Raw genomic sequence first — 57,671 nt, 5'->3', positions numbered from 1 at the left:
TGGGAAGAAAAATTAATTTAAAATTAATTTGAAGATACGGCCTTGAAATGAAAAAAGGGCTAGCTAAAAAGCTAACCCTTTGATATTCCTGGTGGGCCGTGCGGGGCTCGAACCTGCGACAAACGGATTAAAAGTCCGCTGCTCTACCAACTGAGCTAACGGCCCTTGAGATGAGACTCTCATCTCGGAAAGCGCGCAATTATGAAGAAAAGCGCCGGTGGCGTCAATGCTGGATTGCAATTTCCTTTGCTTCAGCAACCCATCCCATCAAGCGATTTCGATGCAAGCCTATGTGCAGGAAAGAATTTCCCCGCGCATCACCTCATGCCGGGAAAACGGCCCTGCATTGCGCGCATGATCTTGCTCATGCCGCCCTTCGAGAACATTTTCATCATTTTCTGCACTTCCTCGAACTGGTTGAGCAGGCGGTTGACTTCCTGCACCTGCACCCCGGCGCCGGCGGCGATGCGGCGCTTGCGCGTGGCCTTGATGATATCCGGCTTGCGGCGCTCCAACGGAGTCATGGCATTGATGATGCCCTCGATGCGGCGCAAGGCCTTGTCGCCTGTCTCGCTATTGACTTGGCCCATCATGCCGGAAATCTGCGCGGGCATCTTGTCCATCAACGAGCCCATGCCGCCCATCTTGCGCATTTGCAGCATCTGCGCCTTGAAGTCTTCAAGGTCGAAATTCTTGCCGGACTTGACCTTGTCGGCCAGCTTCTTGGCTTCGTCCAGGTCCACGTTCTTCTGTGCCTGCTCGATCAGCGAAAGCACGTCGCCCATGCCCAGCACGCGCGACGCCATGCGCTCAGGATGGAATAACTCGATGCCATCAACCTTTTCGCTCACGCCGATGTACTTGATCGGCTTGCCGGTGACATGGCGCACGGACAATGCCGCGCCGCCTCGGGCATCGCCGTCGAGCTTGGTGAGCACCACGCCGGTCAAGGGCAGGGTTTCTCCGAATGCGCGTGCGGTGTTGACCGCATCCTGACCTTGCATGGCATCGACCACGAACAGAGTCTCGATCGGGTTGAGCAACTCATGCAGCTGCTTGATTTCCGCCATCATGGCTTCGTCGATGCCCAGGCGGCCCGCGGTATCGAAGATCAGCACGTCATAGAAATGCCGCTTGGCGAAGTCGAGGGCCTGCGCGGCGATATCCGCAGGCTTTTGCGTCGCATTGGAATCGAAATAGTCCACTTCCAGGCTCTTGGCCAGGGTTTTCAACTGCTCGATCGCGGCAGGCCGGTAGACGTCGGCGCTGGCCAGCAGCACTTTCTTTTTCTCGGCCTTCAGCAGCCGCGCCAGCTTGGCTGAGGTGGTGGTCTTGCCGGAGCCCTGCAAGCCTGCCATAAGGACGATGGCGGGAGGATTGGTGGCAAGATTGAGGCCGACGTTCTGCTCGCCCATGAGGCGGGTGAGCTCTTCGTGCACGACCTGGATCACGGCCTGGCCCGGAGACAGGCTTTGCAGCACTTCGCGGCCTACCGCGCGCTCCTTCACCTGGCTGACGAAATCCTTGACCACCGGCAAGGCCACATCGGCCTCCAGCAATGCCATGCGCACTTCGCGCATGGCGTCGGTGATGTTCTCTTCCGTGAGGCGGGCGTGCCCGCGTAGGGTTTTGACGACTTGCTGTAATCTGCTGCTGAGGTTTTCGAACATGATGGATACCAGTGGCGGCCGCCGTGGATTAACGCGTGCGTCAGGCGGCTGCATGTTATAGTGTTGTGAATATATGAATTCTAACCCAAGTCATCCCGTATGATTGCGTTTCTACCCGTTATTACCGCATTGATTTACCTGTTGGTGGCCGTCAACTACTGGCGCCAGACCAAGACCAGCGACGCATCGGCCCCTTCCAAGCAGAATTGGCAGTCCGGCCTGATCGCCGTCGGGCTGGTGCTGCACGCGCTCTCGCTTTATTGCCACTTGTTCTCGCAAGGACTCAACCTGAGCTTTACCAATGCGCTGTCCACCATCCTCTGGCTCACCGTGCTTATTTACTGGATCACCAATATCAAGCACCACCTGCATAGCCTGCAGGCGTTCGTGCTGCCGCCAGCGGCCTTTTTCGTATTGCTGCAGGCATGGCAGCCCGAATCGCACGTGATCCCCTACGCCGACCAGCCCTTGTTCGTGGCCCACCTGGTGATTGCGATGCTGGCCTACAGCCTGCTGACCTTTGCCGCGCTGCATGCCTTGCTGATGACGGCCGCTGAACGCAAGCTGCACCAGAAATCGAGCTGGCTCAAGCTGCCCGACTTCCCGCCGCTCATGACGATGGAAACCCTGCTGTTCCGCATCATTACGCTGGGATTCATCCTGCTGACGCTGACCCTGATCAGCGGCATGATGTTCTCGGAGCTGTTGTTCGACCAGCCGTTCCAGTTCAACCACAAGAACGTGTTCACCATTCTCTCGTGGCTGATCTTCGGCGGGCTGCTGTTTGGCCGCTACCGCTACGGCTGGCGCGGACGCACCGCGGTGCGCTGGACCTTGAGCGGATTTGTCGTGCTATTGCTGGCTTATGCCGGCAGCAAGTTCGTGCTGGAAGTCCTGCTGCACCGCTAAGAGCGGCGAACAAAACATTCCTGACGTTGCGTTGCCCGGCCGTACTACTTGGACTGCCTGCGGCAGAGCGCCTAGCCAGGATCACTGAGTTTTGTTAGCCGCCCTATGCAGATAGATATCAACGCAGGCTGATGACGGGCCACCCCGCTTCTTCCGCATATGCCTTGAGCGTAGGGTCCGGGTCTACCGCGACGGGCTTGTCCACCAGCTTCATCAATGGCAGGTCGTTGTGGGAATCGCTGTAGAACCAGGCAGCTTCAAAGTCGCTTAACGATTGGCCGCGCTCGGCCAGCCACTCGTTGAGCCGCGTGATCTTGCCGGCCTGGAAGCTCGGGGTTCCCGTCACCTTGCCGGTAAATTCGCCATCCACTTCCTCAGGCGTGGTGCCAATCAGGTTGTCGATGCCGAACTCATGCGCAATCGGGGTTGTCACAAAACTGTTGGTCGCGGTGATGATCATGAGCAGGTCGCCATTCTGGCGGTGCTTCTCCACCAATGCGCGTGCCTTGTCGGTGATCATGGGGCGGATTTTCTGCGCCATGTATTCGCGGTGCAAGGCGTCCAGCTCGCTGCGTGGACGTTCGCTCAGGGGCTTGAGCTGGAAATCCAGGAAGGCGTAGATATCAAGCCGGCCGGCTTTGTAATCCTCATAAAAGGCAATATTCTTGGCCAAGTGCTCCTGCTCGTCGAGCAAGCCCTTGCTGATGAGGAACTGGCCCCACTGGAAATCGCTGTCGCCAGCCAGTAGCGTGTTATCGAGGTCAAACAATGCGAGCTGCAAAATGTTTCTCCGTCTACGGCAAAAATTGTTAGAGTTTAGCTTATGATCCTGAAGTATGCGACCATCCCCGTGCCGCAAGGCGATCCAAGGCAATGAACCTGCCTGACTACCTGGTTCCGGCCGCCTGGCAATGGGTTGCCAATGCAGTGGCGCTAGCCCTGCTTGCCTATGCCGTCATCAAGTCTCCCTGGAAGCATTTGAGCGACCCGGCATTGCAGCATGTGTTCCTCGGCTCCATCGTGGCATTGATGGTGATTTGGAGCGTCAAGGCGGGCATACGCCCCGGCCTCAACATCCATCTGCTGGGCGTCACGGCCTTGTGCCTGATGTTCCGCTGGCAACTTGCGCTGATCGCGCTGGCGTTGATCCTTGTCAGCGTCACTGCATTCGGCATGGCGGGATGGCAAACGCTGGGCATCAATTTCCTCATCATGGCGGTGATCCCGGTAGCCTTCAGCTACAACCTGTTCCGCCTGGTGGACAGCAAACTGCCCAACCACCTGATCATCTACATCTTCGCCTGCGGCTTTCTTTGCGCGGGGCTCACCATCAGCCTGTGCGGCTTGAGCGCGGTGCTGATGCTGAGCGGCATGCAGGCCTACCCGCCCGACTACCTGTTCAGCAACTACCTGCCCTATTTCATCCTGATCGCCTGGTCGGAAGCTTTTCTCACCGGCATGGCGGTCACGCTGATGACGGCGTTCCGCCCGCATTGGCTGGCTACTTTCAGCGACAAGCGCTATCTCAAGACCAAGCATTGACGGCTTAGCTGTGCCGCAACACGCATGGCAAGATAAGTCGAGCCCCAGATGTAATACAGCCCGAATAATAAAATGTTGCGAGAGAAACGCACACATTGTCCCTTCCGGACTTTTACCGGCTTTGCAGCAATAAAAAAGGCGCCCAGGAGGCGCCTTGCTTAACCACTTAAATTGTTTACAAGTGAAAATCGCCAGCAGCCTCGGGCTGGTAATCAATCTTCAATATCCTGTACTGGCGCACGCCTCCCGGCATGGCCCAGTCGATCACGTCGCCGACCCGGTATCCCAGAATGGCGGTGCCCAACGGCGCCACTACAGAAATGCGGTTGGCCGAAGCGTCCGCATCGGCGGGGAACACCAGCGTGCAGTGCATCTCGTGCCCATTCGCCTCGTCGCGCAGCAGCACGCGCGAATTCATGGTCACCACATCCGCGCCGACCTGCTCGGAGGCCACTTCTTCGCTGCGCGCCAGTTCATCTTCGAGGCGGGTAAGGTTGCCTGCCTCGGGGAAGCCGTTCTTGCGCAGTTGCTCAATCATGGAAAACAGCCGGTCCATATCAAAACTTGTTACCTGGATTGCACCTTGCAACATGGGGATTCCTTTACTTTTACCTGATGATATTCGATCGTTAAATGAATGAATGCACTATACCTGCGGATGTGCCCGCTCGGCATTCGCATGCAGTTTATTGAGGGCGTTCAGGTAGGCCTTGGCCGAGGCGATCACGATATCCGTATCCGCCCCCTGGCCGTTGACGATGCGCCCGCCCTTGGACAATCGCACCGTCACCTCGCCCTGCGCATCGGTGCCGCTGGTGATGTTGTTGACGGAATACAGCAGCAGCTCGGCGCCGCTGCTGACAATCTTCTCGATGGCCTTGAACGCCGCATCGACAGGGCCGCCGCCAGTAGCGTCCGCACGGCGCTCGACGCCGTTCTCCGCCACGGTCACCTCCGCATGCGGGACTTCGCCCGTCTGCGACGCCACATGTAGGTAGCTCAGCTTGAAACTTTCCTCGTTGACCACGTTATCGCTGACCAGGGCCTGGATATCCTCGTCGAATATCTCGGACTTCTTGTCCGCCAACTCCTTGAAGCGCGCGAATGCCGCATTGAGCGCATCCTCGCTTTCCAGGGTGATGCCCAGCTCGGTGAGACGGGTGCGGAAAGCATTGCGCCCGGACAACTTGCCCAGCGTCAGCTTGTTGGCGCCCCAGCCCACATCTTCCGCACGCATGATCTCGTAAGTCTCGCGGTGCTTGAGCACGCCGTCCTGGTGGATGCCGGACTCATGGGCGAACGCGTTCGCGCCGACGACAGCCTTGTTGGGCTGCACCGGATAGCCGGTGATCGTCGATACCAGCTTGGATGTCGTCACGATCTGCGTGGTATCGATGGTGGTATCGAGCTGGAACACGTCGCGGCGGGTCTTCACCGCCATCACCACTTCCTCCAGGCTGGCATTGCCCGCCCGTTCGCCCAGGCCGTTGATGGTGCACTCCACCTGCCGCGCGCCGGCCAGCACGGCAGACAGCGAGTTCGCCACCGCCATGCCGAGGTCGTTGTGGCAGTGGGTCGACCACACCACCTTGTCGGAGTCCTTCACGCGCGCAATCAGTTGCGCCATGCGCTCGCCCCATTGCTGCGGCACGGAGTAGCCCACGGTGTCAGGCACGTTGATGGTCTTGGCGCCTGCCGCGATTACGGCGTCGAACACCTGCACCAGGAAATCGATGTCGGACCGCACGGCATCCTCGGCAGAGAACTCGACGTCGTCGGTATATTCCAACGCCCACTTCACTGCCTGCACGGCACGCTCCAGCACCTGCTCAGGCGTCATGCGCAGCTTGTTCTGCATATGGATCGGGCTGGTCGCGATAAAAGTATGGATGCGGCGCTTCCTGGCCGGGCTGATCGCCTCTCCCGCGCGGCGGATGTCGTTCTCGTTGGCGCGCGCGAGCGAACAGACGGTGGACTCGGTAATCACTTCGGCAATGGCGCGGATGGCATCGAAGTCCCCGGGGCTCGCCGCTGCAAAACCGGCCTCGATCACATTCACGCCCAGCTTTTCCAGTTGACGGCCGATGCGCAGCTTCTCTTCCTTGGTCATGGCCGCGCCAGGGCTTTGCTCGCCGTCGCGCAGGGTGGTATCAAAAATGATGAGCTGGTTCTGTGTCATGGCCTGAAATTCCATCAACGTTTGGGTTTATGAGCGGAAGCGTCTCAGTAGGTATGGCTAAAGCTGGGCAGGAGCAATACTAGCGCGGGCTGCGCAGCATCAGGCTCGCCGGGGCCAAGAAAGCCCGAGCAAGGGGGAAATCCGGATTGTGCCTGAAGTTCTGCATAGGTGATTGAATATAATTCTTTTCCTCCCGCAAGGCAAGCCGAAGCCCTGGCATGCCTGCGGATTCAAGCCGGCAACTTGGCGCGTGGGCGAATTTGAGGCACGATGGCGGACATTAACCCGCAATCGCTTACAGGCCAGCATGTCCCATACCACATTTCCATTACGCACCTTTTTCCTACGTGGGCTGAAAAGCGCATTTTTCCAGCGAGTGAATGTTGAAGGACTGCGGATCAGCCCATTGCAGCTACTATTGATGCTGGCGATTACCACTGCCGGCAGCATCCTGATGGGACGGCTGGTGATCATCGGCCAGGCGGAATTCTTTCCCAAGGCGTTGCTCTGGGGCTGGCTGGTCGTGCTGCTGTTGCTATGGCTGTGCTGGTACCTCAGCGACCACGCGCGCACGCACGGCCTGCAGGTGCAGGCCGCCGCATTGTTTGCCATCGGCACCGCGCAGGCGTTCGTGCTGGATATCCTCAGCACCTTGGTCTATGTCGGCCTAATCCAGCCGCAAGGCCTGGATGGATCCGCCTGGCACTGGGCACTGTATATCGCCACTACCACCTGGGCGGCGCTGGCCTTCTGGCTGCTGCTGACACGCAGCACGCAAGTGCCGGGCAGGCTCATCTTGCTGACCGGGATATTCGCGTTTGGCGCGCCGCTGATCGTGCATTTTTCACAAGCTCCCATGTACTGGCTGCCCTATGAAGAGGACGGCGCCGGTGCGGACAACAGCCTGCAGCTGACCCAGGAAAAGTTGGAAACCCAACTGCAGCTCGCCAGCAAGCAACGTGCAGCCGTCAAGCCTGAGCGGCCAGGCGTTGTCGACCTGTTCAGCGTCAGCTATGCGCCTTATGGCGACGACGAGGTATTCCTGCGCGAGAGCAGCATGGTCAATGCCGTCATCGAGGAGCGCTTCGATGCCGCAGGTCATATGCAGGAGCTCGTCAACCACCCTGCCACCCTGGAAAGCCTGCCATGGGCCAGCCTCGAAAACCTGGAGCGCGCCATTAACCGCGCCGCAGACCTCATGAATACCGAGGAAGACGTGCTGCTGATCTACCTTACCTCGCATGGCGCGCAGAACGGAGAACTCGCCGCCTCGCTCTGGCCGTTGGAAATGGACATGCTCACCCCGCAGGCCCTCAACCTGTGGTTGGACAAGGCAGGCGTCAAGTACCGCGTCATCGTGGTATCGGCGTGCTATTCCGGCAGCTGGATAGCGCCGTTGCAGAACGAGAACACCCTGATCATGACCGCAGCCGACGCCACCCATACCTCATTCGGCTGCGGCAGCGGCTCGGAGTTGACCTTCTTCGGCCGCGCCTTGTTCGACGAAGCCTTGCGTAACACCTATTCATTCGAAGAGGCTTTCCAGCATGCCCTGCCTGTCATCCGCAAGCGCGAACAGCAAGCAGGCAAGACGGATGGCCCTTCCAACCCGCAAATCCATGTCGGTGAAAAAATAAAGCCCGTGCTGCAAGCACTGCAGCACGGGCGTTGAGCCAGCGAAAACTTGGTTTTATTGACCGGGAGGAACTGACTGGTCGGCAGCGGCGGGCTTTGGCTTGCGCTTGCCCCATAGCCAGAGGATATATCCTGAGACCCCATAGGCCAGGAACACGGCGAACAACACTTCCGGCGGACTGTAGGATATCAGCACGAACGCCAGCACGATCAGCAGGATCACGACGAACGGCACGCTACGGCGCAGGTTGATGTCCTTGCCGCTGTAGTAGCGCAGGTCGCTCACCATGGATAGCCCGGCAAACAGGGTGATGAACCATGCCACCCACTGCATCTTGACGGCATCAAAAAACACCTCCGTGCCGCTCACGTGGTTTTCATACGACACCCAGACCAGCCCGGCAAGCAGGGCAGCCGCCGCAGGGCTGGGCAGACCCTGGAAATAGCGCTTGTCGCTTTCGTCCAGCTTGGTGTTGAAGCGCGCAAGGCGCAAGGCCGCACCGGCGCAATAGATGAAAGCCGCGATCCATCCGAGCTTGCCCAGCGGTTTCAGCGCCCAGACATACATCACCAATGCCGGCGCGACGCCGAACGACACCATGTCGGACAGGCTGTCGTACTCGGCGCCGAACGCGCTTTGCGTATTGGTCATGCGCGCCACCCGGCCATCGAGGCCGTCCAGGACCATGGCAATGAAAATCGCCACGGCGGAATGCTCAAAGTTGCCGTTCATCGCCTGCACAATCGCATAGAACCCGGCAAAAAGCGCCGCGGTGGTGAACAGGTTGGGCAACAGATAAATGCTGCGCTCGCGCAGGCCGGCCTCCATGAAGGAGCGGTGGCGGTGTGGACGGTTGGGAATGTCAGCCATTCAAGCATTTCCTCATTGAACGATCGTGCAGGATATCTGCACGCAAAACTGCGCACAGTATAGCAAGCACATGGTCATCATGCGCGCGCTCGATACCATATAAAGCGTCAGTCCATGGTAGTATCGCGGCTTGAATTTTGGCTAAGCATCATGGAATTTACCCTTATCAAGCAAGACGGTGCCGCGCGGCGCGGCACCGTCAGCCTCGCGCACGGCGATGTGCAAACCCCGGCCTTCATGCCGGTCGGCACTTACGGCTCCGTCAAGTCGCTGTCCCCGGTCGAGGTGCGCGACACCGGCGCGCATATCCTGCTCGGCAACACCTTCCATCTCTGGCTGCGCCCCGGGCTGGAAGTCATCGGCGAATTCGGCGGCCTGCACCAGTTCATGGGCTGGGACGGCCCCATCCTCACCGACTCGGGCGGCTTCCAGGTTTGGAGCCTGGGTGACCTGCGCAAGATCACCGAGGAAGGCGTGCGCTTCCGCTCCCCCATCAATGGCGACAGCTGTTTTCTCACGCCTGAAGAGTCCATGCGCATTCAAAAAGTGCTGAACTCGGACATTGTCATGATCTTCGACGAGTGCACGCCCTATCCCGCGACGCATATCGAAGCGCGCGACTCCATGCGCCTCAGCCTGCGCTGGGCCGCGCGCAGCAAGGCCGCGCACCAGGGCAACCCGAACGCGCTGTTCGGCATCATCCAGGGCGGCATGTACGAAGACCTGCGCGACGAATCGCTGGCCGGGCTCGCCGAGATCGGCTTCGACGGCTATGCGATCGGCGGCCTCTCGGTAGGCGAACCCAAGGAAGACATGCTGCGCATCCTCGCTCACACCGCGCCGCAAATGCCGCAGGACAGGCCGCGCTACCTCATGGGCGTGGGCACGCCGGAAGACCTGGTCGCCGCCGTAGCGCACGGCGTGGATATGTTCGACTGCGTGATGCCGACCCGCAACGCGCGCAACGGCTGGCTGTTCACGCGCCATGGCGACATCAAGCTCAAGAACGCGCGACATCGGAAGGATACGCGACCGCTGGACGAGGACTGCAGTTGCTATACCTGCCGCCACTTCAGCCGCGCCTACCTGCACCACCTGCACCGCAGCGGCGAGATCCTCGGCGCACGCCTCAACACCATCCACAACCTGCATTACTACCAGGAATTGATGGCCGGAATGCGCCAGGCCATTGAGCAAGGCCGGTTTGCCGCTTTCGCTAGCGAGTTCAGGCAAGGGCGGCAGAAATTGCAGCAAGCAGCATAATCCAGCGCATATGCCACAATATGTTAGAATTTTGGGCTAATATTTTGCGCTTCAAGTATTTCTACCCATTGAAAAGAAAGGTTTACCCGTGTTAATCGCTTCTGCGTACGCTGCTGATGCAGCCCAGGCCGCTCCAGACTGGATGAGCTTCCTTCCCTTGATCGTTATCTTCGTGCTGTTCTGGTTCATGCTGATCCGCCCGCAAATGAAACAGGCCAAGGAACAACGCAAACTGATCGAAGCCCTGCAAAAAGGCGACGAAGTGACCACCAGCTCCGGCATCGTCGGCCGCATCACCAAGGTAGGCGAAGGCTACGTCAGCCTGGAAATCGCGCCGGAAACCGTGATTACCGTACAAAAGCACACTGTGCAAACCCTGTTGCCCAAGGGCACCATCAAGTCCCTGTAACATAGCCGCTATATACTTGACTCACGATCTTTAACATCACTGAAACACTGAAATGCGAGCCGCTTCATGAACCGCTACCCTTTATGGAAGTACCTGATGGTGCTGGTTGTCGTCCTGGTAGGCCTGCTTTATGCAGCCCCTAACCTGTTCGGCGAATCCCCGGCCGTGCAAATCACCGCAGCCAAGGCCAATACCAAGGTGGATGCAGCGCTGCTGGAAAACACGGAAAACATCCTGAAGCAGGAGAACATCCCGTTTGAAGCGTTGTTCCTCGACGTCACCGGCGTCAAGGTTCGCTTCCCCAGCACCGACATCCAGCTGCAGGCCAAGGACGCGCTCCAGGCGCGGCTGGGCAAGGATTACGTGATTGCGCTCAACCTGCTTTCACGCTCCCCCGAATGGCTGCGCAGCATAGGCGCCCGCCCGATGTATCTGGGCCTGGACCTGCGCGGCGGCGTGCACTTCCTGCTGCAGGTGGACATGAAGGCGGCGCTCGACCAGGCGGCGGAACGCTATGTCGGCGATTTCCGCAGCGCATTGCGCACCGCCCGGCTCAGCTATCTCGGTGTTTCCCGTGATGGCCAAGCCGTCAATGTCCGCTTCAAGGACATGGCGGAACTCAACAAGGCGCAACGCGCCCTGGAAAAAGATTATCCCGACCTCGCCTTCCGCACTTCCGACCGCGGCGAAGACAAAGTCCTGACCGCCGTATTGAGCGAGCCAGCGAAAAAGCGCATCCAGGAATTCGCCATCAAGCAGAACATCCAAACCCTGCACAACCGTATCAACGAATTGGGCGTTGCCGAGCCCGTGATCCAACAGCAAGGCATTGACCGTGTCGTCGTGCAACTGCCAGGCGTACAGGATACTGCCAAGGCCAAGGAAATCCTCGGCCGTACCGCCACGCTGGAAATCCGCATGGTGGACGAGGACAAGAGCAACGCCGTGACCCTGGAAAACGCCTCCAAGGGCCAAGTGCCGTTCGGTACCGAGTTCTACACCGACCGTAACGGCATCCCCATGCTGGTCAAGAAAAACGTGGTGCTGACCGGCGACTACATCACCGATGCCGGCCCGGGCATGGACCAGCAAGGCGGCGGCGCAGTGGTGCACGTCACCCTGGACGGCCGCGGCGCGCGCATCTTCAAGCAGGCCACGCGTGAAAACGTCGGCAAGCGCATGGCGATCCTGCTGATCGAGAAAGGCCAGGCGGAGGTGATTACCGCCCCCGTGATCCGCGAGGAAATCGGCGGCGGACGCGTACAGATTTCCGGCATGGCGAATACGCAGGAAGCCACTGACGTCGCCCTGCTGCTGCGCGCCGGCGCACTGGCCGCCCCGATGGAGATCATCGAGGAGCGTACCGTCGGCCCCAGCATGGGCGAAGCCAATATCGAGCGCGGCATGCATTCCACCCTGTGGGGCTTTGTGGCGATCTCCGTATTCATGATTGTCTACTACATGCTATTCGGCACGGTTTCCGTGCTGGCGCTGAGCATCAACCTGCTGTTGCTCGTTGCCTTGCTCTCCATGCTGCAAGCCACGCTTACATTGCCCGGCATCGCGGCGGTCGCGCTGACCCTGGGTATGGCGATCGACGCCAACGTGCTGATCAACGAACGTATCCGCGAGGAACTGCGCAACGGCAACACGCCGCAGGCTTCCATCCATGCGGGCTATGAACGTGCGTTCGGCACCATCCTCGATGCCAATGTCACCACCATGATCGCGGGCCTGGCGCTGTTCATGTTCGGCACCGGCCCGGTCAAGGGCTTTGCCGTCGTGCACGTGCTGGGCATCCTGACTTCGATGTTCTCGGCAGTGCTGGTTTCCCGTGCGGTCATCAACCTGATCTACGGCTATCGCCGCAAGATCAGCAAGCTGTCCATCGGCTAACTATCGATCAACAGGTAAAACACTAGAGTAAACATCATGGAATTTTTCAGAATCAAAAAAGATATACCGTTCATGAGCTATGGCCGTCTCACGACGACCATCTCGCTCGTGACCTTCCTGTTGTCGGTATTCTTCCTGGCCACCAAGGGCCTGCACCTGGGCGTGGACTTCACCGGCGGCACGATGATGGAGGTCAGCTACCCGCAAGCGGCCAACCTCGACAGCATCCGCAAGTCGGTCGACGAGATCGGCCTCAAGGATGCCACCGTGCAGAATTTCGGTACCAGTCAGGACGTATTGATCCGCCTGCCGATCAAGCCCGGCCTGTCGACCGCGCAGCTTTCCGAAAAAGTGCTGGCGGCGCTTTCCGCCGACAATCCGGAGGTCAAGCTGCATCGCGTCGAGTTCGTCGGCCCGCAAGTCGGCCAGGAACTGTACGACAAGGGCGCGCTGGCGATGCTGTTCGTCTGCGTCGGCATCATGGCCTACCTGGCCATGCGTTTCGAATGGCGCTTTGCCGTGGCGGCCGTGATCGCCAATATGCACGACGTCATCATCATCCTCGGCTTCTTTGCCTTCTTTCAGTGGGAATTCAACCTCACGGTGCTCGCCGCGGTGCTCGCCGTGCTGGGCTACTCCGTGAACGAGTCCGTGGTGGTGTTCGACCGGGTGCGCGAGAACTTCCGCAAGATGCGCAAGGCCAGCGTGCCTGAGGTGATCAACAATGCGATCACCCGCACCATGTCGCGCACCATCATCACCCACTTTTCGACCGAGCTCATGGTGCTGTCGATGCTGTTCTTCGGCGGCGAGGTGCTGCATAACTTCGCCCTGGCCCTCACCATCGGCATCCTATTCGGTATTTACTCCTCGGTACTAGTGGCCAGCCCGATCGCCATGTACCTTGGCGTATCGCGCGAGAACCTGATCGGCGGCGAAAGGAAACCCGAGGCGGAAGAAGCCCTGCCTTGACAAAGCCGGCGCTTCGCGCCGAAACTAGCGGTATCTCATTCCCCGATTGATACCGTTGGACAGTTCCTTACTATGGCAGCTGGGCATTCTTGCCCTGCTGCTATTCGCCTCCGCTTTTTTCTCCATGGCCGAAACCAGCCTGTTGATGCTCAACCGGCACCGGCTCACCATCCTCGCCAAAGAAGGTTTACGCAGCGCCGAATTTGCCACCAGGCTGCTCAACGAGCGCGAGCAGTTTCTCGGCGCCATCCTGCTGGGCAATACCCTGGCCAATGCCGCAGCTGCAACGCTTGCTGCCTTCATCAGCATCCGCCTGTTCAACCTCGGCGAGCTGCTGATGCCGGTTTCCACCGTGCTCATTACCTTTGCCATCCTGGTCTTCAGCGAAATCACGCCCAAGGTCATCGCCTCCCGGCATGCCGAGCCTCTCGCCCTGTCGTTCAGCTATGTATTGCTGCCGTTGGTCAAGGCCGGCTACCCGTTGATATGGCTGGCCAACCTGTGCGCCAACAGCCTGCTGCGCCTGCTGGGCATGAAAGTCAGCTTCACCGAGAGCAACCATACCACCAGCATAGAGGAACTGCGCAGCATCTTCAGCGAAACCACCAGCCCGATCCCGCAAAAACACCGCGAGGTATTGCTGAACCTGCTGGATCTGGAGCAGACCACCGTCGATGAAATCATGACCGTGCACACGCAGCTTGAGATCATCGATTTCGAGGCGCCGATGGAGGAAATCCTCGCCCAGATTACCGAGAGCCAGCATTCGCGGCTGCCGGTGCGCAAAGGGCCGAACGAGGAAATCATCGGCATGCTGCGCATCCGGGACATCATGAGCGTCCTGCGCACCAAGGCCCTCAGCCAGCAACTGCTGGGCCAGCATATGGAAGCGCCCTACTTCATCCCCTCCGGCACGCCGGTCTACACCCAGATGCAGGAATTCAAGCAATGCCAGCAGCGCATTGCGCTGGTCGTGGACGAATATGGTGAACTCAAGGGCCTGGTCACGCTCGAAGACATCATCAAGGCGATTATCGGCGATTTTGAGAACGTATCGGCGGAGCAGCTGGCGTACCGCAAGGAAGACAGGGGCAGTTGGCTCGTCGATGCGAGCAACAGCCTGCGCGACATCAACAAAAAACTGGGCATCGACCTGCCGGTCGACGGCCCGCGCACGCTCAACGGGCTTATTGTCGAACATTTCGAGGATATCCCGGAGCCTGGTATCGGGCTCAAAATTGGTGACTACAAGCTGGAAATCCTCAAAACCCAGGATCGCGCTGTAAAAACTGTAAGAATTCATCCGTAATAGTCATTACATGGCAAAAATCTTGCATGTAAAACTATGCAGCCGGTAATAACCCTACTCAATTCAGACTTGAAAATTTCTGCATTCGGCTCAAAATAGATCAAACGTATGGCTAGCATCAAACATCAGGACAATATCGTTGAGAAGGTAGGCAACGCAAAAACCAAGCCTCCCTCGATGTACAAAGTCATTCTGCTGAATGATGACTACACGCCCATGGAATTCGTGGTGGATGTCATGCAGCGCTTTTTTCAGAAAAACCGTGAACAAGCGACGCAAATCATGCTCCAAGTACATACCGAGGGCGCGGGCGTATGCGGCGTGTATCCGCACGGCATCGCCGAGACCAAGGTCAACCAAGTCATTAGTTATGCCCGTGAGCACCAGCACCCGCTGCAATGCACCATGGAAGAAGCCTGAAGAAAGCTGAGGAAGCTTAGATGATCGCGCAAGAACTTGAAGTATCCCTACACATGGCATTCATGGATGCCCGGCAGAAACGCCACGAGCTCATCACCGTGGAGCACCTGCTGCTGGCCATGATCGACAACCCGACTGCGGCGGACGTGTTGCGCTCATGCGGGGCCAACCTTGACAATCTGCGCACCGAGCTCAACAACTATATCGAAGAGCATACGCCTACGGTGGAAGGCAACGAGGAAGTCGACACCCAGCCGACGCTGGGCTTCCAGCGCGTGATCCAACGCGCCATCCTGCATGTGCAGTCTTCCGGCAAGAAGGAAGTCACCGGCGCCAACGTGCTGGTCGCCATCTATGGCGAAAAGGATTCCCATGCGGTCTTCTTCCTGCACCAGCAGGGTATCACGCGCCTGGACGTGGTCAACTATATTTCCCATGGCGTCGCCAAGGTCACCGACGGCAGCAACGCCAAGCGCCCTGAAACCGAGCAGGAAGCCGAAACCGAGGCCTCCCCGTCCAGCGCGCTGGAAAATTACACCCAGAACCTCAACCAGCAGGTGCTGGCAGGCAAGATAGACCCCTTGATCGGCCGCGCCCAGGAACTGGAGCGCGTGATCCAGACCTTGTGCCGCCGCCGCAAGAACAACCCGCTATTGGTCGGCGAGGCCGGCGTCGGCAAGACCGCCATCGCAGAGGGCCTGGCACGCCGCATTGTGGAAGGCAACGTGCCGGAAGTGCTCGAGAACGCCGTGATCTACTCGCTGGACATGGGCGCCTTGCTGGCAGGCACCAAATACCGCGGCGACTTCGAGCAGCGGCTCAAGGCAGTGATGAAGAAGCTGGCTGATCAGCCTGACTCCATCCTGTTCATCGACGAAATCCATACCCTGATCGGCGCGGGCGCTGCCAGCGGCGGCACGCTGGATGCGTCCAACCTGTTGAAGCCGGCGCTTTCCAACGGCTCGCTCAAATGCATAGGCGCGACCACCTACCAGGAATTCCGCGGCATCTTCGAGAAGGACCATGCCTTGTCGCGCCGTTTCCAGAAGGTCGACGTGGTCGAGCCCAGCGTTTCCGAAACCGTGGAAATCCTCAAGGGCCTCAAGTCGCGCTTCGAGAAGCACCACAGCGTGAAATACACCGCCTCTGCCCTGAACACGGCTGCCGAGTTGTCCGCACGCTACATCAACGACCGTCACCTGCCCGACAAGGCCATCGACGTGATTGACGAAGCTGGCGCGGCGCAGCGCATCCTGCCGAAATCCAAGCAGAAGAAGGTGATCGGCAACAAGGAAATCGAGGACATCATCGCCAAGGTGGCGCGCATTCCGCCCAAGAACATCTCCAGCGACGACCGCAACGCGCTGAAGACGCTGGAGCGCGACCTCAAGGCCACCGTCTTCGGCCAGGACAAGGCCATCGAGGCGTTGTCCGCCGCGATCAAGATGGCGCGCAGCGGCCTCGGCAGCCTCAACAAGCCGATCGGCTCCTTCCTGTTCTCCGGCCCTACCGGCGTCGGCAAGACCGAAGTGGCCAAGCAGCTCGCCTATACCCTGGGCGTGGAACTGATCCGCTTCGACATGTCGGAATACATGGAGCGCCATGCCGTGTCGCGCCTGATCGGCGCGCCTCCAGGCTATGTCGGCTTTGAGCAGGGCGGCCTGTTGACGGAAGCCATCAACAAGACGCCATATTGCGTATTGCTGCTGGATGAAATCGAGAAGGCGCACCCGGACATCTTCAATATCCTGCTGCAGGTGATGGATCACGGCACGCTGACCGACAACAACGGCCGCAAAGCGGACTTCCGCAACGTGACCATCATCATGACCACCAATGCAGGCGCGGAAGCGATCAGCAAGACCAGCATCGGCTTCACTCTGGGCAGCAACACCGGCGACGAGATGGGCGACATCAAACGCCTGTTCAGCCCCGAGTTCCGCAACCGCCTGGACGCGATCGTCTCGTTCGCCCCGCTCTCGGAAGAGATTATCGTGCGCGTGGTCGACAAGTTCCTCATGCAGCTTGAGGACCAATTGCACGAGAAGAAAGTGGAAGCCACGTTCAGCGATGCGCTCAAGGCCTATCTGGGCAAGAAGGGCTTCGACCCGCTCATGGGCGCCCGCCCGATGTCGCGCCTGATCCAGGACACCATCCGCCGTGCCTTGGCGGACGAGTTGCTGTTCGGCAAGCTGTCCAATGGCGGCCATGTGCATGTGGATATCGACAAGGACGACAACATCAAGCTCAGCTTTAACGAGTCGAGCAAGCCCAAGGACAACAAACCGGCTTTGGAAGCTGATGTCACTGGCTGATGGTAAATATTGATGTCAAAAAAAAACGCCGCAGAAATGCGGCGTTTTTATTTGCATGTCTAACTTTAGATTTTCACTTGGAATGTCCAGCTTCTAACCGGCATAAACCGGATATTTCTGCATGACGGCGGCAAAGCGTGCACTTGCCAGCCACGCCTGCAACCAGGCTTGCAGCCGGGGATAAGGCGCGGCCTCGAACCAGGACTGATCCACCATGGAAAACTGGCGCACGAACGGGAATATCGCCACATCCGCCAAGCCCGCATGGGCTCCCAGTAAATAGGGCCGCTGCTGTAAGCGCGACTCCAATTGCTGCAGGAACGCTTCGCCCTGCGCACGATACGCCTCGGGCGGCTGTTCGGGAAAACGAATCGCGTATTTATAGCGGTCCAACGCGCGTTTGAACGGGCCGTCGTTCTCGGCAATCAAGCTTTCCGCCTGCGCCAGCAGGGCCGGGCTGCCGAGCCAGTCCTCAGGGTCATGCCGTTGCAGCGCCCAGCGCATGATATCCAGGCTTTCATCGATTACGGAACCGTCAGGCAATACCAGCACCGGCACCGTGCCCTTGGGCGACACTTGCAACATATGCGCAGGCTTGGCCTTGAGCGCTATCTCGCGAATGTCCACCGCGATGCCGGCATAATGCAATGCCATGCGGGCGCGCATGGCATAGGGGCAACGCCGGTAGGAATACAGGACGGGCTGCGCCACCTCAACCCAGCTTGCGGCAGATTTCGTCAACCAGTACCGGGCCGCGATAGACCAAGCCGCTGTAGACCTGCACCAGGCTGGCGCCTGCCGCGATTTTCTCTTCGGCGTCCTCGCCGCTGAGAATCCCGCCCACGCCGATGATCGGCAATGCGCCAGCAAGATGGTCGGAAAGGGATCGGATCACCGCAGTGGAGCGATCGCGCACCGGGGCGCCGGACAAGCCGCCCGCCTCTTCCGCATGCGGCAGGCCCTGCACCGCATCGCGCGCCAGGGTGGTGTTGGTGGCGATCACGCCGTCGAACCGGTATTCCATCAGCAATGCGGCAATATCGGCGATCTGCGCCTCGTCCAGGTCAGGCGCGATCTTAAGCGCGATCGGAACATATCTGCCATGCCGGTCGGCCAGAACCTGCTGCTCAAGCTTCAAGGCATGCAGCAACTGGCCCAAGGCCTCTTTCTCCTGCAGGGCGCGCAGGTTCTTGGTATTGGGCGAGGAGATGTTGACCGTGACGTAATGCGCGTGGGCGTACACCTTGCGCAGGCAATGCAGGTAATCGTCGACCGCCCTTTCGTTCGGCGTGTCGAAATTCTTACCGATATTGATGCCCAGCACGCCCTTGTACCTGGCGGCAGCCACGTTTCTCAACAAGGCGTCCACCCCGAGGTTGTTGAAGCCGAAACGGTTGATCACCCCCTGCGCCTCGGGAAGGCGAAACATGCGCGGCTTGGGATTGCCAGGCTGGGGACGCGGCGTGATCGTGCCGATCTCGATAAAGCCGAACCCGAGCCCGGCCAGCGCATCGATATAGGCGCCGTTCTTGTCCAGCCCCGCCGCAAGGCCGACCGGGTTGGGGAAATTGATTCCCATCGCCTGGCGCTGCTTGCACTTGGAGGGCCGGGGGTAAAGGTTCAGCAGCCCGGAGCGTTCCAGCCGCTTCAGGTTCTTGAGGGTAAAGTCGTGGGCGCGTTCCGCATCCAGGCGGAACAACCAGGGTTTAGCAATGGAATAAAGCATGGGGGGATTCTACCGGAAAACCCACACCAGCTCACTGGCTATGACGCCGAAGATCATGCGAATCGATGCCAATAAAAAAGGCGCCTTCAAGGCGCCTTTGCGAAGCATCGTCAGATGCGCATTTCAGCAATCCAGCACCAACACCTGTTCGGAAAGCCGGATCATGCGCTCTACGGCGGCAGTGACCCACACGATGCCGTCACCCACCTGGCCGGTATGCCCGACCTCGACGAGGACTTGCAATATGCCTTCCACCAGTTCATCCGGACAGACGATCTCGATGCGCACCTTGGGACTGTAATCCGTGAGTTCCTCCCGGATGCCGAGCGTAGGGCGCGCCACATGATGGCCGCACCCTTCCACCTTGCTCACCGTCATGCCCGGGAAACCTTTGATATTGCGCAGCCCGGAGCGGATCTTGGGCAGGCGCTGCGGCGGGATAATGGCTTTGATCTCTTTCATGTTCGGCTCCTTGTCATCATGCTTCTACGCGCTGTTCTTCAAACTTGCGATATAGCGTCGGCACCACGACCAGCGTCAGCAGGGTGGAAGTAATCAATCCCCCGATGACCACGATCGCCAGCGGACGTTGGATTTCCGAGCCAGGACCCGTAGCGAAGAGGAAGGGCACCAAGGCCAGCATCGCCACCGTTGCCGTCATCATCACCGGCCGGAAACGCTGCGTGCACCCCTTGAGGATAGCCTCGTTCTGGCTCAGACCCTCGTCCCGCAGGCTGCGGATATAGGACACCAGCACCACGCCGTTGAGCACGGCGATCCCCCACAGCGCAATGAAGCCGACCGAGGCAGGCACCGAGAGGTATTCCCCGGTCAGGAACAGGGCGATGATGCCGCCAATCGACGCGAACGGCAGCACCATGATGATCATGGTGGCATAACGCACCGAATTGAACAGCAGGAACAACAGGAAGAAGATCGCCCCTATCGTCACCGGAATGATCACCATGAGGTGCCCCATCGCGCGCTCCATGTTCTGGAACTGGCCGCCGAACTCGAGATAGTACCCCTCGGGCAGCTTGAGCTTCTGCGTCAGCACCTGCTGCAACTCGGCCACGAACCCGCCCAGGTCGCGGTCCTTGACGTTGATGCCGACCACCACGCGGCGCTTGGCCAGCTCGCGGCTGATCTGCGCCGGGCCGTCGCGCACCTCGATTTTCGCGAGGTCGCGCAAGGCCACGCGCGAACCGTTGGGCGAGGTGATGAGGATATTGCTGATCGCCTCGATATTGCCGCGGAAGTTCTCAGGGTAACGCACCGCCGCGCTGAAACGACGCTGCCCTTCGTAGATTTCCGTCGCCACCTTGCCGCCGATCGCGGTCTCGATCACGTCGTGCACGTCCGAGGCATTGATGCCATGGCGCGCGATCGCATGCCGGTCCACGGTGATGTTCAGGTATTGCTGGCCGGAAACCTTCTCCACCTTGATTTCCGTGGCGCCGCGCACGCCGCCGGCAATCCGGGAAATCTCGTCCGCCTTGGCCTTGAGCAGGGTCATGTCCTCGCCGAACACTTTCACAGCCACGTCGGCCCGCACGCCGGTCAGCAGTTCGTCCACGCGGTCGGAAATCGGCTGCGCCATGACAATCTGCACCCCTGGCAGGGACTGCTCCAGCACCTCTCGCATTTTTTCCGCGATATCGTCCTGGGTCCAGCCATCCGGCCATTCTTCACGCGGCTTGAGGCTGATGATCGGCGTCGACTCGTTCTGCGCCTGCGGGTCGGCCGGGCTCTCGCCACGGCCTACGCCGGACACCGCAGATTTCACGCCCGGCACCTTTTCCATGATCAGCCGCATCGCGTCGCTTTCCATCTTGGTCGATTCCTCGAGCGAGATGTTGGGCACGCGGTTGATCCCCGGCACGATGGAGCCCTCCTTCATTTCCGGGATAAAGGAAGTGCCGAGGAACGGCACCAGCAGGATGGTGCCGATGAACAGGGCGGTGGCGGCAATGATGGTGGTCTTGTCGTGCGCCAATGCCCAGTTCAGCATCTTCAGGTAGGGCCGCTTGATCGCCTGGATCAGGCGCGTATCCTCGCCGCTGCCGCCCTTTAGGATGTAGGAGCACAGCACCGGGGACAATGTCAGCGAAATCACCAGCGAAATGAACAGCGCGATCGCAATCGTCAACGCCAACGGCGCGAACATCTTGCCTTCCATGCCCTGCAGCGTCATCAACGGCAGGAACACCAGGATGATCACGCCGACGCCGAACAGTACCGGCGTTCCCACCTCGGCGGCGGCTTCCAGCACCACGCGCACCTTGCTTTCGCCGGGACGGTGCCCGAGGTGGTGGAATGCGTTCTCGACCACCACGACCGAGCCGTCGACCATCAGGCCGATCGCGATCGCCAGGCCGCCCAGCGACATGAGGTTGGCCGAGATGCCGTAATAGTTCATCGCCATGAAGGTGATCAGCGGCGTGAGAATCAGCGTGCTCACCACGATCAGGCTGGAACGCACATCGCCGAGGAACAGGAACAGGATGATGATGACGAGGATGATGCCCTCGATCAGCACCTTGGTCACCGTGTGCAGGGCGGAATCCACCAGCTCGCTGCGGTCGTAGTAAGGCACGATCTGCAATCCGCCGGGCAGCATGCCCTGCTCGTTGATCTCCTTGACCCTGGCCTTGACGCGGCTGACCACTTCCTTGGCGTTGCCGCCGCGCATCATGATGACGATGCCGCCGACGGATTCGGTATAGCCGTTCTTGACCACGGTGCCCACGCGCACCTCATGCCCGATCTGCACTTCCGCCACGTCGCGCATGTAGACCGGGACCCCGTTCTGTTCCTTGAGCACGATATTGCGGATATCGTCGAGATTCTCGATCAGGCCCACGCCGCGGATCAGATATTGCTCCGCATACTGCGGCAACACCCCGCCGCCGCTGTTGGCGTTGTTGCGCGCCAGGGCCATGTAAATGTCTTGCAGCTTCAGGCCGTAGTGGCTCATGCGGTCCGGATTGACCAGGGCTTGGTATTGCTTGACGTAACCGCCCTGGGAATTGATTTCCGCAATGCCCGGGATGCCGCGCAGCAACGGGCGCACTACCCAGTCCTGGATGGAGCGGCGCTCGGTCAGCTCCTCGCGCGACAACGGCTTTTCGCCGTCGGTCGGCTTTTCCAGGGTGAATTGATAGACCTCGCCCAAGCCGGTCGCCACCGGGCCGAGGATGGGCGTCACGCCTTCCGGCATGCGGTCCATCACCTCCATCAGGCGCTCCATCACCAGTTGGCGGGCAAAATACACATCCGTCTTGTCGGTAAACACCAGCGTGATCAACGACAAGCCATTGCGGTTCATCGAGCGCATTTCCTCCAGGCCCGGCAGGCCTGTCATGGCGATTTCCAGCGGTACGGCAATGAAGCGCTCCACCTCTTCCGGGGAGCGGCCCGTAGCCTGGGTGGCGATCAGGACCTGGACGTTGGTGACGTCGGGAAACGCATCGACGGAAAGTTTCTTCAGGGCAAAGGCCCCGGCGGCCATCAAGGCCAGCGCCACGACCACGACGATCAGGCGCTGCTTGAGGGCAGCTCTAATGAGGGATTCGATCATGGCCTATTCCAGTTCCTTGCGCTTGCGCTCATTATTGACGTGGAAAGCGCCCTCGATAATGATGGTCTCGCCCTCTTCCAGGCCGGACGCCACGGCTGCCATCTCGTTGTACTCGCTGCCCAGCTCCACTTCGCGCAGGCGGAAGCGGTTCGGGCCGATCTCGACATAGACGTAGTCCTTGTCGTTCTCGCGCACCACGGCGCGCCTAGGCACTGCCAGTTGCATCGTGGGCTTGGACTGCACGAGCATGGAAACCAGCATGTCCGGCTTGATGGCCTCGTCGCTGTTTTCCAGGTCGGTACGCACCGTCACGGTACGCGTCAGCGGGTTCACCACATCGCCGACGAAAATCAGCTTGCCGGTGAATTTGCGGTTGCTCAGGGCCGGGATCTCGATCTCGACATCTTCCCCTTCCTGCACCAGCTCGACCTGCTGTTCAGGCACTTCAGCCACCGCCCATACGCGCGACAGGTCCGCAACGATGAACAACTCCTCCGCCGGCTGCACCACCTGGCCCAGGTTGACCCTGCGGCTGATCACCGTGCCCGAAAGGCGGGCATCCACGTTGCTATAGGAACGCAATTGCCCCGAGCTGGCGATTTGCGCGATGGACTTTTCCGACATGCCCAGCACCTGCAATTGCTCCTTCGCCGTATATAAGTCGGCCTGGGCAGCGCTCAATTCGGCCTCGCGGCGCTGCAGTTCTGCGGCTCCGATCACGTCGGCCTCGAGCAACTGACGCGCGCGCTCCACCGCCTTGGTCTGCAACGCGATCTGTTGCGATGCCTTGATGTACAGCAACTGGTTCTGCGCGAGCTCGGTACTGTTCAGCGTTGCAAGCACCTCGCCCTGCTTGACGTCCTGCCCCAGGATCACGTTGATGTCGGTGATGCGCCCGGTGACCGAGGCGCCGATACGCGCCACGCGCTGCTCATCCACCTGGATGCTGCCGGGCACGCGCAAGACTTCCCGGATTTCGGCCTTACCGGCCGGGGCAATCTTGACCTGGTTCTGCAACAGCTCGGAAAGCTCGACGATGTTGGGGTCTTTGGGCTCATCTGCCGCTTCGTCGGGCGTTGCGGCCGGCTTGCATGCCGAAAGCAGCAAGGCCAGCACGACCAGGCCGCTTGTTGCGAAAGTGGAATACGGTTTCAATAGGGAATTGGGGAACATTACGGCTTAACCTCCAGAAGTTCTGTACCAAGCAGGCGCTCTATTTCCAGCATGCTGCTGACATAATCGAATTTTGCGGCAAGGTAATCCTTGCGCACGAGACGGAAAGTGCGCTGGGCATCCATATACTCGAGGATGCCGCGCTCGCCGTAACGATAGGCGGCCTCCGCCACCTTGAGCACCGACTCGGCCTGGCTCAGCAAGCCATTCTCGAAAGCGGCCAGTTGTTGCTGCGCAATCAGGTAGCGCTGATAGGCAGCCTCCATATCCCGGCGCAATCCCAGCTCGCGGTCGTGCAGGGTTGCCTGGGTCTGGCGCACATCGGCGGAAGCCGCCGCAATCGGGCCCTGGCGCCTGTCCCACAATGGCAAGGGAATCGCCACGCCGAAGCGCATCTGCCTGAGATCGGGATCCTCTTCGACGCTGGCCTTGAGCGTCAGGCCGGGATTACGCAAGCGCTCTTCCAGCTTGAGTTTGGCCTCGGCGGTTTCAGTTGCCGCCCGTACTTGCGACAATTGCGGGCTGTGCACCACCTGGTCGCGCAACTTCTCCAGCGACGGCAAGCCGTATCCCATGGGCAGCTCGCCTTCCACGTCGTATTCGATCGGGATGCTGGAACCCAGCAAGCCGCGCAAATAGGCCTTGCCTTCGTTTACCCGCACCAAGGCTGACTGGTAATCGCGCTCGGCAGCCAATGCCTCGGTATCGGCCTTGATCAGTTCATACCTGGGCGCCTCGCCGACCTCCACCCGCAACTTGACCCGCTCGCGGATCTGCTGCAACAGGTTACGGTCGCCTTCCACCAGCTTGAGTACGGCCTTGCGCTGGATCACGTCGTAGAATGCATTCTTGACGCGGGAGCGCAGCTCGATCCGGATCAGCTCCGTTCCGGCATCCGCCACCTTGGTCCCCGATTCTGCAGCCGCAATCCTGGCATCGCGCACCCATGGGTACTCCAAGGGTTGGGACAAGCCGACGTTCCAGTTGCGGTTATCGCCCTGCCCGCCCGGCGTCAGGTACCGGCTGGGGCCCATCACCGCTTCCACCTGGGGGTTGCTGTACGTCGATGCGGTGGTGACCGCGGCTTGCGCTGCGTCGCGCTGTGCAGCCGCGATACCAAGCGCTGGATTGTATTGCATGGCCGTATCGATCATGTCTGGCAGCGTATATGCCGCCAATGCCGACGGCACATGGCCGCATACCAGCATGACAGATAGCACGCGCACAAGAAATGGTCGCAGGCCGGCTTGCGGTACTGGCAATGCACCATGCCGGCGCATGCCTGTCTCTATATTTGTTTTCATTTCACTTTTGAACCGATTGATCAACTTTTCCGTATTGATGCATTGCTTATAGCAAACATATGCGGAGCGTACTAGCCTGCCGCGAAAGGCAGGCTCCTGATGCGCATCATTGCCGCAGCTAGGCTCCGCTTTCCTCGGATATCATCGTTTTGCTGGGATATCCTTAGCAAGGCTTGGGCCAGTCTATGCATCAGGAGGTGACGCCGTGATGAATCCATAATACTGACCAAGGCAGCACTTGCCACTTGAGGGCAAGCTGCTCAGGGCGGATTCCAGGCGCAATCAGGCAATAGGAGGACGGGTAATCAGGAAGAGATCGGGTTGGCGGTAAGTCTCGGCCAGAATGGCGAGCTTGAGATCAAAAACAAAGGGAGGGCGAACTAAAGGCATATGCATGACCAGGATGGGCTCGCTGACCTCGCGGTCATTATCCATTTCCACCTGCTGCACATGGGTAAAAGTCGGGTCGTCATACTCCATTGCATACGATTGCTCGGCTTGCTGGGCAAACAAACACAGGCACACAATGACGCTAAGTAACGCAAATACGCGTTTTGCAAAAGACATGACTCGATTATAGCCAGAAAATCCAATGCTGAGAACCAGTTTGCGGCATTGCCCCTATATGAAACGCGGCCAACAAAACCCGGCGAAGCGCTCTGCGGGCCATATAATGTAGTGTTACTGCAAAGCGGCGCAACGGCGCCAGGACAGTGCGCCCTAAACGCGGCGCCAGCTCGTGCCTTGTGCGGTATCCTCAAGGACGATGCCTTGCGCGCTCAACGCATCGCGGATCCGGTCCGCCTCGGCAAAGTTCTTGCCCTTACGGGCCAGCAGCCGCTCCTCGATCAGCCGTTCGATTTCCTCTGCAGCCATGCCCGCCGCGGCATCCCCTTGCAGGAACTCGTCAGGTGCGCGCTGCAGCAAGCCCAATTGCCCGGCCAGCGCCTTGAGCAGGCCGGCCTGCACTACTGACGCCGTGCGGTTGGCTTCGTTCGCAAGCTCGAACAATACGGCAAACGCTTCCGGCGTATTGAAGTCATCGTCCAGCGCCTGTTTGAAGCGCTGCGCGTCCGGCTGCTGCCAGTCGATGTCAACCTGCGGTAGCTCAAGCCCGCGCAAGGTATTGTAAAGCCTGGTCAACGCCTGCTTGGCGTCGTCCAGGTGGTGGTCGGAATAGTTCAGCGGGCTACGGTAGTGCGCGCGCAGGATGAAGAAGCGCACCACTTCCGCATCGTACTTTTCAAGCACCTCACGAATGGTGAAGAAGTTGCCGAGCGATTTCGACATCTTTTCGTCATCCACCCGGATGAAGCCGTTGTGCATCCAGTAATTGACGAACGTGCAGCCATGCGCGCCTTCGCTCTGCGCAATCTCGTTTTCATGGTGGGGAAACTGCAAGTCCTGCCCGCCGCCGTGGATGTCGAAGTGCTGGCCGAGATGCCGCGCGCCCATCGCGGAGCACTCAATATGCCAGCCCGGACGGCCCGGCCCCCAAGGGGAATCCCAGCTCGGCTCGCCTGGCTTGGCCGCCTTCCACAAGACGAAATCCATCGGGTCGCGCTTGTGCGCGTCTACCTCTACGCGCTCCCCGGCGCGCAAATCCTCAAGCGACTTGCCTGACAGCTTGCCGTAGTTGGCGAAACTGGACACCGCATAATAGACGTCGCCATTATCGGCCGCATAGGCATGCTGCTTTTCAATCAGCGTACTGATCATGGCGATCATTTCATGGATATAGTCAGTGGCGCGCGGCTCAAGATCGGGTCGCCAGACGCCAAGCCGTGCCGCATCCTCGTTCATCGCGTCGATGAAGCGGCTGGTGAGCGCGGTGATGGTCTCGCCATTTTCATTCGCGCGCGCAATGATCTTGTCGTCGATGTCCGTGATATTGCGCACATAGGTCACATCGTAGCCGGAGCTGCGCAGCCAGCGGTTCACCATGTCGAACACCACCATCACGCGCGCATGCCCCAGGTGGCAGTAGTCGTAAACTGTCATGCCGCAGACATACATGCTGACCTTGCCTGCCACGATCGGGTAAAAAGTCTGCTTTGCGCGCGCAAGCGTGTTATAGATTTTCAGCATAGTTCAGGTTGCGAGGTGTAGGGATTGGAAGATTCGTCATCAAGCAATGTTTATTGATTATGCCTGCTACGTTGGCAGTAGTGCTTGCATGCGCTTATTGATAGAATTATGACCATAATAATAGCCTGGAATTATAGCATATGCCTATTGCACGCGCGCTGAGCCATAGCCTGCTGATCGCCGCTTTACTGCTCTCGCCGAAGGGATGGGCAAGCGAACTGGATGAAATCAACCAGCTCGCGGAACAAGGCAAAACGGCCCAGGCGCTGCAGCGCCTGAACGGCTACCTGGGCAAGCAGCCCACCGATGCCAAGGCGCTGTTCCTCAAGGGCGTGCTGCTGGCCGAGAGCGACAAGCAGGACGAGGCCATCAAGGTATTCAGCGAGCTCACGGAAAAATACCCGCAATTGCCCGCGCCATACAACAACCTGGCGGTGCTCTACGCCTACCAGGGCAATTATGAAAAAGCCAAGGCCGCGCTCGAGGCCGCCATCCGCACCCACCCGAGCTACGCCACGGCCCACGAGAACCTGGGAGACATCTATGCCCGCATGGCGTCGGAGTCATATAGCCGCGCCTTGCAACTCGATACCAATAACAGCCGAGCCAAGAGCAAACTCGCGCTGATCAAGGATTTATTGCCGCCGCCCGGCGACATCGCTGCCGCCAAGGCGCCATCCAAGGAGGCTGCCAAGCCCAGCCTCGCGGCAGTACCGGCGGCAGCCAAGACCGACACCAAGCCAGCCCCCGCGCCTGCCAAGCCTGCGGAAACCAGCAAGCCCGCTGCCGAACCTGTGCCTGCGAACGTCAAGCCCACCGCGCCGGAAGTGGCGGCTACGCCAACGTCCCCCACAGAACAGAAAAAATCTGATCAGACACAAGCGGTGCTGAATGCCGTAGAATCCTGGGCAAAAGCTTGGTCCAGCCAGAATGTGGAGCAATATCTCGCCAGCTATGCCAAGGATTTCAAGACGCCGAACGGGGAAAGCCGTGCAAGCTGGGAGGCGACACGCAAAACGCGTGTCGGCAAGCCTTCAAGGATCGAAGTCAATTTAACCAACGTGAAAATCAGCATTGAGAATGAACACACTGCGCGCGCCACATTCCAGCAGTCCTACGAGGCTGATCATTTATCGCAACGCACGCGCAAGCAACTGGTCCTGGTTCAACAGCAAGGCAAGTGGTTGATCCAGCAGGAGCTGACAAACCGGTAACCCTATACAGCATGATCAAACGCTTTACCAAACTGTTGTCCACGGCCCTGCTCATCGGGGGCGGCCTGCTGCCCTGGAACGCCACGGCAGACAAATCCAGTCCGCTTCCAGGCAACGTGCTGCCCGCATTCAGCAGCAACCAGGCCGAGCGCCTGCTGGTACAAAGCCTGCTTGAAATCAACGAAGGCCAGTTGCGCGAGGCCTTGAACACCATAGACCAACTGCTGCAAGCCGTGCCCAACTTCCGCCTCGCCCACCTGGTGCGCGGCGACTTGCTGATGGCTTTTGCGCAACAGTCCACCAAGCTGGGCGATGATAAGAATGCCGCGGTGTCCGACTTTCAGGAAGAGGCCAAGGTCCGGATAGAGCGCCATCTTGCCACCCCGCACGAAGGCAAAATCCCCGACGTCCTCTGGCGCATGGCGCCGGAACAACGCTATGCGATCGTGGTAGATACGGCAAAATCACGGTTATACGTTTACCAGAACCGCGACAACCAGCCTCATCACTTGGTGGACTACTACATCACCATGGGCAAGAACGGCAGCGAGAAATTCGTAGAAGGGGATAAACGCACGCCGCTGGGGGTTTATACCGCAGGCAAAAAACTGGAGCGCAAGCTGCCCGACTTCTACGGCGAAGCCGCCTACCCATTGAACTACCCCAACCCGCTGGATAAACAGCAAGGCAAGAAAGGCCACGGCATCTGGCTGCACGGCACGCCCAAGGATGTCTACAGCCGCCCGCCCAAGGCCAGCGACGGCTGCGTCGTGATTGCCAACCCGGACATCAAGGCCCTGACTCCCGTATTGCAGCAAGGCGCAACGCCGGTCATCATCAGCAACAGCCTGCAATGGATCACGCCCGAGGAGGCCAAGCACCGTCAGCAGGCACTGGATCATGCCCTGGAACAATGGCGCCATGACTGGGAAGCGCAGAACACGGAACAATACCTTGCACATTATGCCAAGGACTTCTTCAGCGACAGCGGCAACCTGGAAAACTGGAGCCAGAATAAGCGGCGCATCCAGGCCAGCAAGGCAAAAGTGCAGATCGGCCTATCCAACATCAGCATGTTCCGCTATCCTAATGGCCCAGCGTCCATGGTTTTGGTCAGTTTCGACCAGGACTACAAGAGCGATGCACTCGCCAACCGCATGAAGAAACAGCAGTACTGGGTGTGGGACAATCAGCGCTGGAAGATCATGTATGAAGGTCCCGCATGATGCAGATTTTGACATTGGAGGAAATTCTGATGCGCGCAACCACACGTGCCTTACTCGCCCCGTTCCTGTACCTAGCCATGCTGTGCGCCAGCCTGGCGGCGATTGCCAGCGACAATGCGCCGCAGCAGCTGGAAGTGCAGACCAATCACGGCAGCTTCGTCATCGAGCTATACCCGGACAAGGCGCCTAAAACCGTCGCCAACTTCATCCAGTACGTCACCAGCGACTTCTACACTGGCACCACCTTCCACCGCACCGTGGACCGGTTCATGATCCAGGGCGGCGGCCTCACTGCCGACATGAAGGAGAAATCCACCTTTTCTCCAATCGAGAACGAATCCAACAACGGCCTCAAGAATGAATACGGCTCCGTCGCCATGGCACGTGCATTCGCGCCCAATTCCGCGACTTCGCAATTCTTCATCAACCTGTCGGACAACAAGTTCCTCAACTTCCACAAGCCCGAGGCCGCCTATATCGGTTATTGCGTATTTGGCAAGGTAATCAAGGGCATCGACGTGGTTGAGCGCATAGGCAAGAGCCCGACCAGGGTAGTAGGCGCTCACCTCAACGTGCCGGTCGAGCCTGTCGTCATTGAAAAGGTGGCATTGCTGGACCAGCCCATCAACATTGCCGATCGCCTGGACTACAAGAAAGTCAAAACCATCGCGCAGACAGAAGCGCCAACCAAAAGCAAAGGAAAGAAACCTTGATCAAGCTACATACCAATTTCGGTGAAATCACCCTGGAACTCGATGAGGAAAAAGCGCCGATTACCGCTGCCAACTTCATCCAGTACGTAAAAGACGGCTTTTACGACAACACCATCTTCCATCGCGTGATTGACGGCTTCATGATCCAGGGCGGCGGCTTCACCCCGGACATGCAGCAGAAACCGACCAATGCGGCAATCAAGAATGAAGCCAACAACGGCCTGCAGAACAAGACCTATACCATCGCCATGGCGCGCACCCCTGCCCCGGACTCTGCCAGCAGCCAGTTCTTCATCAACGTGTCCGACAACGACTTCCTCAACTTCACCGCGCCGACCTCCCAAGGCTGGGGCTACGCCGTGTTCGGCAAGGTGACAGCCGGCACGGAAGTCGTCGACCAGATCAAGAAGGTCAAGACCGGCAGCAAGAACGGCCACCAGGACGTCCCCCTGGAGCCTGTGGTCATCGAACGCGCCGAAATCGTTTAAGCACCAGCATGGGATATGCAGGTCAGGAGAAAACGGCGTTCAGCCTGTTGATTTCCGACCTGCACCTATGCGATTCCAGACCTGCCATTACCGCCCAATTTCTTGGCTTCCTGCAGCAGCAGGCCAGCCAGGCTGAGGCGCTTTACATCCTGGGCGATTTTTTCGAATATTGGGCCGGCGACGACGACCTTGCCCAGCACCAGCCCATCATCCAGGCATTGCGTGCATTATCCGAGCAAGGCACCCAGCTCTACTTCATGCACGGCAACCGGGATTTCCTGATTGGCAAGGCATTTGCCGCCGCAGCCGGACTGACATTGCTGCCCGACCCGACACTCGTCACTCTGTACGGCAAACGCGCATTGTTGAGCCATGGCGATGCGCTCTGCACCGATGACGTCGCCTACCAGGCTTTCCGCCGCCAGGTACGCGCTCCTGCCTGGCAGGAGAACTTCCTGCAACAGCCGCTCAATGCGCGCAAGGCCCAGATCGAGGCACTGCGCCAACGCAGCGAGCAGGAGAAGTCCGGCAAACAGGAAAGCATCATGGATGTGAATGCAGAGGCAGTCGCCGCATTGCTGCGCGAGTACGATTACCCGGAACTATTCATCCACGGGCACACGCATCGCCCCGCATTGCATCCCCTGGAAGTGGACGGCCGCAGGGTGGACCGCTGGGTGCTCGGCGACTGGTACGAACAGGGCAGCTGCCTGGTTGTAGACCGGCAAGGCGTGCGCAACCAGCAATTGCCGTAACAAGTTGACGTGATGATCCATCACGGGGCGTAGCCCGGTATCGCCGCCTCATCCACTGCGTCGATTTGCCCGGGTTGCAGGTAGCGCCTGGCATAGTGCAAGTAGACCTTCTCCCGGATGAAGATATCGAACAAATCGGGATCGATATGCTGGTCCAGCTTCATTTCACCCAATATATGCAATGCCTCAGACAAGGTCTTGGCCTTCTTGTACGGCCTGTCGCCGGAAGTCAGCGCCTCGAAGATATCGGCGATGCACATCAAGCGCGCCGGGATGGAAAGCTGCTCCTTGGTCAGGCCTCGCGGATAGCCATGGCCGTCGAGGCGCTCATGGTGGCCGCCGGCATATTCGGGAACGCGCTGCAGCCCTGGGGGATAGGGCAGGGATTCCAGCATGTCGATGGTGACGACGATATGCTGGTTCACCACCTGGCGCTCTTCCGGTGTCAGCGTGCCGGAACTGATGGTCAGGTTGTACACCTCGTCCTCGGTAAGGAAATTCACTGTCTTGCCTGACTCATCCTCCAACTGGTATTGAGCAATCTTCTTCACCCGCTCCTGATCCTCAGCCGGCATCGATTCGGAACCCACATTCACCCGTTGTAAAAATGCAAGGTCGTCGTCAAGCTGCCTGATCCAGTCGGCATGTTGCCGCTCAAGCTCATCCAGCCCTTGCTCGCGCCCCTGGCGGACCGCATCGAGCTGTTGCCGCAGCAGGCGGCATTCCGCCTGTTCTTTCATCAAGGCAAACCGTTGCTCGAGCAGGCCGATACGGTCAAAAATCGTGGACAGCTTGGTCGGCTTGTCCATCAAGGATTCGGGCGTCGCGATCTTGCCGCAGTCGTGCAGCCAGGCAGCAATGCGCAACTCGTCCAGCTCCTTGCCGTTCATGTAAAAGTCCTTGAGCGGCCCTGATGCCGCCCGGTTCACCGCGGCAGCCAGCATCATGGCCAGCTCGGGCACGCGCCGGCAATGGCCGCCGGTATAGGGCGACTTGGCATCGATCGCCCCGGCAATCAGGCGGATGAAGGCCTCGAACAAATTCCGCAAGCCCTCTATCAGCTGGCGGTTGGTCAGCGCAACCGCGGCCTGCGACGCCAGGGATTCCACCAGTTGCTGGCTGGAATCGGAAAAAGGCACGATCTGCCCGGCGGCTTCCTTGGCGTTGATCAATTGCAGGACGCCGATGATCTCGCCCTCGTGATTCTTCATGGGCACGGTAAGGAAGGAGCGCGAACGGTAGCCGGTCGTCGCATCGAACTGCCGCGTACCGGAGAAGTCGAACCCCTCTGCGGAATAGGCGTCCTCGATATTGACGGTGCAATCGTTGAGCACGGCATACGCCGCCACCATATGGTGATTGGGCTGCCCGTTGGCGAGGTAAAGCGGCAGGGGCTGGAAGGGAATGGGATTGCCGGTAGTGCCGCCCATGGCGATGCCAAGCGAGCTGGTCCGCATGATCTCGAAGCGTAGCGTCTTGTCCTGCGTCACGCTGTAAAGGGTGCCCGCATCCGCATTGGTCAGGCGCTTGGCGCTCATCACGATCATTTCCAGCAGCCGCTGGTGGTCGTGCTCGGCAGACAGGGCAATGCCTATTGCGTTCAGGTCTTCCAGCTGCTTGACCAATGCGCCGCGTGCCGTCATTCCCCCTCCGTCCGGTTCGACCAAAACACTATGCCAGCGAGAACAACATCCTGACCCCGGCCAGCTCGATAATATCGCCATCCGCCAATAGTTGAGCCTGCAGCCCTACCGCAGCGCCATTCAGGACCGGGCGGCCGTCGCCCTCGACATGGGAAAGAAAGTAGCCGTGCGTCCGCTTGGTGATGACGGCGACCTGCACCCCGCTCTTGCCCAGCGTCGTCAATGTTTTCCTGATTACCAGCTCCCGCCCGGGACTGGCGCCGTTCAACACTTTGACCTTGGCGAGCCCGGCAGGTTGCAATCCGGCCGCCCCATTCACCGCCCGCCCATCGGCATGCTGGCCTACAGGCTCCTCGGCGGCTTGCTTTTCCGCCGCCTCCGCCATCATTTCCCTGATGGCCGGCATGACCAGCACCGTTTTCTCGAATCCGCGATCGGCGGCAAGGTCTTCTTCAAGATACTCGATCTGGTGACGCCCCAGGCCTATCCTGTCGCCATCCTGCAGCTGGTGCCGGGTAATGGCACGGCCATTCACCAAGGTGCCGTTGGTGCTGCGGTTGTCCTCGATATAGAACACGCCGTCCTCTGCCAGCACGGCGGCATGCTCGCCGCTGATGGCAAGGTTTTCCAGCCTGATATCGCAGCTGGGCCGCCGCCCGATGGTCAAGCGCTGCTTGTCCAATGGAAACTCAGCCAGAAAATCGCCTTCCAGCGTAAGCACCAATTTCGCCATGAATAAAGCTCCCTTTCAGCTAGGCTGCCGCCCTTGAATCCTTCATCCCCTGAGCCAGCAAGCCTGCTTTGTTTTTTTATGGTTATTATGCTGCACAATCTTTACAAAGCCTGCGCCAGATTACAAGCCTCTCGTCGCCTCAATGAATAATTCACAGCAAGACGGCGGATAAAAAAATAGCCAGCACAACGGCTGGCTATTCATGCATCAATACGGGAGAAACTACTTCCTGCCTCGCTGGAACTCATCGGGCCTGGCTTCCGCCGCGATCTTGTCCAGCACGCCGTTGACATACTTGTGGCCGTCAGTGCCGCCGTAGAGCTTGGCAAGCTCCACGCCCTCATTGATGGCGACGCGGTAAGGGATGGTCACGTCATGGATCAATTCGTACGCCGCAATGCAGAGGATGGCATGCTCGATCGGGCTAAGCTCGGATAGCTGGCGATCCAGCGAGCCCACCAGGCGCGCGTCCAGCTCGTCGATGTTCTCCGCCACGCCTTCGAGCAATTGGCGGAAATATTCGTAATCCGCACGGTCGAAATCAGGGTCGTCGGCCAGCTCGCGGATAATGACCGAGACATCCTTCTGGTTCATCAACCCTAGGTAGACGCCCTTGAGCACCAGCTCGCGCGACTTGCGGCGGCTGCGCCCGGCCTTCGGGGCCGGCTTTTTCGCCTCTAGCGGCTTCTTGTCTTGATCGCTCATAGTTGCTTCAGCAGGTTGATCATTTCAACCACGACGTCCGCAGCCTCGGCGCCCTTGATCGCCATGCGGGCTTCGGCCTGCTCGTCGTTCTCGGTGGTGAGGATGGCGTTGGCGACGGGAATGCCGGTGCTCAGCTGCACATCGGAAATACCGCGTGCGGATTCGTTGGAAACCACCTCGAAATGGTAGGTCTCGCCACGGATGATGGCGCCCAGCGCGATCAGGCCGTCAAACTGCTCGCTGTCCGCCATCTGCAACAGAATGGCTGGCGTTTCCAGCGCGCCGGGCACGGTGGCGAGCGTGATGTCGTCATCGGCCACGCCCAGCTTGTGCAGCTGTTCGACACAAGCCTGGAGCAAGCCGTCGCCGATGTTGCTGTTGAAACGGGACAGCACGATGCCGATGCGCAAATCCTTGCCATTCAAATCTACTGCGATTTTCTTCATGATTTCGTCCGAACTAGGCGCAGCCGTACTGCGCTATTGAAATGAGCCAGGCAATCCGCTGGCGAATCCCGTTATTTTAACACGCCAGGGAAGACTTAGAGCCGGACAGCAGTTCGGCATGGCGAAAACAATCCACGACGTGGTCGTTCACCATGCCGACTGCCTGCATGAAGGCGTAGCAGATCGTGGAGCCGACAAACTTGAAGCCGTGCTTCAGCAAAGTCTTGGACATCTGGTCGGATATCTCGGTCCTGGCAGGCACATCCGCCAGGCCAAGCCGATGGTTGACCTGCGGCTCGCCCTGCACGAACTGCCAGAGGAAGGCGTCCAGGCTGCCGTATTTCGCCTGCACCTCCAATGCTGCGCGGGCGTTGCCGATGGCGGCATTTACCTTGAGCCGGTTGCGGATGATGCCCGGGTCCGTGAGCAAGGCCTCCACCTTGTCCGCATCGTAGGCCGCGATTTTGGCGATATCGAACTGGTCGAACACCTTGCGGTAATGTTCCCGCTTCTTCAGCACTGTACTCCAGCTCAACCCGGCCTGCGCGCCTTCGAGCACCAGGAACTCGAACAGCCGCCTGTCATCGTGCACGGGCACGCCCCACTCCCTATCATGATAAACGACATCCAGCGCCCCCTTGGCCCACCCGCAACGACAGAGATCAGTCACAACAATTTCCAATGGCAAGATCAATGGAACAAGATAACCGCTTTCTGCAAAGTGTTCCAGATGCCGTATGTGATCGGGATGCCGACCGCGACCCATACTGCCACGGTCAATACAGTATTGCTCTTGTGTGCGGCTGCCTGCGTCATCTTCTGTGCCCGCTCATGCGAGACCTTCTTTTCCGCCTCCAGCTCGGCCGGGGTCATGTAATGTTTCTCCGCCACCGGGCGCACCAGCAGGTTGCATATCAGGCCGACCAGCAGCAGGCCCGCCAGCACGTACATGATCATATTGTAGGCATGGTCGGCCGGAACGCCCTGGTCGAGCTGGTAGTCGCGCAAGTAGTTCACGATTACAGGCCCCAGCACCCCGGCGGTCGCCCAGGCGGTCAACAACCTGCCGTGAATCGCGCCCACGTGCTGGGTGCCGAAAATGTCGGCCAGGTAAGCCGGAATCGTGGAGAAGCCGCCGCCATACATAGTGAGGATTATGCAGAACAAGCCTGCAAACAGTGCCACGCTGCCTATGCCACCCGCCCAGGGCGACAGCACGTAGAGCACGAAGCCCAAGGCGAAAAAGATCACATAGGTCAGCTTGCGGCCAAGGAAATCCGAGCAGGATGCCCAGCCGATACGCCCCAGGATATTGAAGAAGGAAAGCAGCCCGGCAAAACCGGCACCGATGGCTGCCACTTGCAATTTCTGGTCTCCGCTTAGTTCCGACAGCTTCAGCGGCACATCGATCAGCCTTCCGCCAAACACCTCCTGCAACATCGGCGATGCCATGCCGATCACGCCGATCCCGGCGCTGACGTTGAGGCACAGCACCCACCACAGCAGCCAGAACTGCGGCGTCTTGTGCGCCTGGTTCACATGCACATGGTGCGGCGTAATCATGGCCTTGCCATTGCTCGCTGGAGGCGTCCAGCCCTCGGGCTTCCAATCATGCGCTGGCACCCGGTAGCCCAGCGAGCCTATCATCATGGCGATAAAGTACAGCACGCCCATGGTGGCGAAGGTTTCCCATACGCCGACGGAAGTCTCGGTGGCGAAATAATTCATGAGCGTATTGGCGAGTGGCGCGCCTATCATGGCGCCGCCGCCGAACCCCATGATCGCCATGCCGGTCGCCATGCCGCGCCGGTCCGGGAACCACTTGATCAAGGTCGAGACCGGGGAGATATACCCCAGCCCGAGGCCGATGCCGCCGATCACGCCCGAGCCCAGCCACATCATCCAGAGCTGGTGCGTATACACCCCGATCGCGGAAATCAGCAGGCCGCCGCCCCAGCACACGGCGGCAACGGCGCCTGCCTTGCGCGGCCCGGCATGCTCCAGCCAATGCCCGAACACCGCCGCCGACGAACCCAGGAAGACAAAAAACAGGGTATACATCCACCCCAGGTCGCTGATTTTCCAGTCGCAGGTGGTCGTGATCGCCCGCATCCAGAAACTGACTTCCTCCCCGCACGCCAGCGGCTCGGAAATCCCCAATGCCTTGGACAGCGGCAACCAGAACACGCTGAAACCATAGGCCATGCCAATCGACAAATGCACAGCCAGCGCGGCGGGCGGCACCAGCCAGCGGTTGTAACTCGGCCCTGCCGTAATACGTTCCTTGGAAAAAAAGCCTGCCATGCCCACCCCTCGGTTTTATTCGAATTTAGAATTAATTTTAAAAGCAACAAGAAGAAACATTTTGTTACAAATCATCATACAAGTCGAATAAAACCGCAATACCTGAACAGCTTTAACCATGTTCATCAATCTGTCATATTAGCGTCATATATTGCTCGTCATTCAACAAGTGAGGAAACACGACATGCCAGCGAATATTCTGGTAGTAGAAGACGAACCAGCAATCCAGGAATTGCTTGCGCTCAACCTAACGCAAGCAGGCCACAACCCGGTCCGGGCATTGAGCGTGGAACAGGCGCAGATGCTGATCCGCGAAACATTGCCTGACCTGATCCTGCTCGACTGGATGCTGCCTGGCATGAGCGGTATCGAATTCGCACGCAAGCTGAAGGGCGACGAGCTGACCAAGGCGATTCCCATCATTATGCTGACCGCACGGGGCGAGGAGGCCGACAAGGTGCGCGGCCTGGAAGTCGGGGCGGATGACTATGTCACCAAGCCTTTCAGCCCGCGAGAGCTCAATGCGCGGATCAAGGCCGTGCTGCGCCGCCGCGCGCCGCAAATGACCGATGACCCGCTCGAGGTCGGCGGCCTGCGCCTGGACCCGATGACGCACCGCGTTTCCGGCAATGGCAAGACATTGGAGCTGGGGCCGACCGAGTTCCGCCTGCTGCATTACTTGATGTCCAACCCGGAGCGCGTGCATTCGCGCACCCAGGTGCTGGACCGCGTATGGGGAGATCGCGTGTTCGTGGAAGACAGGACGGTGGACGTGCATATCCGCCGCCTGCGCCGCGCCCTTTCCGAGTCCGGTCATGAAGAATTTATCCAGACAGTGCGCGGCGTTGGCTATCGTTTCTCTGCACAGTAGCTCATAATAACGACTGTCTTAAGACAAGAAGCATTTCGTGCAAGATATCCGCTGGAAAGCCTTGTGGCTGGGATTAGCCACCATATTCGCCTGCCTGGTCGTCTGGGCGGCCACAGACGCCATGACGGCGCTATTGGCATTCAGCGCCATCGTGCTGCTGTACCTGGTCAGCCACCTTTATTGGCTGCACCAGTTGCTGCAATGGTTCAAGAAGCCGGAGCTGAATACCATGCCCGTGGGCAGCGGCATCTGGGAAGACGTGTTTTCCGCCATCTACTACGAAAAGCGCCGGAGCAATCGCAGCCAGGCGCAAATCAGCTCGGCCCTCGACCGCTTCCGCCATGCGGCCAGCGCCCTGCCCGACGGCGTAGTCCTGCTCAACGGTAATGACCAGATCGAATGGTGCAACCCGACGGCGGAAAGCCAGCTTGGATTGTCCATGCGCCAGGATGCGGGGCAACCCATCACCTACCTGGTCCGGCCGATTGATTTCATCCAGTACCTGCAAGAACAGAACTACTCCGAGCCGATCAAGCTCAAGTCCTGGCGCACGACCGGCGCCACGCTGGAAATCCAGCTCGTGCCGTTCGGCAGCAACCAGAAGCTCCTGATTTCGCGCGATATCAGCCAGATGGAAAAGCTGGAAACCATGCGCCGCGACTTCATCGCCAATGTCTCGCACGAGCTGCGCACGCCATTGACCGTGGTAGGCGGCTTCCTGGAAACGTTGACCGACATGGAAGGGGCGGTGCCGGAAAGCACGCGCGCCTATTTCGGCATGATGCAGGAACAGACCGGCCGCATGCGTCGCCTGATCGAGGACCTGCTCACGCTCTCGCAGCTGGAAAATAGCCCGGAGGCCCCGCAAGAAAGCGAGATCGACCTGGGCACCCTGCTCAACATGCTGCTGCACGAGGGCATCAGCCTCAGCCAAGGCAAGCACGAGATCACCCTCGAACCGGTGGAGCCCGGCCTGTTCATCAAGGGCGCGACCGAAGAACTGCACAGCGCCCTGGGCAACCTAGTCAGCAATGCCGTGCGCTACACCCCGGCCGGCGGCAAGATCAACCTGCGGCTGTTCCTGCGCGGCAAGGATGTCCTGTTCAGCGTGCAGGACACCGGCATCGGCATCGAGCAGCAGCACATCGACCGCCTCACCGAACGCTTCTACCGCGTGGATCGCAGCCGCTCGCGCGAGACGGGCGGCACCGGCCTCGGGCTGTCCATCGTCAAGCATATCCTCACCCGCCACCAGGGGCGCCTGGAAATTGAATCCGAAGCCGGCAAGGGCAGCACGTTCACCGCCGTGCTGCCGCAAAGCCGGTTAGTGCGCAAACCCGCGCCAGAATCGGCAGCTACTGCCGCGTAACAGCCTCTGCTGCGGGCGGCATATCGGCATTCTGCCAGCCACGCCGGTAAACACGGATATCGGCGCCCTTGATGCGCGCGGCGTTGAACAGCTTCCTGGCGCGCATCGAATCCAGCCGGATGCCATAAGCCGCATAGACGAAATCCGCCATCGGCGCGCTGCTCTTGCGGAAAAATGGCAACTGCGGCGAACTGCCGTAAAAACTCTCCACGAAACTCGTGATGCCCGCCACGCCGTAATGTCCGCCGGCCAGCTCCTCCAGCCAGGGGCCGCCTGAGTCGCCCATGGTCGGCATGGGCAATGCCGGGTCGTAATCCCCCTGTTCATTCAGGCGATTCACAGCCAGCAGCGTTTCCAGCGTCGAGACCGCGCTGGCCTTGCTCTCGAACTGCACCTGGTAGCGCGCATAGAACAACGTATCCAGGCTGGCATAGGCAGCAGGCACAAAAGCCTCAAAGCCCTCCGTTGCGCGATGCACATGCTTGCTTGCACAACGCAGGCTCACCGGCAGGGCGTCTGCCGCGCCATAGCCATAGCCATAGCCGCACAATAATAGGGTATGCGCCGGCTCATCAAGCAGCACTGGCGCAATATCGATTTCATCGGGCAACTCGATGCGAACACCAGGACCGCCAGGTCGTCGATCAGGTTGCCGCGCACCTTGTCGAACTCGGGGAATATGGCCTGCTTGAGCCGGGCCATAGCCAATAAAGGATCGGGCGCGCGCGCGATGGACAATAAAGGCAAGCCGTCGCGCTCATCCAGGCTCACCTCGCGCAGGCAGTGCGCTGCGGTCAACAGAGTCATCGGCGTCCTGCCCACCACCACGGCGCTACACTCGCTATGGCTCACGCGCCATTCCTGGCGGTATTCATGCCATTCGCGGTGCTCGAACACCAACTGCACGGCAGGTGCCCGGCCGACAGGATCGCCGTTCATCAACGCCATGGCTGGCAATGCATGCGCCAGCAAGCTCAGCGCAATACAAAATCCGGCCACGCCATATGGTCTGCCCACAAAGACCTCCCGACACGCCAACCTGCATTGAGATTCGGCTAATCCACACTGCAATAAAACAAACCCTGGCTAGACATGCTGACGCACGCGGCACACAGCTACGGCAGTCAGAACAACACCGCCAGGAGAGAGTTTCCAACCGCTGTTAACTTTACTCCTGAAAGAGCATGAGTTTAAAGAGGCTAACGCGGGGCAAACATGATGATCGCCATGCCGATCAAGGCCACCCCCACCCCGACGACGTCCCAGGTGCTGGGCCTGATGCCGTCCACCAGCCACAACCAGCCGAGCGCCACGAATATATACACCCCGCCGTAAGCCGCATACACACGCCCTGCTGCAGTCGGATGCAAGCTCAACAGCCAGGCGAACACCGCAAGACTGATGGCGGCTGGCAATAGCAGCCAGGCGGAGCCGCCTTTCTTGAGCCAGAGGTAAGGCAGGTAGCAGCCCAGGATCTCCGCCAACGCGGTCACGACGAATAACGAGAATGTTTTCAACACGAGCATGCGAGATACCGACAATTTGATGGAGTCATTATAGACAAACTCATGCAAAGTCTTTTGGATAATATCGCCCATCCCGGCATCCAGCCTGGCGATCCACTTGCACTACAGACAAAAGACGACAAAATCGCCAGCAATCCGCCTACAAAACAAAGAGATAAACTCACACCCATACCAGATTGACATTCATTCATCGACAGCATCAGAATAGTCAAAAATGTTAAGGGCAACCTTGGTTGAAAAATCAAGGACGCAAAGTCACCGGTCTAAGGTAGCAGCACTTTGTCTACTATGACAGCGGAACCGCCATATTGAGCACCTCGCCCGCCAAGCTTCCTGCCTGGCCCGTTGCGCAAAGGCTGTCTAATCATCTGCCAATGCCGGCCTTGCCCCTTAGCAATAAAAATATTGATTGCATATTGTTATAGGGGAATCACGCTTGCTGCCATCTCGTCATGGATTATGGGCCCTATTGGCCTTGCTTTACGCATGTCCGTCCATTGCGGCAATCGAACCGATCGACACCTCCGCGCAGGAACAGCTATTGCAGCAGGAGCGCCTGCGCGTCCTGCGGCAGCAACAGGAAACAGCGCCGGACATGCGCCAGCCTGGCTCGCAGCCGCCAGCCCCGCTTGCCTATCCAACCGAGGAATCCCCCTGCTTCACCATCAGGCAGATCAGCCTTGAAGGCGAACATGCCGATCTCTTCCAGTTTGCATTGCAGGATGTCTTGCATGGAGATAAAGACCACATCGCCATCGGCCGCTGCCTGGGCGCGCAAGGCATCAACACCGCGATGTCGCATGTGCAGAACACCATCGTGGCCGAGGGCTACGTCACGACACGCATCCTCGCCGGCCCGCAGGCCTTGGGCAATGGCCACCTCCGCCTCGCCGTGATCCCCGGCAAGGTGCGGCAAATCCGCTTCACCCCGGATTCCAGCCAGCGCATCCGCTACGGCAACGCATTGCCGGTCGCTCCTGGCGACATCCTCAACCTGCGCGCCATCGAGCAAGGCCTGGAAAACCTCAAGCGCTCTCCCACCTCCGACGCCGATATCCAGATCGAACCCGCCGATGGCAATGCGCAACCCGGCGAGAGCGACCTGGTGATCCGCTACCGCCAGGCATTGCCCTTCCGCCTCACCTTCAGCGCGGATGATGGCGGCTTCGACAGCACGGGCAAATACCAGGGCGGCGTCACGCTCTCCGGCGACAACCTGCTGGGCCTGAGCGACTTGTTCTACATCAACCTCAACCAGGACCTGGGCGGCGGCGACAAAGGCAGCCGCGGCTCGCGCGGCAAGACCCTGCATTACTCCATCCCTTATGGTGATTGGCTGTTCAGCGCCACCGGCTCGAGCTACACCTATCACCAGGAAGTCGCCGGCCTCAACCAATCCTACCTCTACAGCGGCCGCACCCAGAATGCCGAATTCAGGCTAAGCCGCATGGTCTACCGCTCCGCCATTAACAAGACGCAGCTTTCCCTGGGGAGCTTCTTCCGCAAATCATTCAACTACGTGGACGACACCGAGGTGGAAGTGCAGCGGCGACGCACTGCCGGATGGTCGCTGGGCGTCAGCCAGAGCTGGTATCTCGGCCAATCCATATTGGATTACAGCCTCGCCTACCGCCGCGGCACCGGCGCGCAACAGGCATTGAAAGCGCCTGAAGAAGCGTTCGGCGAAGGCACTTCGCGCATGGAAATCATCACCGCCGATATCAGCTTCATGGCCCCGCTTTCCATCCAGGCGCCATGGGGAACACAAGCCCTGCGCTACGCCGCCAACATCCGCGCGCAATCCAACCTCACCCCGCTCACGCCGCAGGACCGCTTCGCCATCGGCAACCGCTACACCGTGCGCGGCTTCGACGGGCAGTTGACCCTGAGCGCGGACCGTGGCTGGTTCATCCGCAACGACCTCAGCGCCATGCTCGGGCAAAGCGGGCAGGCGCTTTATCTCGGGCTCGACTATGGCGAGGTAGGCGGTCAATCCAGCGACACGCTTATCGGAAAACAACTGGCTGGCGCTGTCATCGGCATGCGCGGAGGCTACAAGGGGTTCAGCTACGACCTGTTCCTGGGGCAGCCCGTCAAAAAACCGGATGGATTCGAGACCGCAAAGACGGCAGCCGGATTCAACCTCAACTGGTCGTTCTAGCCGCAAGCACGTTAAAGGGGAATCAAGATGAACAAACACCGTTACCGCCTGGTATTCAACCGTGCCCGAGGCCTCATGATGGCCGTGGCTGAGAACATCGCCGTCCACAACGCCGCGGCCAGCCCATCCCCCAATGCCTCGCCCATCGCCAGGCAAGTGCTGGCAAACATCACGCCGTTGCGGCTTTCCCTCATGCTCATGCTGGGTTCCGCCCTAGCCATCATCAATCCAGCCCAAGCCGACATCATCGCCGACCCGTCGGCGCCGGCCGGCCAGCAGCCTATTATCGGCAACACCGCCAACGGCCTGCCGCTGGTCAACATCCAGACGCCCAGCGCCGCCGGGGTGTCGCGCAACACCTACAGCCAGTTTGACGTCAATGCCCAGGGAGCCATCCTCAACAACAGCAACGCCAATGTGCAGACCCAGCTTGGTGGCTGGGTGCAGGGCAACCCCCTGCTCGCAGGCGGCACCGCCCGCGTCATCCTCAACGAAGTCAACAGCAGCAACCCCAGCTTATTGAACGGCTTCATCGAGATCGCAGGCAGCCGTGCCCAGCTCGTCATTGCCAACCCGGCCGGCATCAGCTGCAACGGCTGCGGCTTCATCAACGCCAACCGCGCCACCCTCACCACCGGCACCCCCATCCTCAACGGCGGCAACCTGCTGGGCTACCGCGTGGGCGGCGGCGGCATCAGCTTCTTAGGCCAAGGCATGGATGCCTCCCAGGCCAACTATACGGACATCATCGCGCGGGCGGTGGAAGTGAATGCCGGCATATGGGCCAACGAACTCAATATCACCACCGGAGCCAACCAGGTCGATATCGACAGCAACGGCAAGCAGACGGCGGTTTCCCAGACCGCCCCGGCAAGCCCGGCCCCTGCCTTTGCCGTGGACGTGGCAGCCCTGGGCGGCATGTACGCCGGCAAAATCCACCTCATCGGCACCGAAGCCGGGCTGGGCGTACGCAACGCCGGGCATATCGGGGCCAGTGTGGGCGAAGTCGTCGTGACTGCTGACGGACACATCACCAATGCCGGAAACATCACCGCCGCCACGGACATCGCCCTGAACGCGCACGCCATCAGCAATACCAACAGCAGCATCACTGCTGGCGCCGGCCTTTCCATCAACGCCGCCTCCCTTGGCGGGGACGGCATACTACGCGCAGGAGGGAATGCCAGCCTCAACCTGACGCAGGACTACCACCAAACCACGGATGGCCTGCTCGAAGCCAACGGCAGCATCACGCTGAGCACTAACGGCAACCTCACCAATGACAGCCGCATCGCCGCAGGAGGCAGCCTGCTCCTGCAAATCACAGACCTCCACAACAACACAGGCGCTGAAATAACAGGAGAAAATACAACCCTGAGCGCCGCTGGCTCCCTGCTGAATCGGGGCACGATTGATGGCGGTTCAACGCACATTTCCTCCGCCGCAATCGAAAACATCGGTACCGGCGCTATCTTCGGCGACCATTTATCGCTTGACGCGAATACGGTCAGCAATAGCAGCGAAACCATGGATGGACAAACTACGGCGGCAGTCATTGCCGCCCGCGAACGCCTCGATATCGCCACCGGCGCGCTCATCAACCAAGACGGCAGCCTGATATTCAGCGGCGGAGACATCGCCATCGGAAGCACGTTGGACACCGGACGGCAGGCCCAGGGTACGGCAGGCGGCATCACCAATACCAGCGCCACGATAGAAGCATTGGGCAATATGTCCATCCAGGCAGAGACCCTCGCCAATCAGCGCAGGACATTCGGCTACCAGCGGGTTCAAGTCGGCAGCTCATCCAACTACCGCACGGAATGCGTGGATCACGATTGCGACTACGTCAACCATTTCCGTACCTACATCACGGAATACGAAGACCAGATCACCAGCAACTCGCCGCTCGCATCCATCACGGCTGGCGGCGATGCCGCTTTCAACGTGGGCGCCATCATCAACCTGTACAGCAACATCCAGGCAGGCGGAGACATGGACATCACTGGGAACAGCCTCGCCAATCAAGGCGCGGAACTGTTCCACCAGACCGACACTACCGTTAGCCGCAACCTCATCCATTGGGGAGATCGTGACCACGGCACCTGGGTCACATCCAGCAGCGCCAGCGTCCTCATCGACACCATTCCCGCCATCATCAGCGCAGGCGGCACCCTGACCGGCACCTTCACCAGCCGCGTGGACAATCTCTCCATCCGGGAAAACACCGCCCCGCTTGCCTCCTCGGCCACCCCGCCCTCAAGCGCAGCGGAAACGGTCAACATCCCATCCAGCAGCCTGTTTCAGCCGTCCCCAGACGCCACCGCCAGCTACCTGATCGAAACCGCCCCGCAGTTCGCCAGCTACCGCGCCTGGCTAAGCTCCGACTATATGGTGCAGCAACTCGCCTTCGACCCCGCTATCACGCAAAAGCGCCTGGGCGACGGCTTCTACGAACAACGCCTGGTACGGGAACAAATAGCCGAACTGACCGGCAAGCGTTTCCTGGAAGGCTATGCCGATGACGAAGCGCAATACCAGGCATTGATGAGCAACGGTTTGACAGAAGCGAATGCCCTGCAGCTCATCCCCGGCATCGCGCTCACCGCAGAACAAGTCGCCCAGCTCACTAGCGACATTGTCTGGCTTGTGGAACAGGAAGTGACCTTACCGGACGGCACTGTCACCAAGGCCTTAGTACCGCAGGTATATGTACGCCTCCAGGAAGACGACATCTCACCCAGCGGCGCAGTGCTCGCAGGCAGTACTGTCAACCTTCAAGTCGGCAGCGGCGATCTCAATACCAGCGGCATCATCGCCGGACGTGACGTCGTCAATATTTCCGCAGACAACATCAATAACATCCGCGGCCTGATTGCAGGCACAGACGTCGCCCTGACTGCCAACAACGACATCAACATCGAGGGCGGCAGCGTGGCAGGCAAGGACAGCCTCATCGCCCAGGCCGGCAACAACCTCACCGTGCAAAGCAGCACTGCGGATCTGGACGTGCGCGTCGCAGGTACGGCCAACCGCGTGCAAAGCCGGGTGATCGACCGGGTGGCGGGCCTTTACGTCAGCAACCCAGATGCCATCCTCGTCGCCAGTGCCGGCAACGATCTCAACCTCATGGCCGCTGCCGTCCAGAACGGCGGGGCCAACGGCCAGACCTTGCTGCAGGCGGGCAACAACCTTAATGTCGGCACCGTCGAAACCAGCGTCGACAGTTATGCCACAGGCCGCAAATCGTGGCGCAAGGAACAATCTTCCACTGAAATCGGCAGCAGCATCGCCACCAGCGGCGACATCACCATCCAGGCTGGCAACAATCTCAGCGTGACGGCCAGCAGTATTGCCAGCGAAGCTGGCGACCTCACCGCCACCGCCGGGGGTGATATCTCGATCACCGCAGGCACCAACACCTTCGCCAGCGATGCCTACCGCAAGGTGAAAACCACCAGCCGCAAGAAGGAATACCGCGATACCGTCAATCAGACCACACGCACCGGCAGCACCTTGAGCGCAGAAAACATCGTGTTGCAGGCAGGGGCGGCAGGCACAGGCAACCTCACGGTAGAAGGCAGCAACGTCGTCTCCACCAGCGGCACCCAGTTGCAGGCTTCTGGCGACATCACCATCGCCTCGGTCGAAAACACCCTGGACGAAACCCATACCAAGAAAGAAAAGAAATCCGGCTTCTCCGCCAGCGGTTCCAGTATCGGCTACGGCACCAGCAAACTGAGCCAGAAGCAGACCGGCACGACGGTCACGCAGAGCGGCAGCACCGTGGGCAGCGTCGAAGGCGACGTCGCTATCCAGGCAGGCAACACCTACACGCAAACCGCCAGCGATGTGCTCGCGCCACAAGGCGATATCGAGATCAGCGCCCAGCAGGTCAACATCACCGCAGGCAGCAACGCCTCCACCCAGATCACCGAGACCAAGTTCAAGCAAAGCGGACTGACGCTGGCGATCACCAGCCCGGTCATTTCGGCCATCCAGACCGCAGAGCAGATGAAGCAGGCGGCAGGCAATACTTCCGATGGCCGCATGCAGGCATTGGCGGCAGGCACGACTGCGCTAGCGGCGAAGAATGCCTTTGATTCCACACAACAGGCATTGAATGCTGCACCGACAGATAGTAGTGTCGCCAATGCCGCCAATCAGGCAGGCGGAGTGAATCTGTCGCTCAGTATTGGTACTTCAAAGAGCAGCAGCACCTCAACGCAAACCAGCAGCACGGCACAAGGCAGCACGGTGATGGCGGGTGGCAATATCGTCATCACGGCTACGGGGGCTGGCGAACAGTCGGATATCAACGTCATCGGCAGCTCGATCAAGGCGGATGGGGATGTGAGCCTCAAGGCGGATGACGAGGTGAATTTGATCGCTGCGCGGAATACGGAGACGCTGAACAGCAAGAATAAGGGCAGTAGCGCCAGTGTCGGGGTGAGCATCGGTTCGGATGGTTTGTTGTTCACAGTCGGGGCCAGCGGCAGCAAGGGCAAGGCCAACGGCGCAGATGTGACCTGGACGGAGAGTGTCATTGAGGCGGGCAACAAGGTCCATCTGGAAAGCGGCACGGATACCAATATCATTGGCGCACAAGTGCGGGGCGATCAGGTGGTAGCCGATGTAGGCACGTCCGGCGATGGCGACCTCAACATCCAGAGTTTGCAGGATACGAGCACTTACAAGGATAAGCAGCAGAGTATCGGCGGCAGCGTTTCTGTCGGTTATGGCAGGTGGAGCGCCAGTGCCAATTTCAGCGATAGCAAGACGAAGAGCGACTATGCCTCGGTCAACGAGCAGGCGGGCATCTATGCAGGCGATGGCGGCTTCCAGGTCAATGTCAACGGCAATACCGATCTCAAGGGGGCGGTGATTGCTTCCACGGAAACCGCGATTGCGGAGAATAGGAACAGCCTCTCCACGGAAACACTCACCGTATCCAATATCCAGAACAAGGCCGAATACAAGGCCAGTGCGACAAGCCTAGGCGGCGGCTACGGCAGTGTGGGCAAGAATCAGCAAGGCGAGGCCAGTTCGGGCGGAGACCGTGTGCCGGGCACGACATTGCCAAACTTGGGCGGCATGTCTGCCACGGCCCCGGTCGCGATGCAAGCCAGCGGCAAGGAGGATTCCACTACGGTGAGCGCGATCAGTCAGGGAGCCTTGACGGTGACGGATAGTGATCAGCAACAGGCGCTCACAGGCAAGGATGCCGCCGCCACAGTCGCAACACTCAACCGCGATGTACACGTGGATGAAAACGGCCATGCGGTCGATAGCCAAGGCAACAGCACTGCCAATACCATCACACCCATCTTTGATGATGAAAAACGCGCGGAGATCAATGCAGGGTTCGAGATCGTCAGGGCATTCAGTAATGAATCTAGTACCTTCCTCGCCAATCGGGCTAGGGAAAGCACTGAAGCGCAAAAGACGCTGGAAGCGGAGCTGAAGAAGCCGGAGGGAGAACGCAATCTGGCGGTGATCGAGCAGGCGGCGAAGGTGTTGCAGGATAATCAGGTGTGGGAGATGGGCGGTAGCGGTCGCATCGCGCTCACGGCGATCTCCGGTGCCTTCAGCGGCAATGTGACGGGCAGCGCCGGGGAGTTGGTGCAACAGGCGGCAATTATCAGTGTGCAATCGCTGGCGGCGCAGGAGGTCAAGGCCCTTGCCGACAGCCTGGGCGGCGAAGGCAGCGCCGGGCATACGGCGTTGCATGCGATCCTGGCTTGTGGGGGCGCGGCGGCAGGCGGCGATTGTGGCACGGCTGCTTTGGCGGCGAGCGCCGGGGTGGTGGTCAATAAGCTGCTGGACAGTATGGAGGGGAAAGAAGCTGCTAACCTTACGCCTGCCGAGCGGGAGGCCAGAGCAAAGCTGATCAGTACACTCGTCACCGGCACCACGGCAGCGCTAGGCGGGGATGCCGCCACCGCTCAGCTCGCCGCGCAGATCGAGACGGAGAATAATGCGCTCTTCCTTGCCATCCCAGCCGTGGAGGCGACCATTGATGCCGCTATCGCTGGTTCTGCCGCTGCTGTCCGCTATTGCGCCACGAATCCGGCTTGTCGTCAAAAAGCTGCCGAGCTTGGCATCAGCTCCGTCGCAACGGTGGCGGTAGCGCTAGGTATTCAAACGGCAAATGACGATAGCCAGAACAGCGGCTCTCCATCAACTTCTCCATCTGTACCTTCCACAAGCGGTGATGTGGCCAGTTTGCCTCCCAATGGGCCAGATGATGACCATCAGGCCAACAACTCTTCATTTACAGATGCTAAGAGCGTGCGGCAGTATGTGAATGAAAATGCGGAGAAATTTGGCAGGTCTAATCAGGCATACAATGTGAAATCAGAAGCTGATCTGATGAGAATGTGGAATAACATTCGTCAAGAAGGCGAAATAATCAAGACAAGTGATCCTAAAATAATTGAGGCCAGAACACTGCCTGATGGGTCTAGAATACAGCTTAGAGTAGACTCCACGACGGGAGGGAAAACTATTGATATAAATCCTGCCCAAGGAAAGAAATTTAAAATTCATATCGAGCCAATCAAATGATGACAGAAAACTATGCCCAAGATTACATTGACGACTTATATGAAGAAGGTGAGTTTGACATCACTTCCTTATCTTTTCTTTTTGGAGCTGTCAACTTTGGAGGTACTGAGGACGAGGACTGCCTGAACAAAACTGATGTTCAATGTTTGCAAGATGCTTTTATATTGATTAATTACCTGATCTCTTCAGGAGATTTTGAAATAGGTAAATTTACCCCTCCACAAGATGAAGAAAAGGAAGGGCCTCCTTCAAGAGATGATTATATTTTCAAGCCATATGAAAATATCGAATTACTCAAAAAAGTTGTAATATCCTTATATGAAAAAGAAGGTTTTAATGCAGAACCATTTCACAGTGAAATATGGTTAAAGAAAAAATCACTCGGCAAAAAATCTCCTATGATTCCAGATGAAATTAAAAAACTATTTCGGCCTGCATAACAAATAGCTCGCGTACGAATAATAGGGGACAGACTGAGCTAATCCGGTTTAAACGGACACTTCAATAGAAACTGTGGGGTCAGTTCTAACATTCCAACATTTCTGCTAGATTTCCCCGCATGACTAGGCCGCTAAGACTCGAATTTTCCGGGGCGCTCTATCACGTGACTTCCCGTGGCGACCGGCAATAATCAAAGGGGTCAGACTCGATTGATTGTACGATGCATATGTCCTCAATATTCTATCTCTCATGCAGAGGCATACATTGCCAGTCTTTCACCTAATCCTGATGATCAATCGAGTCTGACCCCTTTGATTCATTTCAATCTCTGGGAGCACAACAGATCAAGGCGCTGGCTGATAGTCTTGGGGGAGAAGGCAGCCCGGAACATACTGCCTTGCACGCCCTCCTTGCCTGCGGCGGTGCCGCCGCCACTGGTGGGGATTGCGGCACGGCGGCGCTCGCTTCAAGCACAGGCGTCGTGCTCAACAAGCTCTTTGACAGCATGGAAGGCAAGGATGCCGACAGCCTCACTCCAGAGGAACGGGAAGCCCGCGCTAAACTTATCAACACCATCGTCACCGGCACCACGGCACTTTTGGGTGGTGATGCCACCACGCGCAAATTGCAGCACAGGTGGAGACGGAGAATAATGGGCTATTTGAGGAAGCGCAATTTAGTATAAAACACCCTAAAATTGCCGCTGCGATAGGGTCATATAAAGATCCTAAAACAGTTAAAGACCCTAACATAACAACTATAGCTTCTACTTTTCAAATTAACTTACTTGGATATGGTGACGAAGGGAGCACCTCAAATGCCTTTCGGCATGTAATTTGGCAGGCATTAATAACTGAAAGTTTTGGTGAAAATATTGCAATCGAGGTTGGAAACGCCCATGATACTTCATGGGATAGAAACATAGATAAATCATTCATTAATTTAAATGATGCAGATTCAACCGTTGATCAAATGAATAATATTATTGGGCGGAATATTGCTCTTAGCAATCCTGGAGTTTCAAATTCTGAATTGGCAAAAATAATTCTTTATAAGCAAAAGACTGATGGTTTTTATCAGGCTATATTGCAGCCAGACAATACATATAAAGTGGAAAAAGTGAAGTTAAATGAATCTACATATAATGCTGCTTTAAAAAAGCTTAATGGGCTAGATGAAACAGGAGCAGGTGGAAAACTTCAGAAAATTAGGTCATCTTTAAAATGAAATTTTTTTATATTATCTTGGCTCTGATGGTGTTGATTATACTTAAGCCAATATATTGGATTGTATCGCCAAGTGGCCCTGTAAATACCAAAGCCATATGGCTTCATTATATAGGACAAATACATCATGAAGTTGAGGAGGTTAATTTTAAAGATATTGCAAATTTTAATTGGGACTATGTGTATGTATTCCCCCCTTACTATCATTCTGAAACTAGCAAATTTTCAGATATTATGGGTGAGCTAGAAATGCCACAGATGCTATTTTTCCTGAATGGAAATCTAGTGCACACAGAGACTTATTCCTTTGAAAGTGATAGATTTGGCCTGATAAATCCGGATTTAAATTTGAGTGAAAACCAATTAGTTTTTATTGATAAAAATACTGTTTCAGAATCTGAAAATAAAGGGAATGTAAATTTTGTTAAGAATAGTAAATATTCTATTTGCACCAAAAATTCAAGAATAGCAATCTACAAGACCAATGTGGCAAAAGGACGATGGCCGGGTAGAATTTTTCTTGCTTACACTGATGGATGCATACGATCAAATTTATCCAAAATAATAGATTAAAAATGAATCACTGGCGATATCATCTCGCGTAGGACATACTCGCCGAAAATCAAAGGGGTCAGACTCGATTGATTTTGCTTCCAGGCATTAGCGGCAGGCACGACTGCGCTAGCGGCGAAGAATGCTTACGACGGCACGATGCAGGCATTGAACACTGCACCGACAGATAGTAGTGTCGCCAATGCCGCCAATCAGGCAGGCGGAGTGAATCTGTCGCTCAGTATTGGTACTTCAAAGAGCAGCAGCACTTCCACGCAATCCAGCAGCACGGCCCAGGGCAGCACCGTGATGGCGGGCGGGGATGTCAACATCACGGCTATAGGGGCTGGGGAGCAATCGGATATCAACGTCATCGGCAGCTCGATCAAGGCGGATGGGGATGTGAATCTCAAGGCGGATGACAAGGTGAATTTGATCGCTGCGCGGAATACGGAGACGCTGAACAGCAAGAATAAAAACAGCAGCGCCAGTGTCGGCATCAGCATCGGTTCCAACGGGCTTGCCGTCACCGCCAGCGCATCACAGGGTAAAGGCAAGGCCAACGGCACGGATGTCACGTGGACGGAGAGCGTCATTGAGGCTGGCAACCAGGTCACGCTAGAGAGCGGTACCGATACCAACCTTATAGGCGCACAGGTCAAGGGCAATCAGGTAGTCGCCGATGTGGGCACCTCAGGCCAGGGCGATCTCAATATCCAGAGCTTGCAGGATACCAGCACCTACGACAGCAAACAGAAGAGCATGGGCATCAGCGTGAGCATACCAATTGGCGCAGGGGTTTACGGCGGTTCTATCAGCAGTTCCAGCACCAAGATACAGTCTGACTATGCTTCTGTGAATGAGCAGGCTGGTATCTTTGCCGGGGACGAGGGGTTCCAGGTCAGTGTGGCGGGTAATACCTCGTTGACAGGGGCAGTGATGGCCTCGACCGATCAGGCGATTCAAGATGGCAAAAACAGCCTGACGACTGAAACGCTCACGGTATCGAACATTCAGAACAAAGCGGAGTATGAAGCCAAGGCTTCGTCGGCCACCGTTGGCGGTGGATTGCAAGCTGGATTACCGCAACTCTCTGGTGCAGGTTATGGAGAAGATAGCGATAAAGCCAAGAGCGTCACTACCAGTGCCATTAGTCAGGGTATCGTCAACGTGACAGATAACGACGCCCAGCAAGACCTCACCGGCAAGGATGCTATCACCACAGTCGCCCTTCTCAACCGCAATGTGCATGTGGATGAAAACGGCAATGCCGTGGATAGTCAGGGGAACAGTACGGCGGCAACCATTGCACCGATCTTCGATGCCGATAAAGTCACCAGGGAAATTCAAGCCCAGGTAGAGATTACAAAAGCCTTCAACCAGGAGGCGCCCAAAGCGCTGGCCACATTCGCCGCCAGCAAGACCCAACCCTATCAGGATGCCAAGGACTATGACCTGCTCAAGAGTCGGCAAACTAACGGTCAGGAACTCTCGGAATATGAACGCACACGGCTAGCCTCTCTGGAAGCTTCCGGTATGACTGCGGAAAAATCCCAAACTACACTGAATGACCCACAGGCAAAATCCGATTATGAAAACTGGAACGGCAATGGCGACTATCTTCGGGCTGCCAACATCATCGTAGCAGCTATCGGTGGCGGCACGACAGGAGCCACTACGGCGATCACCAAGGAGTCTCTTTCCTGGGCGGCTGATGTGATGCGGCAGAAAATGATCGAGGACTCAAAGAAATTCAAGGGACTTTGTGATGCTCAAGGTAATTGTATCAATAATATTTCAGGTAATAGTGTTGGGGTAAATGGGGATAATTATAAAATTGCAGGTGGACGGACTGTACTATCTTATTTATGTGACGAAGGGCGATGTACTCCTGACTCCTCAACAAATAGTGGATTTGTAGAAGATGACAATGGAAAAGTAAAACTAAATATTCCATTAAAAGATCTAGAGTCACTCGAAATCTATTCAGAAACAAGAAGCCCCCTAGGCGGACATCAGTTTTCACAAGGTCAAATGGAATTATTAGGGTTGAAATTTGATTATATTCCTGGATCATTTTGGGACAAATTAGCTGAATCATACGCAGGAACCCATGACACATTAAATAGCTTCATTTGGTATGATGAACTAGGAAACGGGAAAAATTTAAATGGCACATTAATAGGAAAAATCGGAGAAATAACAAACATAACAAATGTTCCTCTAGCCACACCATTTGCATTAAGCACACTATTGCCGCCAGAAATTTGGAATGCGATCTTTTCCTTAAAAAATATTAAATAGGAAATTTTTGTTATGAAACTGAATAAAGTTATACCTTTTTTCATCATTTTCATACTTTTTTTATTAACAAGCGGATGTTCATTCAGATGTTTCTGGCAATCCTGTGGACATTAGCCCGCGTAGACGCTCCCGCTTACGGTACATCTCTACAAGAGCAATACGAGCTACCGAAACACTCACCGTATCCAATATCCAGAACAAGGCCGAATACAAGGCCAGTGCGACAAGCCTAGGCGGCGGCTACGGCAGTGTGGGCAAGAAGCAGCAAGGCGAGGCCAGTTCGGGCGGAGACCGTGTGCCGGGCACGACATTGCCAAACTTGGGCGGCATGTCTGCCACGGCCCCGGTCGCGATGCAAGCCAGCGGCAAGGAGGATTCCACTACGGTGAGCGCGATCAGTCAGGGAGCCTTGACGGTGACGGATAGTGATCAGCAACAGGCGCTCACAGGCAAGGATGCCGCCGCCACAGTCGCAACACTCAACCGCGATGTACACGTGGATGAAAACGGCCATGCGGTCGATAGCCAAGGCAACAGCACTGCCAATACCATCACACCCATCTTTGATGATGAAAAACGCGCGGAGATCAATGCAGGGTTCGAGATCGTCAGGGCATTCAGTAATGAATCTAGTACCTTCCTCGCCAATCGGGCTAGGGAAAGCGATCAGGCAGAGAAAGAGATCAAGGCGGAGCTTGCTAAAGATCAACCGGACCAGAACAGGTTGAATCAGTTAAGCCAAATCGTCATAGACAATCAGACTTGGGCAATGGGAGGCACTGGCCGCACTATCATTACGGCACTGACGGCAGCAGCCAGCGGCAATGTGACTGGCAGCAGCGGTGAATTCATCCAGGCCGCTACCGTGAATTACCTCCAGAGTCTTGGTGCGCAACAGATCAAGCAGATCGCCGACCAGATCGGTGGTGAAGGGAGTGCCGCGCATACAGCGCTGCATGCTGTCTTGGCTTGCGGTGGTGCTGCCGCATCAGGAGGTGATTGCGGTACGGCGACACTGGCATCCAGTGCCGGTGTGGTCATCAACAAGCTGATGGATGGAATAGAAGGTAAAGATAGTGCTAACCTGACAGCGGAAGAAAGGGAAGCTAGGCGGAACCTGGTGACTTCGCTAGTCACTGGCATCACGGTGGCAGCTGGCGGAGACGCGGTTATTGCAAATGCGGCGGCCTCTATTGAGACGGAGAATAATGGGTTGTTGAATTTAATAGAAAAAGGATTGGATAACTATAAAGAAATTAAAGAGGGATATAAGAAACTCAATGATATGAAAAAATTTGCTGATATGTCGATTAAGAATGGAGTTATGGATGTTACCGCTAAAGAAGTAGTACTAGATGAAGAGCAAACTAAACAGGTTTTTGCTAAATTCTTTCCCAATGACCAGCTTCCCACAACGATTACAGATGAAGACAAAGCATTTGCTCAATTTCTGGTACTTCAATCTTTAAAATCTAGTTACTCCTTGGCAATTGTTCAAGGAATTGGTGAGGCCGCAACCAAGAATCCGGTGTCCACAGGGCTTGATATTCTTAAAAGCATAACATTCTCAGCCACAAATAAAACATACTCTGTTGACGGGGAAAGCAAAATATACCTTGCCATACAGAATGTATTAACTCTCAATATGCGAAGTGAATATGTGAATCGACTTAATGGTGATTCGTATACTGTAATCAATATTAAGAATTAAGTTTATGAAAAAAAAGATTAGAAACATAATATGGTTAGTACTAATGACTTATCTATTCTGGATAGTTATTTTCTATCAACCATGGAATTACAATAAATCATATCCACCTACAGAAGTAAGCATAGGAGAAAAAATAGCAAAGCATTCAACAGAAGGAGGCTATTTTATCCCTAAAAAACTATCAAAAATGATAAAGGAAAATGTATTAATTCTGTTCAAAAATACGATTAAAGATGTACTTCTTGTAGATGTGTTTTATTTTATTGATGGGAAGTTATCCTATCAAGATTTTCATAAGATTGTCCTGCAAGCAAAGAATTACGGATTCTCTATTGATAATAAAATCGGAGCTCAAAGAAATAATGCCTTAGAAATTGCAGTTATGAGTCGCAGCTGCGAAATGGTAAAAAATTTAATTGATTTGGGTGCATCTCCAGAAATAGATTTATTAAAAAAAGATTCCTCAGGAAAAAATCAAGATATAACCTTCGGTCTTGAAAAGTTTATTACTCACAACAGCAAGCTCACATATCTCTCTGAAAAAGAGAAAAAGGAATCTAAGAAGAATATTGATTGCATAATTCATGAGTATGAAAAGCTAGGTTTCTATCCATATGAGCCGATGGAATAATCAAAAGGATCCGTCTGATCTTGCCCAAGTTTGATGGACATCCCCCAAAGGGGATACTAGCTCGCGTAGGGCGTACTCGCCGTAAGGCAAGTACACCGTATTTTATACTCTTAACATACGGCGCACTGCAAGCGAGTGCACCCTACGCAGCTCAGGGTCAGGTCTTGCAATAATGCATGCAAGCTGCCGCCATGTGCTAATGCAAGACCTGACCCCGAATTCCTTACGATGGCACGATGCAGGCATTGAACGCTGCACCGACAGATAGCAGCGTCACCGATGCCGCCAATCAGGCAGGCGGAGTGAATCTGTCGCTCAGTATTGGTACTTCAAAGAGCAGCAGCACTTCCACGCAATCCAGCAGGGGGCCGTCATTGCTTCCACTGAGCAGGCGATTCAGGACGACAGGAACCACCTGACGACGGAAACCATGACGGTCTCCGATATCCAGAACAAGGCCGAATACAAGGCCAGTGCGACAAGCCTAGGCGGCGGCGAAGGCAGCGCCGGGCATACGGCGTTGCATGCGATCCTGGCTTGTGGGGGCGCGGCGGCAGGCGGCGATTGTGGCACGGCTGCTTTGGCGGCGAGCGCCGGGGTGGTGGTCAATAAGCTGCTGGACAGTATGGAGGGGAAAGAAGCTGCTAACCTTACGCCTGCCGAGCGGGAGGCCAGAGCAAAGCTGATCAATACACTTGTCACCGGCACCACGGCAGCGCTAGGCGGGGATGCCGCCACCGCTCAGCTCGCCGCGCAGATCGAGACGGAGAATAATGCGCTCTTCCTTGCCATCCCAGCCGTGGAGGCGACCATTGATGCCGCTA

49 protein-coding genes, 1 tRNA gene and 1 riboswitch are annotated in these 57,671 nt (G+C 57.6%); of the genes, 27 read left to right on the top strand and 23 right to left on the bottom strand.

Going from position 1 to position 57,671, the window contains the following annotated elements; translation table 11 throughout:
- Positions 1-89 precede the first annotated feature (89 nt).
- Positions 90-165: transfer RNA gene (locus ACJSDX_RS12955), tRNA-Lys, on the bottom strand.
- Positions 166-317: 152 nt separating this feature from the next.
- The gene (gene ffh / locus ACJSDX_RS12950) at positions 318-1,670 is read right to left on the bottom strand and encodes a signal recognition particle protein (RefSeq protein WP_407995047.1); all 1,353 of its coding nucleotides are present in this window, start codon (positions 1,668-1,670) and stop codon (positions 318-320) included.
- A gap of 99 nt (positions 1,671-1,769) precedes the next feature.
- On the opposite strand from ffh, the gene ACJSDX_RS12945 reads away from it, so the two are divergent.
- Positions 1,770-2,579: a cytochrome C assembly family protein gene (locus ACJSDX_RS12945; protein ID WP_407995046.1), complete on the top strand. Its 810-nt coding sequence runs from the start codon at positions 1,770-1,772 to the stop codon at positions 2,577-2,579.
- A gap of 118 nt (positions 2,580-2,697) precedes the next feature.
- Here the strand turns inward: ACJSDX_RS12945 and ACJSDX_RS12940 are convergent, their stop codons facing one another.
- Entirely contained in the window at positions 2,698-3,360 is a 663-nt protein-coding gene (locus ACJSDX_RS12940; protein ID WP_407995045.1) for a histidinol-phosphatase, read from the bottom strand.
- A 92-nt stretch (positions 3,361-3,452) separates the two neighbouring features.
- On the opposite strand from ACJSDX_RS12940, the gene ACJSDX_RS12935 reads away from it, so the two are divergent.
- The gene (locus ACJSDX_RS12935; RefSeq protein ID WP_407995044.1) at positions 3,453-4,121 is read left to right on the top strand and encodes an energy-coupling factor ABC transporter permease; all 669 of its coding nucleotides are present in this window, start codon (positions 3,453-3,455) and stop codon (positions 4,119-4,121) included.
- A 175-nt stretch (positions 4,122-4,296) separates the two neighbouring features.
- Here ACJSDX_RS12935 and rnk read toward each other — a convergent pair whose 3' ends face one another.
- Positions 4,297-4,713 carry a nucleoside diphosphate kinase regulator gene (gene rnk, locus ACJSDX_RS12930; protein ID WP_407995043.1) on the bottom strand — a complete coding sequence of 139 codons (417 nt, stop codon included), beginning with the start codon at positions 4,711-4,713 and terminating at the stop codon, positions 4,297-4,299.
- Between the two features lie 54 nt (positions 4,714-4,767).
- Positions 4,768-6,300 carry a 2-isopropylmalate synthase gene (locus ACJSDX_RS12925; RefSeq protein ID WP_407995042.1) on the bottom strand — a complete coding sequence of 511 codons (1,533 nt, stop codon included), beginning with the start codon at positions 6,298-6,300 and terminating at the stop codon, positions 4,768-4,770.
- A 406-nt stretch (positions 6,301-6,706) separates the two neighbouring features.
- Between ACJSDX_RS12925 and ACJSDX_RS12920 the strand changes: the two genes are divergently transcribed.
- Entirely contained in the window at positions 6,707-7,972 is a 1,266-nt protein-coding gene (locus ACJSDX_RS12920; RefSeq protein ID WP_407995041.1) for a C13 family peptidase, read from the top strand.
- 18 nt (positions 7,973-7,990) lie between these two features.
- On the opposite strand, the gene pssA is transcribed toward ACJSDX_RS12920, so the two are convergent.
- The gene (pssA, locus tag ACJSDX_RS12915) at positions 7,991-8,806 is read right to left on the bottom strand and encodes a CDP-diacylglycerol--serine O-phosphatidyltransferase (RefSeq protein WP_309564424.1); all 816 of its coding nucleotides are present in this window, start codon (positions 8,804-8,806) and stop codon (positions 7,991-7,993) included.
- Between the two features lie 150 nt (positions 8,807-8,956).
- On the opposite strand from pssA, the gene tgt reads away from it, so the two are divergent.
- From tgt to clpA, 7 genes are all read left to right on the top strand, one after another.
- A complete protein-coding gene (gene tgt, locus ACJSDX_RS12910; RefSeq protein WP_407995040.1) occupies positions 8,957-10,069 on the top strand; it encodes a tRNA guanosine(34) transglycosylase Tgt in 1,113 nt (370 codons plus the stop codon).
- Positions 10,070-10,157: 88 nt separating this feature from the next.
- Positions 10,158-10,478 (top strand): preprotein translocase subunit YajC, encoded by a 321-nt coding sequence (yajC, locus tag ACJSDX_RS12905; protein ID WP_407995039.1) that lies wholly within the window; start codon positions 10,158-10,160, stop codon positions 10,476-10,478.
- 66 nt (positions 10,479-10,544) lie between these two features.
- Positions 10,545-12,374, top strand: a complete 1,830-nt coding sequence (gene secD / locus ACJSDX_RS12900; RefSeq protein WP_407995038.1) for a protein translocase subunit SecD — start codon at positions 10,545-10,547, stop codon at positions 12,372-12,374.
- Between the two features lie 36 nt (positions 12,375-12,410).
- Entirely contained in the window at positions 12,411-13,346 is a 936-nt protein-coding gene (secF, locus tag ACJSDX_RS12895; RefSeq protein WP_309564420.1) for a protein translocase subunit SecF, read from the top strand.
- Positions 13,347-13,392: 46 nt separating this feature from the next.
- Positions 13,393-14,655 (top strand): HlyC/CorC family transporter, encoded by a 1,263-nt coding sequence (locus ACJSDX_RS12890; RefSeq protein WP_407995037.1) that lies wholly within the window; start codon positions 13,393-13,395, stop codon positions 14,653-14,655.
- 108 nt (positions 14,656-14,763) lie between these two features.
- A complete protein-coding gene (gene clpS / locus ACJSDX_RS12885; protein ID WP_230343275.1) occupies positions 14,764-15,075 on the top strand; it encodes an ATP-dependent Clp protease adapter ClpS in 312 nt (103 codons plus the stop codon).
- A 20-nt stretch (positions 15,076-15,095) separates the two neighbouring features.
- Positions 15,096-17,390, top strand: coding sequence for an ATP-dependent Clp protease ATP-binding subunit ClpA (clpA, locus tag ACJSDX_RS12880; RefSeq protein WP_309564418.1), 2,295 nt, complete (start codon positions 15,096-15,098; stop codon positions 17,388-17,390).
- Between the two features lie 93 nt (positions 17,391-17,483).
- Here the strand turns inward: clpA and ACJSDX_RS12875 are convergent, their stop codons facing one another.
- The 8 genes from ACJSDX_RS12875 to cysS all read right to left on the bottom strand — a co-directional run bounded on the left by ACJSDX_RS12875 (position 17,484) and on the right by cysS (position 27,261).
- Positions 17,484-18,101: a glutathione S-transferase gene (locus ACJSDX_RS12875; RefSeq protein ID WP_407995036.1), complete on the bottom strand. Its 618-nt coding sequence runs from the start codon at positions 18,099-18,101 to the stop codon at positions 17,484-17,486.
- Between the two features lies 1 nt (position 18,102).
- Positions 18,103-19,116, bottom strand: a complete 1,014-nt coding sequence (locus ACJSDX_RS12870; protein WP_407995035.1) for a quinone-dependent dihydroorotate dehydrogenase — start codon at positions 19,114-19,116, stop codon at positions 18,103-18,105.
- Positions 19,117-19,239: 123 nt separating this feature from the next.
- A complete protein-coding gene (locus ACJSDX_RS12865) occupies positions 19,240-19,578 on the bottom strand; it encodes a P-II family nitrogen regulator (RefSeq protein ID WP_309564415.1) in 339 nt (112 codons plus the stop codon).
- Between the two features lie 16 nt (positions 19,579-19,594).
- Positions 19,595-22,696, bottom strand: a complete 3,102-nt coding sequence (locus ACJSDX_RS12860) for an efflux RND transporter permease subunit (RefSeq protein WP_309564414.1) — start codon at positions 22,694-22,696, stop codon at positions 19,595-19,597.
- Between the two features lie 3 nt (positions 22,697-22,699).
- Positions 22,700-23,869, bottom strand: coding sequence for an efflux RND transporter periplasmic adaptor subunit (locus ACJSDX_RS12855; RefSeq protein WP_407995034.1), 1,170 nt, complete (start codon positions 23,867-23,869; stop codon positions 22,700-22,702).
- Positions 23,869-25,173, bottom strand: coding sequence for a TolC family protein (locus tag ACJSDX_RS12850; protein ID WP_407995033.1), 1,305 nt, complete (start codon positions 25,171-25,173; stop codon positions 23,869-23,871). The genes ACJSDX_RS12855 and ACJSDX_RS12850 overlap by 1 nt, the downstream gene beginning before the upstream one ends.
- Before the next feature lie 282 nt (positions 25,174-25,455).
- On the bottom strand, positions 25,456-25,740 hold the full coding sequence (locus ACJSDX_RS12845) for a hypothetical protein (protein WP_309564411.1): 285 nt from the start codon (positions 25,738-25,740) through the stop codon (positions 25,456-25,458).
- 153 nt (positions 25,741-25,893) lie between these two features.
- Positions 25,894-27,261, bottom strand: a complete 1,368-nt coding sequence (gene cysS, locus ACJSDX_RS12840; RefSeq protein WP_407995032.1) for a cysteine--tRNA ligase — start codon at positions 27,259-27,261, stop codon at positions 25,894-25,896.
- Positions 27,262-27,401: 140 nt separating this feature from the next.
- Between cysS and ACJSDX_RS12835 the strand changes: the two genes are divergently transcribed.
- Genes ACJSDX_RS12835 through ACJSDX_RS12815 form a run of 5 tightly spaced genes read left to right on the top strand, consistent with a single transcriptional unit; the run spans position 27,402 to position 31,657 of the window.
- Positions 27,402-28,475, top strand: a complete 1,074-nt coding sequence (locus ACJSDX_RS12835; RefSeq protein WP_407995031.1) for a L,D-transpeptidase Cds6 family protein — start codon at positions 27,402-27,404, stop codon at positions 28,473-28,475.
- Between the two features lie 11 nt (positions 28,476-28,486).
- Positions 28,487-29,701, top strand: coding sequence for a L,D-transpeptidase family protein (locus ACJSDX_RS12830; RefSeq protein WP_407995030.1), 1,215 nt, complete (start codon positions 28,487-28,489; stop codon positions 29,699-29,701).
- A gap of 29 nt (positions 29,702-29,730) precedes the next feature.
- Positions 29,731-30,414, top strand: a complete 684-nt coding sequence (locus tag ACJSDX_RS12825) for a peptidylprolyl isomerase (RefSeq protein WP_309564407.1) — start codon at positions 29,731-29,733, stop codon at positions 30,412-30,414.
- Positions 30,411-30,902, top strand: a complete 492-nt coding sequence (locus ACJSDX_RS12820; protein ID WP_309564406.1) for a peptidylprolyl isomerase — start codon at positions 30,411-30,413, stop codon at positions 30,900-30,902. The genes ACJSDX_RS12825 and ACJSDX_RS12820 overlap by 4 nt, the downstream gene beginning before the upstream one ends.
- Before the next feature lie 8 nt (positions 30,903-30,910).
- Positions 30,911-31,657 (top strand): UDP-2,3-diacylglucosamine diphosphatase, encoded by a 747-nt coding sequence (locus tag ACJSDX_RS12815; protein WP_407995029.1) that lies wholly within the window; start codon positions 30,911-30,913, stop codon positions 31,655-31,657.
- Positions 31,658-31,677: 20 nt separating this feature from the next.
- On the opposite strand, the gene ACJSDX_RS12810 is transcribed toward ACJSDX_RS12815, so the two are convergent.
- The 6 genes from ACJSDX_RS12810 to ACJSDX_RS12785 form a co-directional block, all read right to left on the bottom strand.
- A complete protein-coding gene (locus tag ACJSDX_RS12810) occupies positions 31,678-33,300 on the bottom strand; it encodes an HD domain-containing phosphohydrolase (protein ID WP_407995028.1) in 1,623 nt (540 codons plus the stop codon).
- A 28-nt stretch (positions 33,301-33,328) separates the two neighbouring features.
- Entirely contained in the window at positions 33,329-34,033 is a 705-nt protein-coding gene (locus ACJSDX_RS12805; protein ID WP_407995027.1) for an FHA domain-containing protein, read from the bottom strand.
- Between the two features lie 222 nt (positions 34,034-34,255).
- Complete coding sequence (gene nusB / locus ACJSDX_RS12800; RefSeq protein ID WP_407995026.1) at positions 34,256-34,738, bottom strand: transcription antitermination factor NusB; 483 nt, start codon at positions 34,736-34,738, stop codon at positions 34,256-34,258.
- The gene (ribH, locus tag ACJSDX_RS12795) at positions 34,735-35,184 is read right to left on the bottom strand and encodes a 6,7-dimethyl-8-ribityllumazine synthase (RefSeq protein ID WP_407995025.1); all 450 of its coding nucleotides are present in this window, start codon (positions 35,182-35,184) and stop codon (positions 34,735-34,737) included. Before ribH ends, nusB begins: the two co-directional genes overlap by 4 nt.
- A gap of 76 nt (positions 35,185-35,260) precedes the next feature.
- Positions 35,261-35,854, bottom strand: coding sequence for a DNA-3-methyladenine glycosylase I (locus tag ACJSDX_RS12790; protein ID WP_407995024.1), 594 nt, complete (start codon positions 35,852-35,854; stop codon positions 35,261-35,263).
- 20 nt (positions 35,855-35,874) lie between these two features.
- Positions 35,875-37,488 (bottom strand): OFA family MFS transporter, encoded by a 1,614-nt coding sequence (locus ACJSDX_RS12785; RefSeq protein WP_407995023.1) that lies wholly within the window; start codon positions 37,486-37,488, stop codon positions 35,875-35,877.
- A 184-nt stretch (positions 37,489-37,672) separates the two neighbouring features.
- On the opposite strand from ACJSDX_RS12785, the gene phoB reads away from it, so the two are divergent.
- Complete coding sequence (gene phoB / locus ACJSDX_RS12780) at positions 37,673-38,359, top strand: phosphate regulon transcriptional regulator PhoB (RefSeq protein ID WP_309564398.1); 687 nt, start codon at positions 37,673-37,675, stop codon at positions 38,357-38,359.
- A 37-nt stretch (positions 38,360-38,396) separates the two neighbouring features.
- On the top strand, positions 38,397-39,728 hold the full coding sequence (phoR, locus tag ACJSDX_RS12775; RefSeq protein ID WP_407995022.1) for a phosphate regulon sensor histidine kinase PhoR: 1,332 nt from the start codon (positions 38,397-38,399) through the stop codon (positions 39,726-39,728).
- Here phoR and ACJSDX_RS12770 read toward each other — a convergent pair.
- The 3 genes from ACJSDX_RS12770 to ACJSDX_RS12760 form a co-directional block, all read right to left on the bottom strand.
- Entirely contained in the window at positions 39,715-40,206 is a 492-nt protein-coding gene (locus ACJSDX_RS12770) for a hypothetical protein (protein WP_407995021.1), read from the bottom strand. The genes phoR and ACJSDX_RS12770 overlap by 14 nt on opposite strands.
- Positions 40,207-40,229: 23 nt before the next feature.
- Positions 40,230-40,745: a hypothetical protein gene (locus ACJSDX_RS12765; RefSeq protein WP_407995020.1), complete on the bottom strand. Its 516-nt coding sequence runs from the start codon at positions 40,743-40,745 to the stop codon at positions 40,230-40,232.
- A gap of 182 nt (positions 40,746-40,927) precedes the next feature.
- The gene (locus ACJSDX_RS12760) at positions 40,928-41,254 is read right to left on the bottom strand and encodes a YnfA family protein (RefSeq protein WP_309564395.1); all 327 of its coding nucleotides are present in this window, start codon (positions 41,252-41,254) and stop codon (positions 40,928-40,930) included.
- A 212-nt stretch (positions 41,255-41,466) separates the two neighbouring features.
- Positions 41,467-41,562: riboswitch (cyclic di-GMP riboswitch) on the top strand.
- Between the two features lie 128 nt (positions 41,563-41,690).
- Between ACJSDX_RS12760 and ACJSDX_RS12755 the strand changes: the two genes are divergently transcribed.
- From ACJSDX_RS12755 to ACJSDX_RS12710, 10 genes are all read left to right on the top strand, one after another.
- Positions 41,691-43,415 (top strand): ShlB/FhaC/HecB family hemolysin secretion/activation protein, encoded by a 1,725-nt coding sequence (locus ACJSDX_RS12755; RefSeq protein ID WP_407995019.1) that lies wholly within the window; start codon positions 41,691-41,693, stop codon positions 43,413-43,415.
- A gap of 27 nt (positions 43,416-43,442) precedes the next feature.
- On the top strand, positions 43,443-49,982 hold the full coding sequence (locus ACJSDX_RS12750) for a two-partner secretion domain-containing protein (protein WP_407995018.1): 6,540 nt from the start codon (positions 43,443-43,445) through the stop codon (positions 49,980-49,982).
- Positions 49,979-50,422 carry a hypothetical protein gene (locus ACJSDX_RS12745; RefSeq protein ID WP_407995017.1) on the top strand — a complete coding sequence of 148 codons (444 nt, stop codon included), beginning with the start codon at positions 49,979-49,981 and terminating at the stop codon, positions 50,420-50,422. The genes ACJSDX_RS12750 and ACJSDX_RS12745 overlap by 4 nt, the downstream gene beginning before the upstream one ends.
- A gap of 398 nt (positions 50,423-50,820) precedes the next feature.
- Positions 50,821-51,108, top strand: a complete 288-nt coding sequence (locus ACJSDX_RS12740; protein ID WP_407995016.1) for a hypothetical protein — start codon at positions 50,821-50,823, stop codon at positions 51,106-51,108.
- Complete coding sequence (locus tag ACJSDX_RS12735; RefSeq protein WP_407995015.1) at positions 51,060-51,650, top strand: DUF6973 domain-containing protein; 591 nt, start codon at positions 51,060-51,062, stop codon at positions 51,648-51,650. The genes ACJSDX_RS12740 and ACJSDX_RS12735 overlap by 49 nt, the downstream gene beginning before the upstream one ends.
- Positions 51,647-52,222 (top strand): hypothetical protein, encoded by a 576-nt coding sequence (locus ACJSDX_RS12730; protein ID WP_407995014.1) that lies wholly within the window; start codon positions 51,647-51,649, stop codon positions 52,220-52,222. Before ACJSDX_RS12735 ends, ACJSDX_RS12730 begins: the two co-directional genes overlap by 4 nt.
- A 138-nt stretch (positions 52,223-52,360) precedes the next feature.
- A complete protein-coding gene (locus ACJSDX_RS12725) occupies positions 52,361-54,505 on the top strand; it encodes a hemagglutinin repeat-containing protein (protein ID WP_407995013.1) in 2,145 nt (714 codons plus the stop codon).
- Positions 54,506-54,755: 250 nt separating this feature from the next.
- Positions 54,756-56,216: a hypothetical protein gene (locus ACJSDX_RS12720; RefSeq protein ID WP_407995012.1), complete on the top strand. Its 1,461-nt coding sequence runs from the start codon at positions 54,756-54,758 to the stop codon at positions 56,214-56,216.
- A gap of 4 nt (positions 56,217-56,220) precedes the next feature.
- A complete protein-coding gene (locus ACJSDX_RS12715; RefSeq protein ID WP_407995011.1) occupies positions 56,221-56,847 on the top strand; it encodes a hypothetical protein in 627 nt (208 codons plus the stop codon).
- Positions 56,848-57,277: 430 nt separating this feature from the next.
- Positions 57,278-57,671: hypothetical protein (locus ACJSDX_RS12710; protein ID WP_407995010.1), on the top strand; the 394-nt coding region annotated here is incomplete at its 3' end.

The organism is Methylobacillus draconifructus, assembly GCF_045984355.1.
In the GTDB taxonomy this organism is placed as follows: domain Bacteria; phylum Pseudomonadota; class Gammaproteobacteria; order Burkholderiales; family Methylophilaceae; genus Methylobacillus; species Methylobacillus flagellatus_A.
The sequence above is the reverse complement of the archived record's forward strand: the minus strand, read 5'-3'. Positions and strand labels throughout refer to the sequence as shown.

Coding starts and splice junctions, on each gene's coding strand:
- ffh (WP_407995047.1), bottom strand. CDS start 1,670: ATGTTCGAAAACCTCAGCAGCAGATTACAGCAAGTCGTCAAAACCCTA.
- ACJSDX_RS12945 (WP_407995046.1), top strand. CDS start 1,770: ATGATTGCGTTTCTACCCGTTATTACCGCATTGATTTACCTGTTGGTG.
- ACJSDX_RS12935 (WP_407995044.1), top strand. CDS start 3,453: ATGAACCTGCCTGACTACCTGGTTCCGGCCGCCTGGCAATGGGTTGCC.
- rnk (WP_407995043.1), bottom strand. CDS start 4,713: ATGTTGCAAGGTGCAATCCAGGTAACAAGTTTTGATATGGACCGGCTG.
- ACJSDX_RS12925 (WP_407995042.1), bottom strand. CDS start 6,300: ATGACACAGAACCAGCTCATCATTTTTGATACCACCCTGCGCGACGGC.
- pssA (WP_309564424.1), bottom strand. CDS start 8,806: ATGGCTGACATTCCCAACCGTCCACACCGCCACCGCTCCTTCATGGAG.
- tgt (WP_407995040.1), top strand. CDS start 8,957: ATGGAATTTACCCTTATCAAGCAAGACGGTGCCGCGCGGCGCGGCACC.
- secD (WP_407995038.1), top strand. CDS start 10,545: ATGAACCGCTACCCTTTATGGAAGTACCTGATGGTGCTGGTTGTCGTC.
- secF (WP_309564420.1), top strand. CDS start 12,411: ATGGAATTTTTCAGAATCAAAAAAGATATACCGTTCATGAGCTATGGC.
- clpS (WP_230343275.1), top strand. CDS start 14,764: ATGGCTAGCATCAAACATCAGGACAATATCGTTGAGAAGGTAGGCAAC.
- clpA (WP_309564418.1), top strand. CDS start 15,096: ATGATCGCGCAAGAACTTGAAGTATCCCTACACATGGCATTCATGGAT.
- ACJSDX_RS12870 (WP_407995035.1), bottom strand. CDS start 19,116: ATGCTTTATTCCATTGCTAAACCCTGGTTGTTCCGCCTGGATGCGGAA.
- ACJSDX_RS12865 (WP_309564415.1), bottom strand. CDS start 19,578: ATGAAAGAGATCAAAGCCATTATCCCGCCGCAGCGCCTGCCCAAGATC.
- ACJSDX_RS12860 (WP_309564414.1), bottom strand. CDS start 22,696: ATGATCGAATCCCTCATTAGAGCTGCCCTCAAGCAGCGCCTGATCGTC.
- ACJSDX_RS12855 (WP_407995034.1), bottom strand. CDS start 23,869: ATGTTCCCCAATTCCCTATTGAAACCGTATTCCACTTTCGCAACAAGC.
- ACJSDX_RS12850 (WP_407995033.1), bottom strand. CDS start 25,173: ATGAAAACAAATATAGAGACAGGCATGCGCCGGCATGGTGCATTGCCA.
- ACJSDX_RS12845 (WP_309564411.1), bottom strand. CDS start 25,740: ATGTCTTTTGCAAAACGCGTATTTGCGTTACTTAGCGTCATTGTGTGC.
- cysS (WP_407995032.1), bottom strand. CDS start 27,261: ATGCTGAAAATCTATAACACGCTTGCGCGCGCAAAGCAGACTTTTTAC.
- ACJSDX_RS12835 (WP_407995031.1), top strand. CDS start 27,402: ATGCCTATTGCACGCGCGCTGAGCCATAGCCTGCTGATCGCCGCTTTA.
- ACJSDX_RS12830 (WP_407995030.1), top strand. CDS start 28,487: ATGATCAAACGCTTTACCAAACTGTTGTCCACGGCCCTGCTCATCGGG.
- ACJSDX_RS12825 (WP_309564407.1), top strand. CDS start 29,731: ATGCGCGCAACCACACGTGCCTTACTCGCCCCGTTCCTGTACCTAGCC.
- ACJSDX_RS12815 (WP_407995029.1), top strand. CDS start 30,911: ATGGGATATGCAGGTCAGGAGAAAACGGCGTTCAGCCTGTTGATTTCC.
- ACJSDX_RS12810 (WP_407995028.1), bottom strand. CDS start 33,300: ATGACGGCACGCGGCGCATTGGTCAAGCAGCTGGAAGACCTGAACGCA.
- ACJSDX_RS12805 (WP_407995027.1), bottom strand. CDS start 34,033: ATGGCGAAATTGGTGCTTACGCTGGAAGGCGATTTTCTGGCTGAGTTT.
- nusB (WP_407995026.1), bottom strand. CDS start 34,738: ATGAGCGATCAAGACAAGAAGCCGCTAGAGGCGAAAAAGCCGGCCCCG.
- ribH (WP_407995025.1), bottom strand. CDS start 35,184: ATGAAGAAAATCGCAGTAGATTTGAATGGCAAGGATTTGCGCATCGGC.
- ACJSDX_RS12785 (WP_407995023.1), bottom strand. CDS start 37,488: ATGGCAGGCTTTTTTTCCAAGGAACGTATTACGGCAGGGCCGAGTTAC.
- phoB (WP_309564398.1), top strand. CDS start 37,673: ATGCCAGCGAATATTCTGGTAGTAGAAGACGAACCAGCAATCCAGGAA.
- ACJSDX_RS12760 (WP_309564395.1), bottom strand. CDS start 41,254: ATGCTCGTGTTGAAAACATTCTCGTTATTCGTCGTGACCGCGTTGGCG.
- ACJSDX_RS12750 (WP_407995018.1), top strand. CDS start 43,443: ATGAACAAACACCGTTACCGCCTGGTATTCAACCGTGCCCGAGGCCTC.
- ACJSDX_RS12745 (WP_407995017.1), top strand. CDS start 49,979: ATGATGACAGAAAACTATGCCCAAGATTACATTGACGACTTATATGAA.
- ACJSDX_RS12730 (WP_407995014.1), top strand. CDS start 51,647: ATGAAATTTTTTTATATTATCTTGGCTCTGATGGTGTTGATTATACTT.
- ACJSDX_RS12725 (WP_407995013.1), top strand. CDS start 52,361: ATGCAGGCATTGAACACTGCACCGACAGATAGTAGTGTCGCCAATGCC.
- ACJSDX_RS12715 (WP_407995011.1), top strand. CDS start 56,221: ATGAAAAAAAAGATTAGAAACATAATATGGTTAGTACTAATGACTTAT.